This is a genomic window from Kitasatospora sp. NPDC048239 (assembly GCF_043202015.1).
In the GTDB taxonomy this organism is placed as follows: Bacteria; Actinomycetota; Actinomycetes; order Streptomycetales; family Streptomycetaceae; genus Kitasatospora.
In genome coordinates this window covers 668,248-725,918 of the sequence record NZ_JBICZP010000003.1, presented here as the reverse complement: position 1 = coordinate 725,918, position 57,671 = coordinate 668,248, and the positions used below count along the sequence as shown (strand labels likewise).

The 57,671-nt window shown below is 73.5% G+C and carries 47 protein-coding genes and 1 tRNA gene (2 of these 48 only partly in view); 9 read left to right on the top strand and 39 right to left on the bottom strand.

Annotation, left to right across the window (positions count from 1 at the left end; translation table 11 throughout):
- The 10 genes from ACGFZP_RS11150 to ACGFZP_RS11105 all read right to left on the bottom strand — a co-directional run.
- Nucleotides 1-146 carry the 5' portion of a ketoacyl-ACP synthase III family protein gene (locus tag ACGFZP_RS11150; RefSeq protein ID WP_392930922.1) on the bottom strand. 805 nt of this gene lie to the left of the window's left edge, so 146 of the gene's 951 nt are visible here — the first part of the coding sequence; it begins with the start codon at nucleotides 144-146; the stop codon falls past the left edge of the window.
- 106 nt (nucleotides 147-252) lie between these two features.
- On the bottom strand, nucleotides 253-1,296 hold the full coding sequence (locus ACGFZP_RS11145; RefSeq protein ID WP_392930920.1) for a Gfo/Idh/MocA family protein: 1,044 nt from the start codon (nucleotides 1,294-1,296) through the stop codon (nucleotides 253-255).
- Nucleotides 1,297-1,307: 11 nt separating this feature from the next.
- Nucleotides 1,308-2,702 carry an NDP-hexose 2,3-dehydratase family protein gene (locus ACGFZP_RS11140; protein WP_392930919.1) on the bottom strand — a complete coding sequence of 465 codons (1,395 nt, stop codon included), beginning with the start codon at nucleotides 2,700-2,702 and terminating at the stop codon, nucleotides 1,308-1,310.
- A gap of 45 nt (nucleotides 2,703-2,747) precedes the next feature.
- Nucleotides 2,748-3,782 carry a GDP-mannose 4,6-dehydratase gene (locus tag ACGFZP_RS11135; protein ID WP_392931040.1) on the bottom strand — a complete coding sequence of 345 codons (1,035 nt, stop codon included), beginning with the start codon at nucleotides 3,780-3,782 and terminating at the stop codon, nucleotides 2,748-2,750.
- A 306-nt stretch (nucleotides 3,783-4,088) separates the two neighbouring features.
- Nucleotides 4,089-4,829 (bottom strand): rRNA methyltransferase, encoded by a 741-nt coding sequence (locus tag ACGFZP_RS11130; protein WP_392930917.1) that lies wholly within the window; start codon nucleotides 4,827-4,829, stop codon nucleotides 4,089-4,091.
- 54 nt (nucleotides 4,830-4,883) lie between these two features.
- Entirely contained in the window at nucleotides 4,884-6,086 is a 1,203-nt protein-coding gene (locus ACGFZP_RS11125) for a twitch domain-containing radical SAM protein (RefSeq protein ID WP_392930915.1), read from the bottom strand.
- Nucleotides 6,087-6,093: 7 nt separating this feature from the next.
- Entirely contained in the window at nucleotides 6,094-7,338 is a 1,245-nt protein-coding gene (locus ACGFZP_RS11120; protein ID WP_392930913.1) for a class I SAM-dependent methyltransferase, read from the bottom strand.
- Nucleotides 7,335-8,063 carry an FkbM family methyltransferase gene (locus ACGFZP_RS11115; RefSeq protein WP_392930911.1) on the bottom strand — a complete coding sequence of 243 codons (729 nt, stop codon included), beginning with the start codon at nucleotides 8,061-8,063 and terminating at the stop codon, nucleotides 7,335-7,337. The genes ACGFZP_RS11120 and ACGFZP_RS11115 overlap by 4 nt, the downstream gene beginning before the upstream one ends.
- On the bottom strand, nucleotides 8,060-8,740 hold the full coding sequence (locus ACGFZP_RS11110; RefSeq protein ID WP_392930909.1) for a class I SAM-dependent methyltransferase: 681 nt from the start codon (nucleotides 8,738-8,740) through the stop codon (nucleotides 8,060-8,062). Before ACGFZP_RS11110 ends, ACGFZP_RS11115 begins: the two co-directional genes overlap by 4 nt.
- A 165-nt stretch (nucleotides 8,741-8,905) precedes the next feature.
- Nucleotides 8,906-9,988 carry a GDSL-type esterase/lipase family protein gene (locus ACGFZP_RS11105; protein ID WP_392930907.1) on the bottom strand — a complete coding sequence of 361 codons (1,083 nt, stop codon included), beginning with the start codon at nucleotides 9,986-9,988 and terminating at the stop codon, nucleotides 8,906-8,908.
- 82 nt (nucleotides 9,989-10,070) lie between these two features.
- Here ACGFZP_RS11105 and ACGFZP_RS11100 point away from each other — a divergent pair, with 82 nt between their 5' ends.
- Nucleotides 10,071-10,946, top strand: coding sequence for a glycosyl hydrolase (locus ACGFZP_RS11100; RefSeq protein ID WP_392930905.1), 876 nt, complete (start codon nucleotides 10,071-10,073; stop codon nucleotides 10,944-10,946).
- On the opposite strand, the gene ACGFZP_RS11095 is transcribed toward ACGFZP_RS11100, so the two are convergent.
- From ACGFZP_RS11095 to bldG, 20 genes are all read right to left on the bottom strand, one after another.
- On the bottom strand, nucleotides 10,935-11,939 hold the full coding sequence (locus ACGFZP_RS11095) for a glycosyltransferase (RefSeq protein WP_392930903.1): 1,005 nt from the start codon (nucleotides 11,937-11,939) through the stop codon (nucleotides 10,935-10,937). The genes ACGFZP_RS11100 and ACGFZP_RS11095 overlap by 12 nt on opposite strands.
- A 72-nt stretch (nucleotides 11,940-12,011) precedes the next feature.
- Complete coding sequence (locus ACGFZP_RS11090; protein ID WP_392930901.1) at nucleotides 12,012-13,052, bottom strand: hypothetical protein; 1,041 nt, start codon at nucleotides 13,050-13,052, stop codon at nucleotides 12,012-12,014.
- Nucleotides 13,049-14,041: a glycosyltransferase family 2 protein gene (locus tag ACGFZP_RS11085; protein WP_392930899.1), complete on the bottom strand. Its 993-nt coding sequence runs from the start codon at nucleotides 14,039-14,041 to the stop codon at nucleotides 13,049-13,051. Before ACGFZP_RS11085 ends, ACGFZP_RS11090 begins: the two co-directional genes overlap by 4 nt.
- Nucleotides 14,038-15,000, bottom strand: coding sequence for an alpha-ketoacid dehydrogenase subunit beta (locus ACGFZP_RS11080; RefSeq protein ID WP_392930897.1), 963 nt, complete (start codon nucleotides 14,998-15,000; stop codon nucleotides 14,038-14,040). Before ACGFZP_RS11080 ends, ACGFZP_RS11085 begins: the two co-directional genes overlap by 4 nt.
- A gap of 123 nt (nucleotides 15,001-15,123) precedes the next feature.
- On the bottom strand, nucleotides 15,124-15,978 hold the full coding sequence (locus tag ACGFZP_RS11075) for a TrmH family RNA methyltransferase (protein WP_392930895.1): 855 nt from the start codon (nucleotides 15,976-15,978) through the stop codon (nucleotides 15,124-15,126).
- Nucleotides 15,979-16,082: 104 nt separating this feature from the next.
- A complete protein-coding gene (locus ACGFZP_RS11070) occupies nucleotides 16,083-16,349 on the bottom strand; it encodes a LuxR C-terminal-related transcriptional regulator (protein ID WP_392930894.1) in 267 nt (88 codons plus the stop codon).
- Between the two features lie 469 nt (nucleotides 16,350-16,818).
- The gene (locus tag ACGFZP_RS11065) at nucleotides 16,819-17,430 is read right to left on the bottom strand and encodes a hypothetical protein (RefSeq protein ID WP_392930892.1); all 612 of its coding nucleotides are present in this window, start codon (nucleotides 17,428-17,430) and stop codon (nucleotides 16,819-16,821) included.
- A 151-nt stretch (nucleotides 17,431-17,581) separates the two neighbouring features.
- Nucleotides 17,582-17,655 (bottom strand) — tRNA-Thr (locus ACGFZP_RS11060).
- An 81-nt stretch (nucleotides 17,656-17,736) separates the two neighbouring features.
- Entirely contained in the window at nucleotides 17,737-18,396 is a 660-nt protein-coding gene (gene leuE / locus ACGFZP_RS11055) for a leucine efflux protein LeuE (protein ID WP_392930890.1), read from the bottom strand.
- Between the two features lie 78 nt (nucleotides 18,397-18,474).
- Nucleotides 18,475-20,061 carry an alpha/beta hydrolase gene (locus ACGFZP_RS11050; protein WP_392931038.1) on the bottom strand — a complete coding sequence of 529 codons (1,587 nt, stop codon included), beginning with the start codon at nucleotides 20,059-20,061 and terminating at the stop codon, nucleotides 18,475-18,477.
- A 209-nt stretch (nucleotides 20,062-20,270) separates the two neighbouring features.
- Complete coding sequence (locus tag ACGFZP_RS11045; protein ID WP_392930888.1) at nucleotides 20,271-21,437, bottom strand: hypothetical protein; 1,167 nt, start codon at nucleotides 21,435-21,437, stop codon at nucleotides 20,271-20,273.
- A 210-nt stretch (nucleotides 21,438-21,647) separates the two neighbouring features.
- On the bottom strand, nucleotides 21,648-22,859 hold the full coding sequence (locus ACGFZP_RS11040; RefSeq protein WP_387949940.1) for a DNA polymerase III subunit delta': 1,212 nt from the start codon (nucleotides 22,857-22,859) through the stop codon (nucleotides 21,648-21,650).
- A gap of 269 nt (nucleotides 22,860-23,128) precedes the next feature.
- Nucleotides 23,129-26,521, bottom strand: coding sequence for a dTMP kinase (gene tmk / locus ACGFZP_RS11035; RefSeq protein WP_392930886.1), 3,393 nt, complete (start codon nucleotides 26,519-26,521; stop codon nucleotides 23,129-23,131).
- A 157-nt stretch (nucleotides 26,522-26,678) separates the two neighbouring features.
- Nucleotides 26,679-29,537 carry a type I DNA topoisomerase gene (topA, locus tag ACGFZP_RS11030; protein WP_392930884.1) on the bottom strand — a complete coding sequence of 953 codons (2,859 nt, stop codon included), beginning with the start codon at nucleotides 29,535-29,537 and terminating at the stop codon, nucleotides 26,679-26,681.
- 454 nt (nucleotides 29,538-29,991) lie between these two features.
- A complete protein-coding gene (locus ACGFZP_RS11025) occupies nucleotides 29,992-30,453 on the bottom strand; it encodes a DUF3592 domain-containing protein (RefSeq protein ID WP_392930882.1) in 462 nt (153 codons plus the stop codon).
- Nucleotides 30,454-30,725: 272 nt separating this feature from the next.
- Nucleotides 30,726-32,258, bottom strand: coding sequence for a methyltransferase (locus tag ACGFZP_RS11020; protein ID WP_392930880.1), 1,533 nt, complete (start codon nucleotides 32,256-32,258; stop codon nucleotides 30,726-30,728).
- Between the two features lie 195 nt (nucleotides 32,259-32,453).
- Nucleotides 32,454-33,179 (bottom strand): small secreted protein, encoded by a 726-nt coding sequence (locus tag ACGFZP_RS11015; protein WP_392930878.1) that lies wholly within the window; start codon nucleotides 33,177-33,179, stop codon nucleotides 32,454-32,456.
- A 117-nt stretch (nucleotides 33,180-33,296) separates the two neighbouring features.
- Nucleotides 33,297-33,665 carry a cyclophilin-like fold protein gene (locus ACGFZP_RS11010; protein ID WP_392930877.1) on the bottom strand — a complete coding sequence of 123 codons (369 nt, stop codon included), beginning with the start codon at nucleotides 33,663-33,665 and terminating at the stop codon, nucleotides 33,297-33,299.
- Between the two features lie 213 nt (nucleotides 33,666-33,878).
- Entirely contained in the window at nucleotides 33,879-34,298 is a 420-nt protein-coding gene (locus tag ACGFZP_RS11005) for an ATP-binding protein (protein WP_392930875.1), read from the bottom strand.
- Nucleotides 34,299-34,458: 160 nt separating this feature from the next.
- A complete protein-coding gene (bldG, locus tag ACGFZP_RS11000; protein WP_387949816.1) occupies nucleotides 34,459-34,800 on the bottom strand; it encodes an anti-sigma factor antagonist BldG in 342 nt (113 codons plus the stop codon).
- A 222-nt stretch (nucleotides 34,801-35,022) separates the two neighbouring features.
- Here bldG and ACGFZP_RS10995 point away from each other — a divergent pair, with 222 nt between their 5' ends.
- On the top strand, nucleotides 35,023-37,527 hold the full coding sequence (locus ACGFZP_RS10995) for a DEAD/DEAH box helicase (protein ID WP_392930873.1): 2,505 nt from the start codon (nucleotides 35,023-35,025) through the stop codon (nucleotides 37,525-37,527).
- Here ACGFZP_RS10995 and ACGFZP_RS10990 read toward each other — a convergent pair.
- The 7 genes from ACGFZP_RS10990 to ssd all read right to left on the bottom strand — a co-directional run bounded on the left by ACGFZP_RS10990 (nucleotide 37,522) and on the right by ssd (nucleotide 43,303).
- Nucleotides 37,522-38,004: an Rv3654c family TadE-like protein gene (locus ACGFZP_RS10990; RefSeq protein ID WP_392930871.1), complete on the bottom strand. Its 483-nt coding sequence runs from the start codon at nucleotides 38,002-38,004 to the stop codon at nucleotides 37,522-37,524. The genes ACGFZP_RS10995 and ACGFZP_RS10990 overlap by 6 nt on opposite strands.
- The gene (locus tag ACGFZP_RS10985; RefSeq protein ID WP_392930869.1) at nucleotides 37,992-38,333 is read right to left on the bottom strand and encodes a TadE family type IV pilus minor pilin; all 342 of its coding nucleotides are present in this window, start codon (nucleotides 38,331-38,333) and stop codon (nucleotides 37,992-37,994) included. Before ACGFZP_RS10985 ends, ACGFZP_RS10990 begins: the two co-directional genes overlap by 13 nt.
- 82 nt (nucleotides 38,334-38,415) lie before the next feature.
- Nucleotides 38,416-38,550: a DUF4244 domain-containing protein gene (locus ACGFZP_RS10980; protein ID WP_392930868.1), complete on the bottom strand. Its 135-nt coding sequence runs from the start codon at nucleotides 38,548-38,550 to the stop codon at nucleotides 38,416-38,418.
- Nucleotides 38,551-38,790: 240 nt separating this feature from the next.
- Complete coding sequence (locus tag ACGFZP_RS10975) at nucleotides 38,791-39,726, bottom strand: type II secretion system F family protein (protein ID WP_392930866.1); 936 nt, start codon at nucleotides 39,724-39,726, stop codon at nucleotides 38,791-38,793.
- A complete protein-coding gene (locus ACGFZP_RS10970; RefSeq protein ID WP_392930864.1) occupies nucleotides 39,651-40,700 on the bottom strand; it encodes a type II secretion system F family protein in 1,050 nt (349 codons plus the stop codon). The genes ACGFZP_RS10975 and ACGFZP_RS10970 overlap by 76 nt, the downstream gene beginning before the upstream one ends.
- A gap of 144 nt (nucleotides 40,701-40,844) precedes the next feature.
- Nucleotides 40,845-42,110, bottom strand: a complete 1,266-nt coding sequence (locus ACGFZP_RS10965; protein ID WP_392930862.1) for a TadA family conjugal transfer-associated ATPase — start codon at nucleotides 42,108-42,110, stop codon at nucleotides 40,845-40,847.
- Between the two features lie 68 nt (nucleotides 42,111-42,178).
- A complete protein-coding gene (ssd, locus tag ACGFZP_RS10960; RefSeq protein ID WP_392930860.1) occupies nucleotides 42,179-43,303 on the bottom strand; it encodes a septum site-determining protein Ssd in 1,125 nt (374 codons plus the stop codon).
- A gap of 862 nt (nucleotides 43,304-44,165) precedes the next feature.
- Here ssd and ACGFZP_RS10955 point away from each other — a divergent pair.
- Nucleotides 44,166-45,002, top strand: a complete 837-nt coding sequence (locus tag ACGFZP_RS10955; RefSeq protein ID WP_392931037.1) for an HAD family hydrolase — start codon at nucleotides 44,166-44,168, stop codon at nucleotides 45,000-45,002.
- Nucleotides 45,003-45,521: 519 nt separating this feature from the next.
- Here ACGFZP_RS10955 and ACGFZP_RS10950 read toward each other — a convergent pair.
- On the bottom strand, nucleotides 45,522-46,415 hold the full coding sequence (locus ACGFZP_RS10950) for an oxidoreductase (RefSeq protein WP_392930858.1): 894 nt from the start codon (nucleotides 46,413-46,415) through the stop codon (nucleotides 45,522-45,524).
- Nucleotides 46,416-46,655: 240 nt separating this feature from the next.
- Between ACGFZP_RS10950 and ACGFZP_RS10945 the strand changes: the two genes are divergently transcribed.
- The 3 genes from ACGFZP_RS10945 (at nucleotide 46,656) to acs (ending at nucleotide 52,748) form a co-directional block, all read left to right on the top strand.
- Nucleotides 46,656-47,648: an ATP-binding protein gene (locus ACGFZP_RS10945; RefSeq protein WP_392930857.1), complete on the top strand. Its 993-nt coding sequence runs from the start codon at nucleotides 46,656-46,658 to the stop codon at nucleotides 47,646-47,648.
- 479 nt (nucleotides 47,649-48,127) lie between these two features.
- Entirely contained in the window at nucleotides 48,128-50,581 is a 2,454-nt protein-coding gene (locus ACGFZP_RS10940) for a SulP family inorganic anion transporter (protein WP_392930856.1), read from the top strand.
- A gap of 211 nt (nucleotides 50,582-50,792) precedes the next feature.
- Entirely contained in the window at nucleotides 50,793-52,748 is a 1,956-nt protein-coding gene (acs, locus tag ACGFZP_RS10935; RefSeq protein ID WP_392930854.1) for an acetate--CoA ligase, read from the top strand.
- Nucleotides 52,749-52,855: 107 nt separating this feature from the next.
- Here the strand turns inward: acs and ACGFZP_RS10930 are convergent, their stop codons facing one another.
- Entirely contained in the window at nucleotides 52,856-54,142 is a 1,287-nt protein-coding gene (locus tag ACGFZP_RS10930; protein WP_392930852.1) for a serine hydrolase domain-containing protein, read from the bottom strand.
- Between the two features lie 519 nt (nucleotides 54,143-54,661).
- Between ACGFZP_RS10930 and nhaA the strand changes: the two genes are divergently transcribed.
- From nhaA to ACGFZP_RS10915, 3 genes are all read left to right on the top strand, one after another.
- Nucleotides 54,662-56,074, top strand: coding sequence for a Na+/H+ antiporter NhaA (nhaA, locus tag ACGFZP_RS10925; protein ID WP_392930850.1), 1,413 nt, complete (start codon nucleotides 54,662-54,664; stop codon nucleotides 56,072-56,074).
- Nucleotides 56,075-56,359: 285 nt separating this feature from the next.
- Complete coding sequence (locus ACGFZP_RS10920) at nucleotides 56,360-56,836, top strand: phage holin family protein (RefSeq protein WP_392930848.1); 477 nt, start codon at nucleotides 56,360-56,362, stop codon at nucleotides 56,834-56,836.
- Between the two features lie 167 nt (nucleotides 56,837-57,003).
- Nucleotides 57,004-57,671, top strand: the 5' portion of a protein-coding gene (locus ACGFZP_RS10915) for an alpha/beta fold hydrolase (RefSeq protein ID WP_392930846.1). 436 nt of this gene lie beyond the right edge of the window; 668 of the gene's 1,104 nt are visible here — the first part of the coding sequence; the start codon lies at nucleotides 57,004-57,006; its stop codon lies beyond the right edge, outside the window.

Sequence of the window (57,671 nt, the reverse complement as noted above, 5' to 3'; positions counted from 1 at the left end):
CGGATGGTGTCGAGCCCGTGGAACTTCCGGAAGAGGTGGCGCTGTGCCGGGTTCAGCCCCAGCTCGTCGCTCTGCTCCTCCACCGTGACGGTGCGCTCGGGGAAGAACGATTCTATGGACTCCAGGGTGAGCGGGGCGCTCAGCAAGCTGCTCTCCAAATCCGTTGTCGTGGGGGCCGCCGGTGCTCGGGGCGGCGCGGGGCCCGGGTGCCGGAACGCCCCGCCGCGGGGCGGGGCGCTCGGCCGGGGGGGTTCAGCGACGGGTGGCCGCGCGGGTCGACACGACCGAGGCGGCGGACCCGACCGGTGGGTTCGGTCCGTTCGGCGCGGACGCTGCGGCCACTGCGGCGACGCGGTCGACGAGCCGTGCCTGGCGCAGGATCTCCTCGGCCGACGCGGCGGCCTCGTCCGGATCGGCCACCGCCCGGACGAACGCGTCCAGCGTCGCCCGGAACTGGTCGTCGGCGGCACCGGCGAACTCCGTGGTGCCGTCCGCCCGTTCCAGCCGGATCGGCGGCGCGAAGTCCGGCGGCGGGGTGAACGCGCGGTCCACCGTCAGCCGGCCCTCGCTGCCCCACAGCGTGTAGGAGCAGTGGTAGGCGTGCTGGAAGCCGAAGGAGAGGTGGGCCGTCCGGCCGCCGGGCGCGGACAGCAGCACCCCGCCGTTCACGTCCACGCCGTGCCCGGGGCTCTCGGCCAGGCTCGCGCCGACCACGTCGAGGTCCTCGCCCAGGAACATCCGGGCTGCCCGCAGCGGGTACACGCCGGCGTCGAGCAGCGCTCCCCCGCCCAGCTCGCGCCGGTAGCGGATGTCCGACCCGGCCAGTGGCGGAAACGCGAACTCCCCCTGGAACACCCTGAGTTCACCGATCCTGCCGTCGTCCACCAGTCGGCGGACCTGCTGGTGGACCTGGTGCCGGTGGAAGGTCAGGTTCTCCATCAGCACCAGGCCGCGCGCCTCGGCGAGCGAGACGAGCTCCGCCGCGTCGGCGTACCGGGCGGCGAGCGGCTTCTCGGCGAGCACGTGCTTCCCGGCGGCCAGCGCGCGGGCGGTCCAGGCATGGTGCATGCCCGTCGGCAGCGGGATGTAGACCGCGTCCACGTCGGGCCTGGCCAACAGGGCGACGTAGTCCGCGACGGCCTCGGCCCCGTACTCGGCGGCGACCCGCTCGGCCCTGGCCGGATCGCGGCTCGCCACCGCCACCAGCTCGGCGCCCTGCGCGGCCCGCAGCGCGGGCAGGGTCCGCCGGAGTGCGATGGAGGCGCAGCCCAACAGGCCGAACCTGATGACCGGCACGGTGGTTCCTTTCACCAGAGGCTCTGCAAGCACGCGATCAGGCTGCGCGCTTCCACGTTGACGTAGTAGCCGTGCCGCTGGAGCGCGGTCAGCTGTGCGGCCGTGACCCAGCAGAAGTCGTCCGGCACGTCCTCGGGGAAGTCCTCGCCCGCGTCGACCAGGAGGTAGCGGTTCTCCGAGCGGTAGAACCGGCCGCCCTCCTCGGTCTGGACGGCGTCGAACAGGATCCGCTCGCCCGGCGCGTGGAGGACCTCGTCGAGGAACCGCGGCCGGCTCTTCGGGTGGTTGTCGGGGTTGCACTGCACCGTCGGCCCCATCTCCACCCGGTCCAGCAGGCCGGCCTGGAAGCGGGCGTGGACGAGCAGGTGGGCGAGCCCGTCGATGTTCTTCACCACGAAGGCCACCACCCCCCTGCCCTTGGGGTAGAACAGCGGCTGGTCCCAGCCGACCACCTCGCGCTCGGTCGCCTCGACCCGCACGCCGATGATGCTGAAGTGCCGGTCCTCCCGGTGGGTGATCTCCTCCGGGGTCCGCTGCCACTCGGCGAGGCCCGCGAGGGGGATCCGGCGGCTGGTGAGCTCGTGCCGGCTCTTGGCCTCGGTGAACCAGCTCAGCACCTCGCCGAGCGTGCTGCGGGCCCGGCCCTCGCCCAGCAGTGAGCGGACCAGCCCCGCCATGATGCCGTCGTCCTCGGGGCGGGCCCGGTCCGGCGGGAAGGTGAACGGCAGGCAGGACAGCACGGTCCTGGTGTCCATGTTGACCAGGGCGTCGATCCGCAGCAGCCGCCGGATCTCGTGCAGCGGCAGCCAGTGGTGGTTCTCCCCCACCGGCACCTCCCCGGCGACCTGCACCACCATGTTGCGGTTGCGCTTGCCGAGGAACCACGAGCCCTGTTCCGACTGCAGCACGTCGACCAGCGCGACGCGGTCCTGCGGCCGTGCGAAGAGGTCGAGGTACCGGGTGCGGGCACCCTGGTGGACCTGGGTGTAGTTGCTGCGGGTGGCCTGGACGGTGGGCGACACCTGGACGGTCGTGATGTTGCCCGGCTCCACCTTCGCCTGGACGAGGCCGTGCAGCCGGCCGTCGACCTCGCGGACCAGCAGGCCCAGGATCCCGATCTCGTCCTGGTTGATGATCGGCTGGCGCCATTCGGCGACCGGGCCGTAGCTGCTCTGGACGTGGAGGCCCTCGACGGCGAAGAACCGGCCGCTCTCGTGCGCCAGGTTCCCCGTCCCGGGGTCGAACCGCCAGCCCCGGAGCTCGTCCAGGGGGACGCGCTCGACCAGACAGCGGTTGACCTCGACCCGGTCGGCGAACCAGTCCGCGAACGGGGTGCCCGCCCACCCGGTCCCGGCCACCGACCTCGTCAAGGCCGCGGCCTCGCTCTGTACGTGGCGATCCAGCATCGACCTACCTCGCCCCCTGTGCGCGGATCCTGTTGTCCCGACGGCTCAAAGCAGCGTGTTGAGCATGGACTTGGCGGCCGGGTGGTGCGGGTCCGCGAGCAGGTCGAGGTCGCTGTCGACCATCATCGCGACGAGCTCCCCGAAGGAGACCTCGGGCTTCCAGCCGAGCTTCTCCTGGGCCTTGGACGGGTCGGCGCAGAGCATGTCGACCTCCGCCGGACGCAGCAGGCCGGGGTCGGTCTCGACGTGGTCGCGCCAGTCGAGGCCCACCCGCTGGAAGGCGAGTTCGACCAGTTCGCGCACGCTGTGGGTGACACCCGTCCCGAGCACGAAGTCCTCCGGCTCGTCCTGCGCCAGCATCTGCACCATGCCCCGCACGTAGTCGCCGGCGAATCCCCAGTCGCGCTGCGCGTCCATATTGCCCAGGCGGATCGAGTCGATCAGCCCGAGTTTGATCGCGGCCGCGCCCAGTGAAATCTTCCTGGTCACGAACTGCGGACCGCGCAGCGGGGACTCGTGGTTGAACAGGATTCCCGACACCGCGTACATCCCGTAGGACTCGCGGTAATTCTGGACGATATAGTGCCCGAACACCTTCGCGACGCCGTAGGGGCTGCGCGGGTGGTAATTCGTCTTCTCGTTCTGCGGAGTGCTCCAGACCTTTCCGAACATCTCGGAGGAGGAGGCCTGGTAGAAGCGCGGGCAGTTCGCGCCCGGAGTGGTCGAGCCGGTCATGCCGCTGGCCACCCGGACGGCCTCGAGCAGTCGGAGCACACCCGCCCCGGTGATCTGGGTCGCCGCGGTCGACTGGGCCCAGGAGACCGGCACGAACGAGAGCGCGCCCAGGTTGTAGACCTCGTCGGGCTCCGCGGCCGCCACGGCGGCGATCAGGCTCGACTGGTCGAGGAGGTCCCCGGAGAGGAGCTTGACCTCCGGTCGCAGCGGAAGCCTGTTGGGATTGTGGGCCTGTCCTTGGCCGCGGACGAGTCCGAAGACCTCGTAGCCCTCGGCCAGCAGCAGGTCGGTGAGATAGGTGCCGTCCTGACCGGTTATTCCGGTGATCAGCGCTCTCCTGGTCAGGATTACCCCCCACGACAAGACGGCGAAAGGGCGCCGCGAATTCCTTTTTCATTCTTCCGGCGCCGGTTATTGACGCCTTCAATCAGCAGACTACGGGACCGCCCGCCGGAACGGCAGAATCCCGGGTCGGGTGTAGTGGATTTACTAGTGTTGCGTTCCGGCGGCTTTCCCGGCCGGCGCCGGCGCCGCGCACGGGGCGCGCCGGGGTGCCCGCGGGCACCCGCGCGCGGGCAGGCGCGGGGGTGCCCGGGCGGGCATGGCTGCGCACCGGCACCCCGCACGGGGTACCGGTGCCGGGCGGGCGGGTCAGCCCGTGAAGCGGCCCGCGGGCACCAGGGCGACCGCCCGGGTGCCGATCTTGAAGGACTCCGCGGCGCGCACCCCGCCGAGCGGCACCTTGCGGCCGCGGGTGGTCACCGCGAGCACCGCGTGCGGGGGCAGCACCGAGGCCACGGCGGCGAGCATCTCCGGTACGCCGGCCTCGCCCTCGACGCCGAGCCAGCTGGTCTGCTCCCCGTACGGGACGTCGGTGATCACGATGTCCGGGGTCCGCCCCTCGACGGCCTCCGCCAGGTCCTCCCGGTCGAAGGCGTTCGCCCGGCACACCGCGGCCGGGAGCCGGCCGCCGTCCCGGGCGAGCCCGTCGGCCAGTCGGCGGGCGGCCTCGGCGGCCTCCAGGTAGGACGGCTTGCCGAAGCGCTCGGCCCGTTCCTCCAACACCTTCGCCCGGAGCGCGAGCGCGTCCGGGTCGAGTAGGGCGAGGTTCTCCTCGGCGAGGGCCAGCGCCTCGTCGGCGAGGTCGGTGGCCAGCACCGACCCGATCACCGGGCGGTGCAGCAGCCCGAGCACCGACAGCAGGTAGCCGCTGCCGCAGCACGGGTCCCAGAGCACCGCGGGGGCCCCGCCGCCGCGCAGCGCCAGGGCGCGCAGGAACACCTCCGAGGCGAGCCGGACGGGGAACGCCGGGAACCCGGGGGCGGAGTGCAGCACGGAGCCGCTGGAGTAGTCCGTGTAGTCGGCCTTGGCGAGCACGTGCCGGTAACTCATGGGCCAATCCTAGGGCCCCGGAGGCCGGGCCCGGGTGGGCCCGGCCTCCGGGGATCAGGGCGCCTCGTCCGGCGCGTTCATGTACGTGCGCAGGGCGGTCAGGTGCTCGGCGATCTTGGCGAAGCCGTCGGCCGCGGACCACTCGATCAGCTCGGTGAGTTCGACGGTGGCCCGCTGCTTCTCCTCCTCCGGGAGGTTGGCCACCGACATCTCGGCGGGCCACTGGAGGACGTTGGCCAGGTCGACGTCGAGCTTCTCGTCCCGGGCGAACTCCAGCAGGTCGCGCAGCCCCCAGATGTTGTCGCGCTGCGGGGCCACCTGGAGCCACAGGTCGACCTCGCCCTTCGCCCGGCGGACGTTGCGGACGAAGACGTCCCAGCGCGCGCCGGTCCTGATCTTCTCGAACACCTCGCCGGTCCCGTCGCACGAGGCGCCGATGCCGACGCTCTTGAACTCGGGGAACCTGGCGAAGACGTGCTCCGGCAGGATCGTCATGTTCGAGTTGTAGACGATGTCCACCTGGTGCGCGTTGCCCGTCTCGATCAGCAGGTCGAGCAGCTTGAAGTGCCCGGGCTGGAGGAAGGGCTCACCGCCGGCGAAGTAGAGCCGGCGGATCAGGTGCGCGTTCTCGCCGAGCGTGGTCCACAGCTGCTCGTCGTCGCGGTAGGGGTCGATCACCGCGGAGGACCAGCTCGGGCGCTGGACGGCGCCCCAGCTGGAGCTGACCGGGTAGGTGCACATGGTGCACCGCAGGTTGCAGGTGTTGCCGAACCGGATGTCCAGGAAGAACGGGAAGTCCTCGACCGTGCCGTCCGGCGCGGTGCGCTCGGCCAGCCCGGCGAAGTCGATCTCGTCGGCGAACCGGCGGTTGATGTCCTGGCGGTACGACTGGGCGCCCCGGTCCTCGCGCTTGTAGCAGTAGTCGCAGGCGGACACCCGCTCCCCGGCCAGCATGGCCAGCCGGGTGCGGCGCTGGTTGGGGCTGTTGAAGGCCTCCGCGAGGTCCATCGTCCGGTCCGGGTTGTCCTTGGCGTACCGGGAGTTCGGGGCGCAGCCGAGCGCGTCCTCCTTGAGCGCGAAGACCGGCTCGTCCTCCTGCTCGTACAACTCGTTGTGGTACATCGAGTCGTCCACGCAGCACCGGCCGTAGACGCCGTCGATCGAGGCGCACAGGTGGATCCACGGCAGGACGCACATCGTGGACGGGTCGGGGGCGGACGCCCCGGGAGCGGACGGGTCGGGAGGAGTCTCGGTCATCTCGCCCCTAACCCACGATGTCGAGCGAGGGCAGCGGGAAGATCATCTTGGTCCCGGCGGCCCGGGTGGCGGCCTCGCGGTCGAGGATCTCGTCCCGGAAGTGCCAGGGCAGCACGAGGTAGTAGTCGGGCTTGGCGCTGCGCGACTCCTCCTCGCTGAGGATCTCGATGTCGGTGCCCAGGGTCCGCGCGCCGACCTTGTCCGGGTTGCGCTCGGCCGCGTAGGGCACCAGCGTCCGGTCGATGCCGCAGAACTGGAGCAGCGTGTTGCCCTTGGTCGAGGCGCCGTAGACGTGCACGGTGCTGCCCTGCTCCCGCAGTCCGAGGAGCAGCTCGCGAACGGCGTCCCGGTGGGCCCGCACCCGCCCGGCGAAGGCCTCGTACGGCTCGGGCCCGTCGAGGCCGAGCTCCTTCTCCCGCTGGGCGATCGCCTCGACCGAGCCGTCGGCCAGGTCGCGGGTCTCGTCGGCACGGGTGACGAAGCAGCAGATGGAGCCGCCGTTGATGGAGTTCAGGCTCGCCCGGACGACGGTCAGGCCGGCCTCGCCGAGCACCCGCTGCAGGGTGGCGAGCGAGTAGTAGGTCAGGTGCTCGTGGCAGATGCCGTCGTAGGCGTTGGCCTCGAGCATCTCCGCGAGGTGCGCGACCTCGAGCACCCACACGCCGCCCGGGGCCAGCAGCCGCTCCACCCGGCGGGCGAACTCGACCGGCTCCTCGACGTCGTAGAACATCGCGATGGAGGTGACGACGTCGAAGGCGCCGTCCCGGAACTCCGGTGCGTCGCTCGGGAAGAAGTCCCGGATCACGTTGATGCCCTCGGGGACGTCGTCCGTCGCGCTGGACGGGTCGACGCCCCAGCGCTCCGAACCGGCGAAGCCGTTGAGCAGCGTGCCGTCGTTGCAGCCGATGTCCAGGACCCGGCCCGGGGCGCCGCCCCACAGCCCGGAGGCCGATTCGGCGATCCACCCGAGGTGGTCGCGCATCGTCGAGTTGATCCGCGAGCGGTACCAGTAGACGTCGTAGAGCAGCTCGCCGGCCAGGGTGTGCCGGAGCTGGACGAGGCCGCAGCCCTCGCCGGCGCACCTGGTCAGCTCCATCGGGAAGAGGTCCGTCGGCGGATTCGACACACCGGGCTTGACGAAGCACCCCTGGAGGTACTGGGAGCCGAAGTCCAGGACGGTCTCCAGCCCGCTCCCGCAGACCCGGCAGCTGTCGTGGCCCTTGACCAGGTCACCCGTGCCCGTCGCACTCACGTGTTCTCTCCTCGCCGACCGGGTTCGTTCGCCGGGTGTGCGGCGACGAAGTACCAGTGCGTTTGCAGTTCCAGGTCCAGGGACGGCCGGTCCAGCGCCGGGTCCCCGTTGAAGAAGCCGGGCAGGGTCCAGATCCGGTAGCCGTGTCCGGCCAGCTCCCGCCACAGGTCGTCGGTCGTGACGCCGTACTCGTGCACGACCCGGTCGCCGCCGTGTTCGAAGGCGATGACCGGGCGGGAGCCGCGCAGGATCCCGCTCGCCCCGCGGATCACCCCGACCTCGCCGCCCTCCACGTCGATCTTGATCAGGTCGATCCGGGCGTCCGGTCCCACCAGCTCGTCGAGCGTGGTGGTGGCGACCCTGATCTCTTCCAGGACCTCGTCGTCGCGGTCGTACGGGCGCCGGTGCAGGCCGCTGTAACCGGGGTTGGAGGCGACGTGGACGAACCCGGCCGAACCGGTGTCCGCGCTCGCCGCCGCCTCGCACACCTCGACACCGGCGAACTCCCGGCGCAGGTGCTCCGCGTGGCGGGGCAGCGGCTCCACCGCGAAGTGCCGGCCCGCGGGTGCCACCCGCACCATGTGCTTCAGCAGGTCGCCCATGCCGGCGCCGACGTCGACGCAGCTCGACTCCGGGCCGCAGACGCGCTCGATGATCTCCACGGTCAGCGCGTCGTACAGGTCGTTCATGTGGTGGATGTCCACCTGCGGGCCGTCGTCCGTCATCGCTCGGAGGCCTCCGGGCGCCGCAGGACCAGGTAGACGACGCCGTCCTCGTCGAGCAGTCCGTCGAGGTCGGGGACGAGCCCGGCCTCGACCGCCAGCGCGGCGACGGTCTCCCGGTGGTGCCAGGTCAGCATGCCCTTGGTCTCGACGGGCTGCGCGTGCCGGTAGCGCGCGAGGTCACCGCGGAAGAACTGCCAGGTCACCTCGCCCAGTTCGAGGAAGTTGAAGACGAACTGCCCACCCGGGACGAGCAGTCGGGCGACCTGGCGCAGGTAGAGGAGGATCTCGTACGCGTCCAGGTGGATGAGGACGTTGAGTGAGTACCCGGCGTCGAACGAGTCCGACGGCAGGGTCTCCAGGTAGTCGTCCTCGATCAGGTGGTAGTCGACGTTGGGCAGCTCCCGGCAGGTCTCCCGGGCGATGTCCAGGAAGGACTTGCTGACGTCGGCGCAGCACAGCCGCCCGACCCGGGGCGCCAGTGCGGCGGCCATCACGCCCTCGCCGCTGCCGATCTCGAAGACCGACGATTCCGCGGTCAGCCCGAGCTGCCCGGCGACCCAGTCCGACCGATAGGCCCGGTCGGAAAGGTAGTCGGCCCTGGCCTGTTCCCCGGCCAGCCGCAGCTGCATTTCCTCGGGGGTTTCCCATTCCCAGGCCAGATAGCGTTCCCTGCTCATCCTGCTCCCCGGACTCCGTCGGTATTCTCGAAATCCGACCCTAACAGCGCGGGTCGGAGCTGTGACTAGGGATTCCCCCACTGTCGATTAGGCCGGAGAATATCCGGCCACCCCGGAATGAGGCCGGGCGATCGGCCGCCCGGCCTCATTCCGGGGTGGCTCCGGTCAATTCCCGGCAGGCAGGCCGGCCGGGGCCGGTCCGGGCACCAGGGCGTGCAGCTCGCGGCGGAAGGCCTCCGCCATGTACGCGTGCCCCTCGGCCGTCAGATGGAGCCGGTCCTCCGCCTCCTCGGGCATCAGCAGGTCGACCCGGTCGGGGCCGAGCAGCCGCAGGCCGTCAAGGTGGTACAGGTTCCGGTCGCCGTGCTCGCGCAGCAGGTCGACCACCTCCCCGTTGGCCTCCCGGGTCTGCCGGAGCGAGTAGAAGCCGAGGCCGTGCAGGGGGTCGTGCACCGGCGAGAAATAGTGCGAGATCACCACCAGCGGGGTCTCGGGGTGGCGCTCCCGCGCGCTGCGGACCAGTCCGATCAGGTTGGCCCGGTAGCTGAGCTCGTTGAGGCTGCGGGCCCCGTAGGCGTTCATGCCGAGCCAGAAGGTGATCAGGTCGGCCGGCAGGTCCCGGACGAGCGTGCCGTAGGCCGGCTGCAGATGGCAGCCCGCGCCCATGGCCAGCGACGTGAGGTCCAGGCCCTCGGCCCGGGCCACCAGGGCGGGCCAGTTGCGGCTGGGCGACGGCGCGCCGCGCCCCTGGGACTCGGAGGAGCCGTAGTGGACCCACCGCGGCCCGGCCGGTCCGGCCTGCGCCACCTCGGCGCCCCCGTCGACCGTGATGCCGCGCAGCACGAACTGGTTCAGGCAGGGCAGCCAGAGTTCGATCAGCTTGTCCCGCGCCGGCAGCCCGGTGAGCTCGAAGGAGCCCCCGCCGGTACCGGTCTCCAGCTCCACGCTGTGCACGGGTTCGCCGTCGACCAGCACGTCGACCCGGCCCACCTCCGGCGGGCCGACCATCTCCGGGGCGGGCCGCGCCGTGTAGGCGCAGCGCAGCAGCCGGGTGTCGCTGCGGAAGGCCAGCCGGACGCCGGAGGGCATCGCCGCGCGGCCCATCCCGCCCTCGGGAAAGAAGAGCCGCCGCTCCGGGTACGGAATACGCCAGGGCGCTATTCCCCCGTCGGTCTCCTGGAGGGAAACCGCGCCCCGATAGGTGAGCCGCGCGTCCGAGGGGTGAACAACGCGTTCGGAATCTGCCATTAAACGCATGGTCTCAGGCTAGCCAGGGACGACGGCCGGAGGACTAGCATTTCCCCTAGAGTGTGCGCACTAGGATGTCCGCATGTCTAACGAAAAGGACCCTTCCGCGCGCCCGATGGTCGTCGCGGTCTGCGCCTATCGGCTGGAGAACGTCGCCAAGAACTTCCGGCACAATATCTCGCAACTGTCCGGCGACGAATATTTCGTCCTGCTCGACCGGCCGAAGAGCGACGAGGCCGAGGAGGTCGCGGAGGCGGTCCGGGCGGCCGGCGGGAGCATGCGGGTGCTGGGCGCCACCAACGGGCTGTCCGCCTCGCGCAACACCGTCCTCGCCGAGCGCCCCCACCACCACGTGCTGTTCGTGGACGACGACGTGCGCCTCGACGCGGCCGCGGTGGACGCGGTCCGCGCCGCGTTCCGCGGCGGCGCACAGGTGACCGGCACCCGGCTGGTCAGTCCGCCGGAACTCGCCCGGATGCCCTGGTTCGTGACGTCGGGTCAGTTCCACCTCATCGGCTGGCACCGCCCGCAGGGCGAGATCAAGATCTGGGGCGCCTGCATGGGCGTGGACTCGGCCTTCGCCACCGCGCACGGCCTGGACTTCGACCTGGCCCTCAGCCGCACCGGCGGGAACCTCCAGTCCGGTGAGGACACCTCCTTCATCCGGCTGATGAAGGAGACCGGCGCGCAGGAGCGGCTGCTGCCCGGGGTCGCGGTCGTCCACGACGTCGACCTGGACCGGCTGAGCCTGCGCTACCTGATGCGGCGCGCCTACTGGCAGGGCCGCTCCGAGGTCCGCCGGGCGTCCACCTGGTCGGGGCTCCGCAAGGAGTGGGACCGCCACCGGAGCGCACCGGAGGCACCGGGCCGCGCCCTGCCGCTGGTGCCGGTGTACGTCGGCGCGACCCTCTGGGGGGTCGCCCACGAGTACTGGGCGCGCTTCCGGTCACGCCCATGAGGCTCCCGCGAGGACTTCGCGGTAGATCCGGACGTAGCGCTCGGCGATCCTGACGTGGTCCCAGCGGGCGCCGGCCTCGGCCCGCACCCGCGCCGGCGAGGGCAGCCCCTCCAGGCAGGCCTTCGCCTTGCGCGGGTCGAACCCGGTCCCGTAGCCGACCAGTGCCCCGACCGGCGGCGCGATCTCCGGCAGGCAGCCGTTCGCGGTGGCCACGACCGGGGTGCCGCTGGCCGCGGCCTCCGACACCACGGTGGCACCGGGTTCGCTCCAGATCCCGCCCCACGGGCCGGCCGTCGGCTGGGACAGCACCAGCAGCGCCCGCGCGGCGGCCAGCAGGCGGCTGCGCTCGGCGCCCCCGACCTCGCCCACCAGCTCCACCGCGTCGCCGTGGTCGGCCATGATGCGGGCCAGGTAGTCGGGCTCCCAGGACGGGCCGGCCAACAGCAGCCGCGCCCCGGCGGCCTGGGCGAAGGCCGCCGCCTCCAGTGCGCCCTTGTGCGGTGAGATCCGGCCCAGGAACAGCAGGAAGTCCTCCTTGGGCACCTCGGTGCGGTACCGCGCCAGATCCACCGGGATCGGGATCACCGGGGCCTGCCCGCCGGCCCCGCAGTGCGCCCGGTGCGCCTGGGAGAGGTAGACGCAGCCGGTGCGGTGGACCGGCCGGGTGGTGAGGTGGTGCGTGCTCACGAACCCGGCGCCGGCCACCGGCCCGACCTTGCCGTCGCTGTGGTCGTGCACGATGTCCACCCGCGCGGTGCGCAGCCAGGACCGCATGTCCGCGGGCTCGGCGGCGGGCACCACGGTGAGCCCCGGGTGGCCGTCCGGGCTGCCGGGGGCGCCCAGCAGGAAGACCTCGTGCCCCAGCTCCAGCAGGCCGGACACCAGGTGCGCCACCACCCACTGGATGCCGCCGTAGCCCTGCGGCGGCACGGTGATCCACTTGCTCTCGTCCGCGGGCAGCCGCAGCGGGACGTTGACCATCGCGATCCTCATCGGGCCGCCCTCCCCCGCCGTCGAAGCCGACCCGCTCGAAGCCCCACGCGCAGCCTCCTCACTCGAAGCCCCTCACTCGAAGAAGGCCAACAGGTCGGCCAGCACCTGCCGGTAGCCGTACTCGACCCGCAGCCGGTCCTGGATCTCGGCCACCGCCCGTGCGTAGCGCGGCCGGTCGCCGGCGATCCGCCCCAGGGTCGCCGCCGGGTCCGGACCGAGCAGCAGGTCCTGCGCCCAGACCCCGTACAGCGGCGCGAGGAACTCCGCGTCGGCGGGGAGCACCGGCAGGCTGCCGGAGGCGAGCGTCTCGAACATCCGCGGGGTGAGCAGCCTGGTCTCGGCCACCAGCGGGCGGACCAGCAGCGGGGAGACCAGCGACCGCCCCATCTCGGCGATGACCCGGCCGAAGGGCACCGGAGGATGGATCTCCACGCCGCGTTCGCGCAGCCAGCCCGCCCTGCTCGTACTGGCCGCCTCGTGGCCCGGGCAGGTCTCGCCGTCCCACCAGCGGCCGCAGACGCGTATCCGCCGCAGCGCCGGATCGGCGCCCGCGGCCGCCTCGACGACCTGCGCGAGGGCGTCCCAGCGCCACCAGTTGCTGCCGATGTACTGCAGGTCGTAGTCGGTGTCGCCGGACAGCGGGGGGCGGTGCACCTCGGCGGGCAGCCCGAAGCACTTGAAGAACTCCGCGCCCTCGGGGAGTCCGCCGCCGAGCTTCGGCAGCAGCACCAGGTCGCTCAGCTCCCGGTACAGCGCGCGCCAGCTCTCCGTCGACGGTCCGCTCCCGTCGTCCTCCGCCGAGGCGACCGGGTCCCAGTGCCCGTCGAAGTCGACCACGGCCCGCCGGTTGCGCGGGAAGGACGCGGCCAGCTCCCGCTGCGCGTCGGTGAGGAACTGGCGGGCCTCGAACATGAAGACCAGGTGGGTCGCCCAGCCCAGGTCCTCCACCAGCGGGAGGTGCCCGGGTACTTCGGCGTCCATCCGGGACAGCGGGGCCGCCACCGCGACCTCGCAGTCGAGGGCGGGGGCCGCGGCGACGTAGGCCGCCACGGTCTGGCTGAACCCGGCGTTCCAGTGCAGGTTGCCCGCGATCGCGATCCGTGCCCGGCTCACCTGGCCGGCCTCGCGCTCAGCCGGCGGTAGGCGGCGCGGCGGCCGCGGATCACCGGCGCCCGGCGGGCCAGCCAGACCAGGGCCTCGGCGGTCTCCCGGCTCCCGGCCAGCGGCGTGGTGGTGCCGCCCACGCTGCGGCCGCGCAGGTCGTCCACCAGCCAGCGGGACATCAGCCGCGCGGTCTTGAGCGGGTTCCACTCGGGATCGGTCAGCAGGTAGTAGTAGCGGTTGCGGCGCATGTTGATCCGCGTGTAGTCGCTGCCGGTGGCCACTCCGCCGCCGCCGTGGTGCTGGATGCCGAGGTCGAGCAGCAGGGCCACCCGCCAGCCGGCCCAGCGGGCCCGGCGGCACAGGTCGACCTCCTCGTAGTACGTGTGGAAGGCCTGGTCGAACAGCCCGATCTCGCGGAACACCTCGGCCCGGACGAAGAACGCCGATCCCTGGACGTAGGCGTGCTCCAGGGTGCGCGGCGCGCGGCCCTGCGGGCCGCCGGCCGGGGAGGGGTGCGCGATGCCGTCCCCCGCGAAGGTGTGCTGCTCGCCGAGCCAGAGCGCGGTCTGCGTCCAGGCGTTGAACTCGGTGAGCTCCTCGCTCTGCGGGTCGTAGCGGTACTGCATCGGCCCGAGCACGCCGTAGTCCGGCCACTTCTCGGCGAACTCGACCAGCTCCCGGACGAGTCCGGCCGGGGTCCAGGTGTCGGGGTTGACCAGGAAGACGTAGTCCGCGCCGTCGGCGAGCGCCTGCCGGATGCCGACGTTGTTGGCGCCGGTGAAGCCGAGGTTCCGGTCGTTGCGGGTGATCCGCACGCCCGGGTACGCGCGCTCCACGTGCTCGACGGTGCCGTCCGCGGAGGCGTTGTCGACGAGGTGGATGTCGAGGTCGAAGCCGGTGGTGTCGCAGGCGGCCAGCGAGCCCAGGCAGCGATCGAGCCACTTGAGCTCGTTGGTGCCGACGGTCACGGTGGCGACCCGGGGGCGGCGTGCGGTCACTTCAGCACCGCCCTGATCGCGTCGGTGAGCTGCTGCTCGTTCGGCAGCAGCGAGTGGTCGAGCGCGAGCGCGTAGGGGATGACCGTCCCGTCGGGCCGGGACACCCGCTTCGGCGGGGCGGTGAGCGCGAACTCCTCGGCGGCGGTGGCGACGACCTCCGCGCCGAACCCGCACATCCGGTTGGAGTCGTCGATGACCACCAGGCGGCCGGTCTTCGCCACGGAGGCGCCCAGGGTGTCCCAGTCGACCGGGTAGAGGGTCCGCGGGTCGATCACCTCGACCGAGACCTCGTCGGCCAGCCGGTCGGCGACGGCGACGGCCTGCGGGACGAGGTGCCCGGTCGCGACGACGGTGACATCGGTGCCCTCGCGGTGCACCCGGGCCCGGCCCAGCGGGACGGCCGGCAGGATGTCCGGGACCTCCTCGGTCGCCCACATCAGGTTGGTGGGCGCGAAGACCACCACCGGGTCCGGGTCCCGGATCGCCGACAGCAGCAGGCCGTAGGCGTCCGAGGGCGTGGCCGGGAGGACCGTCTTCACCCCGGTGTGCGCGAACAGGCTGTACGGGTGGTCGGAGTGCTGTCCGGCCATTCCGGACCGCGATCCCGAGTTCGGCACGATATAGGTGACCGGAACACTCCCCTGGCCGCCCGTCATCAACGAGAACTTGTGCGCCTGATTGACGATCTGCTCGAACACCAGATAGAGCAGCGACGGGATCTGGAACTCCACGACGGGTCGTTGTCCGGCCACCGCCGCGCCCGTGGCGAAACTCGTGAACGCCTGTTCCGACAACGGGGTGTCCACGACCCGATCGGGCCCGAAGGCATCCAGCAGGCCCTGGGCCACGCCGGTCAGCCCGATTCGGACGTCCTCTCCGAACAGGCTGACCGTCGAGTCCCGCGCCATCTCCTCATGGAGCGCCCGGTTCAGCGCCGACAGGTAACCCAGAACCGCCATAGATCACTCCAGATCCTTCGGATTATGCCTTGAGCACACTAATCCGGGGGGTCTGCGGAATCTCTGGTAAAAGCACCAGAATCGGCGGCGCACAGCGGCGCCCTCAGCGGCACCGCGGCGGGGCTACACGGCCGGGAACCCGCGCTGCCGAGCGGCCTCGTAGAGCATCAGCGTCCCGGCCGAGGCGGCGTTGAGCGAGCTGGCCGCACCACCGATCGGGATGGACACCACCTCGTCGCAGAGCTCGCGCCACCGGGTGCTCATGCCCACGGTCTCGTTGCCGACGACCAGCAGGACGGGCCCGGTCAGGTCGCAGTCGGCGACCGAGGTGTCGCCGTGCTCGTCGGTGCCGACGATCTTGACGGGCACCCCGCGCTCGCGCTGCGCCTCCACCCACTCCAGCACCTCCGCGGGCGACTGGCTGCGGACCACCGGCAGCCGGAACAGCGAACCCGTACTGGCCCGCACGCACTTGGGGTCGTACACGTCGGCGGCGTGGCCGGTGACGATCAGGCCCGCCGCCCCGAACGCGTCCGCCGAGCGGACCAGGGTGCCGATGTTGCCGGGGTTGGTCGGCCGGTCGAAGGCGACCCCGAGGAAGTCGGGCCCCGGCGCCAGGCGGTCCAGGTCGTCACGCGGCAGGCCGCCGACGGCGATCAGCTCCGGCGCCGTGGACTCCCGCTCGCCGAGCTCGGCCAGCAGCTCCGGATCGACCGCGGTCGCCGGGATCCCGCTCTCCTCCAGGAGCCGCTGCGCCCAGGAGGACAGCCGCTGCTGACCCGCCGGGTAGAGCAGCTGCTGAACCGGCCAGCCGTACTCGACGGCGAGCGTGACGGGCCGGACCCCGTGGATGAGGAACTGGCCGAGCCGCTGCCGCTTGTTCCGGTTGGTCAGCAGTGCCTGCCACGTCTGGAACTGTGCGTTGCGGCTCGAAACCCGGCCGGCCGAGCCGGTCCTGGCGGGTGCCTTCGACGCCATCGGCGCCCTACCTCGCCCGTGGCGCGATCCGCCACGGTTATCCCTGTCCGACATGCAGCGATCCTAGCAACGGCTGCGCTGCGGCCCGGGCCGGTGCGAACCGGTCAGCGGTCGACGGCATTCAGCGGGGCCGGGGCGCCGCCCACCTTCGGCGGCCAGGACGCGGCGCTGAGGATTCCCATCGAGTACGCCTTGGCGACCAGCGCCGGACGGTTCGGCACCCGGAGCCGCTGCAGCATCTTGCTGACGTGGAACTCGACGCCCTGCCTGCTGAGATAGATGTTCCGGGCGATGTCGGCGGTCCGCTGTCCGGCGGCAATGCTCTCGATGATCCGGGCTTCCATTTCGGACAGTTCGGTCCGGGTCTCCATACTGAACCTTTCTTCGTTCGCTGGGGAAGTTTCCCGGGGAATTCCCGACCGGTTGCCGCCACCCTCCCACTCGCCGCCGGCTTCGGACGGTCACGACCGACGCCCCCTGGGGTTTGCGATCGGCCTCATCAAGGCGTGCAACCAACCTCTGAAGGCTAAAAGCGCGATTCGGCGCCAACAACCCGGACCAACCCCCCTAATGCAGGCCGGGCGCCGCCCTCGGGCCATCCCCCTAGAAACAGGGGGTGCCCGACCCGTCGAAATCCGCTCCCCGCCGACCCCGCCCGCGACGGACCGTCCGATTGGTCCGGCTCACCCCTCTTGGGCCGGCCCGGCGCACCGCCTCGCCCCGCGGCAACCCAAAGGAGCGCAAAACCCGGCGCCGACCCCCGGGCACGCGAAGGGCCCGGGCGGATGCCATCCGCCCGGGCCCCCCGGAGCCGCCTCCCGCGCGGAGGCCCGTCAGCCCCTAGGAAACGAACCCCACGACGCCGAAGCCGGGGCGCTCCTGCACCCGGCGCAGCCACCCGAGGACGTCCATGACGGCCTCGACCACCTCGGGCTCCAGCGGCGGGGCGTGGTTGTCCCGCTTGGTCTGCTCGAACTGCTCCAGCGCCTCCAGGCACTGCTCGTACGTCCACTCCCCGCAGCGCGGCAGGTCGTAGCAGGGGACGCCGTCGGGCATGCCGCCGTAGCGGCCGAGCTCCGCCACCGAGACGGCGGTGATCCGCAGCGCCCGCAGCCCCTCGTCGACCGTCTCCAGCCAGTCGCCCCGGAACGGGCTGAAGGAGGAGTTGTCGAGGAAGGACCCGGTCAGCGAGCACAGCCGCTTGTAGGCGTACCCGTACTGGAAGGCGTACCGCCGGTCCTCCGGGTAGGGCCCGCCGTACACCACCGTCCTCAGCGCCTCGTACGCCGTGGGGGCGCCGTCCGCGATCTCGGACGAGAACCAGCTGTCGTCCGACGCCAGGTCGTCGCCGAAGCCGGCCTGGACCGCCTGCAGCAGCTGGTCGTCACGGGAGCCGACCAGGGCGCGCGCGGCCTTGGGGTCGAGGAGAAACACACTCAGGGATGAACTCACGTGATCACGTTAGCCACCCGCACCGACAGTCCGACCGGCCACCGGACCACACCCCCGAAGCCTGCCCAGAGCCCCCACCCGACCCCCACGCCCGAGCCCCGGAAAGGCAAAAGCCCCAGGTCACGGCGAGTGAGTCCTGGGGCTTTCACAGAGCCGCCTATGGGATTCGAACCCATGACCTACGCATTACGAGTGCGTTGCTCTGGCCAACTGAGCTAAGGCGGCGCCGTTGCCGGATGTGCTGGCAACGGCGGCCAGTCTACACAGGTTTCGGCGGTGATCCGTACCGGCTTTCGGGCCCGGCGGTCAGGCGGAGGAGACGGCGAGCTTGGCCGCGAAGCCGGCGAAGAGGACGGCTACGCCGCTGGTGAGGGTCGCGGAGAGGCGCTTGCGGCGGCGGAAGGCGGTGGCGAGGGTGGTGCCCGCGAAGATCAGCATCGACAGGTACAGCAGGCTGAAGGTCTGCAGGACCCCGCCGAGCAGCGCGAAGGAGAGCGCGGGCTGCCCGTAGGACGGGTCCACGAACTGGGTGAAGAAGGAGAGCAGGAAGAGGATCGCCTTGGGGTTCAGCAGGCTGATCACCAGCGCGCGGCGGAACGGGCGCTCGGTGTCCTCCGGGGCCTCGGCGGTGGCGGCCTCCGGGCCGGCGGCCGCGCTCCGGCGCTCCCGCCAGAGCTGGCGGGCCGCGCGGAGCATGCCGACGCCGATCCACAGCAGGTACGCGGCGCCGCCGAACTTCACCACGGCGAAGACGGCCGGGTTGGCCTCCAGCAGCGAGGCGGCGCCCAGCGAGGTGAGGCTGATCAGGGTGAAGTCGCCGACGAAGACCCCGAGGGCGGCGGTGTAGCCGGTCCGGACGCCCTTGCGGGCGGCCACGGACAGCACGTACAGCGAGTTGGGGCCGGGGAGAAGGACGATGACCAGTGCGCCGAGGACGTACGTCGCCAGGTCGTTGACTCCGAGCACGGTGCGCTCCGGGGGTGTGCGGCAGGGGTGGCGGGGCGCTCATCGTAACGTCGGACCGGTCGATGGTTGAAGCGAAAATCACCTGCTGCAGCGCTTGCCCTGCTCGGGCGCCTCCCCGGCCAGCAGGTAGCGGTTGACCGCGCCGTCGACGCAGGCGTTGTGGCGGCCGTAGGCCGTGTGGCCGTCGCCGTCGTAGGTCAGGAGGCGGCCGGACTCCAGCTGGCCGGCCAGCGACTGCGCCCAGGCGTACGGGGTGGCCGGGTCTCGGGTGGTGCCGATCACCACGATCGGCGCGGCCCCGGCGGCCCGGACGGTGCGCGCCGCGCCGGTGGCCCTGACCGGCCAGTACGTGCAGGTCAGCGCCATCCAGGCCATGTCGCGCCCGAAGCGCGGCGAGGTCCGCTCGAAGTCGGGGACGGCCTGCCGGACGGCCTCGGGGCCGGTGAACGGCGCGGGCAGGTCGAGGCAGTTCACGGCCATGTTGGCGAACATCAGATTGGGATACGAGCCGTCCGAACCGCGCTCGTAGTACGAGTCCGAGAGCTTCAGCAGACCGCTGCCGTCACCGGCCCGGGCGTCGGCCAGCGCGGTGCGCAGCCTGGGCCAGAGGAAGTCGGCGTACATCGCCTGGATGACGCCGGTGGTCGCCTGGGACTCGGTCAGCCGGCGGTCGCCGTCGGTGGTGGGCAGCGGCTGCGCGTCGATGGTCCGGAACAGCGCGGCGAGCCGCTCCCCCGCCTCCTGCTCGGTCCCGCCCAGCGGGCAGTCCTCGCGCTTGACGCAGTCCTTGGCGAAGGCCGCCCAGGCGGTCTCGAAGCCGCCGGCCTGGGTGCGGTTGCCGCTGAGCGCGTCGAGCGAGGGGTCCATCGCGCCGTCCAGCACCAGCCGGCCGACCCGGCCGGGGAAGAGGCCGGCGTAGGTGGCACCGAGGAAGGTGCCGTAGGACTTGCCGACGTAGTTCAGCCGCTCGTCGCCGAGCAGCGCCCGCAGGACGTCCATGTCGCGGGCCGCCTCGACGGTTCCGAGGTGGCCGAGCACCGCCCCGGCGCGCTGTCGGCAGCCCTCCGCGAACTCCCGGTCGGCGGCCACCAGGGCGTCGGTCTCGGCCTGGTCGTCGGGGGTGATGTCGGCGGCGGTGTACGCGTCCATCCGCTCGCCGGTCAGACAGGTCACCGGGCTGCTGCGCCCGACCCCGCGCGGGTCGACGCCGACCAGGTCGTACCGGGCGCGCACCCCGGCGTCGTAGCTCCCGGCGGCGGCCTCCAGGTACTCGATCGCCGAGCCGCCGGGGCCTCCGGGGTTGAGCAGCAGCGAGCCGAGCCGCTCCCCGGCGGCGGAGGCCGGTCCTGATCCGGCGGGGACGGCCGGGGCGCGGGCGGCCGCGAGGGTGAGCTCGCCGTCGGCCGGGTGGTCGTAGTCCAACGGCACCTTGAAGGCGGTGCACTCGAAGCCGTCGTCGCAGGGCTGCCAGGCGAGCCGCTGCCCGTAGTAGGAGGCGAGCGCGGCGGGTACCGCGGCGGGCAACGGCTCCAGCGGCACGGCGCCCGGGCGGGCGGCGCCGGAGCCGGTACTCGGGCCGGTGCCCAAACCGCTGCTCGGGCCCGAACTCGGACCGGCACCCGGTGCGAAGCCCTGCACGGCGGGCGGCGGCGTCCCGGGCGCCATGCTGTCCGAGGAGGCCGATCCCGGCGTGGGCGCCGGGGAGCCGCAGCCCCCGGCCAACAGCCCGGCGGCCACCAGCACGGCCGTCAGCGCCGCCCCGCCGCGCCCGTCCCGCTCTGCCCGCATCTGCTCCCCCTCGGGTGCTCGCGCCCGGCGGCGCCCTGCCCTGCCGCCCCGGGTCCCGGGAAGCGTAGTGCCCTCCGCGGCGGTGATCAGGACGCCTTGGCGAGCGTCTCGGCGAGGTACTGCGCCGCCTGCCGGACCAGCCGCAGCCGCTCCCGGTCCCGGGTGTAGTCCTGCACGTTGTCGGAGATCCGGACGTCGGCCCGGGCCGCCGAGCCGGTGCCGGCCCGCAGCGCGGCCTGCAGTTTGCGGGCCGCGTCCAGCCCGGCGCCGTCCGCCTTGGCGGCGGCCAGCAGCAGGTGCGGGGCGGCGTTCGCGGGGGCCTCGGCCCCGGTCTGGGCCAGCGCTGCGGTGTCGTACCGCCCGGAGACGGCGGCGGCCGCGCCGTACAGGTCCGGACGGGCCAGGCCGGCCGCCGCGGCGCAGGGCGCGCCGTCCTCGACGCCGAGCGCGCCCCAGGAGGCCGGGCCGGGCGGCAGGGTGCGGAAGGCGCCCGCGATGACGGCCCGCAGCGCGGCGTCGTCCGCGACGGCCTGCGGGGCGGCGGCAACCAGCTCACAGGGGTGCGCGGTGCCGTTCGGGGCCTCGGGGGCGACCAGGATGAACGGGCGGGCCTTGCCGGTCTGGGCGGCCGAGCCGAGGCCTTCGAAGACGTCGGGGACTTCGGTGTCGGCGGTCTTGCGCGGGGTGGCGGCGTGCATCACGACCACCGGGAAGCGCGCGTTCGGGTCCTTGGCGTACTGGGCGGGCAGCCAGACCCGGACGTTGCGCGGGTGCCCGTCCGGGCCGGGTACGGCGGACTGCAGCAGCTCGCCGCCGCCCGGGTGGCCGACGCTGTCGAACCGGCTGGCCACCGGGGCGGCCGCCGGGGTCGTCGGGGCGGGGGCCGGGGCAGGGGCCGCCGGAGCCGGGGCGGCGGCGGGCACCGGGTCCGCCACTGGCGGCGCCGCCTGCCGCGCCCCGCCGGGCAGCGCCTCGCGCCCGTCGCCCACCGCGAGCTCGGCGCCGTCCACCCGGCCGCCGGAGCCGCCGAGGCCGCCGAAGGTCCCGAGCGCCGTCAGCACGGTCAGCGCCGTGACGCAGACGCCGCAGACCATCGCCCCGGCCGCCCGCAGCAGCATCGGCCGCTGGTCGCCCGCCAGCTCGTAGGTCGCGGCGGACCGAAGGTCCCGCCAGCGCAGCAGCGCGCCGCGCGCCAGCCAGACACCTCCCGCAGCGGCGGCCAGCAGGGGGACGACGAGGAGCGAACGGACCATGGGACGCACCACCTCGGGACGAGGGCCGGCGCCGGCGGGCCCGGTGCCGTGGGGAGGCGACGGCGCCGGCGCCCGGGAGTCGGCGGGGCACAGTCGGCACCCAGCGTGCGGGACGACCCGGCGGTCACACGCGGGTGTGCCCGGCGCGTACCGCCCGTTCACTCGAAGGTGGGACAACCGGGTAGGACGGGAAGCCCTACCCGACGGGGCTCAGCCCGCCCGCAGCGCCACCGTCATCGCCTCGACGGCGAGCAGCGGGTCGACGTTGCGGTCCAGGGCCCGGCGGCAGGCGAGCACCGCCTCGATCCGCCGCAGGGTGCCCTCCGGCGGGCCCGCCTGGGCGACCCGGTTCAGGGCCTGCCGCTGGTCCTCGTTGGCCAGCGCGCCGGTCGAGCCCAGCTGGAGGGCGAGCACGTCGCGGTAGAAGCCCAGCAGGTCGAGCAGCGCGACGCCCAGGGTCTCCCGACGGGTGCGGGTGGCCCGGCTCTTCTGGCGCTTCTCCAGCTCCTTGACCGCACCGGCCATGCCGCGCGGCGCCTTGCTGCCCTCGGCGGCGCCGTACGCCGCCTTCAGGTCGTCGGTCTCCTTGGCGTCCTGGGTCTCGGCGAGCGACTCGGCGTCGGCCTTGGCGGTGTCGACCAGGCGCTGCGCGGCGGCCAGGCAGCCGCCGATGTCACCGACCTCCAGCGGGATCCGCAGCACCTCGGTGCGGCGGCTGCGCGCCTGGTCGTCGACGGCCAGCCGGCGGGAGCGCTCGATGTCGCCCTGTCCGGCGAGCGCGGCCAGCCGGGCCGTCTCCGGCTCGACGCCGTCCCGGCGGACCAGCATGTCGGCGACGGCCTCGGCGGCCGGGGTGCGCAGCACCAGCAGGCGGCAGCGCGAGCGGATGGTCGGCAGCACGTCTTGCACGGAGGGCGCGCAGAGCAGCCAGACGGTGCGCGGCGACGGCTCCTCGACCCCCTTGAGCAGGGCGTTGGCGGCGGACTCGGTGAGCCGGTGGGCGGCGTCGACCAGGATCACCGACCAGCGTCCGCCGGTCGGGTAGCTGGAGGCGCGCATGACCAGCTCGCGCATGTCGCCGACGCCGATGGAGAGGCCGTCGGTGCGCACGTACTTCACGTCCGCGTGGCTGCCCGCCAGCACCGTGTGGCAGCCGTCGCAGAACCCGCAGCCGGGCGTCCCGCCGAGCGCGAGGTCCGGGCTGGTGCACTGGAGGGCGGCCGCGAAGGCGCGGGCGGCGGTGGTCTGGCCTGCTCCGGGCGGGCCGGTGAACAGCCAGGCGTGCGTCATCAGCGAGGCGTTGCCGCCCGGCTCCGGGCCGGCGCCGCGCCCGGCGGCGGCCGTCGCCCCGGCCGCCCGGGCGGCGGCGGTCAGCTGCTCGACCACCCGGTCCTGGCCCACCAGGTCGTCCCAGACGGCCACTGCTGCTCCCAAGCTCGGTACGGACTGCCACGGTACGGACTGCCACGGTACGGATTACGCACGCTACGGACCGCCGGGACGCGGACCGCCCCGGCAGGGGCCGCCGCGGTGCGGACCGCCCCCGTTCGGGCCGTCCCGATCCGGGCGGCGCGGGTGCCACCGGCGCCGCTGCCTCCCCGCGGTCGAGCATACGTGCCCGGTACGACGACGGGCGGCGCCGCCGGAGCACCCGCCCCGGCCGCACCGCCCGTCGGTCGAACCGTCGGGGCTCAGCCCCGGCGCCAGCGGCGGCCCTTGCCCTTGCCGTCGCCCTGCTCCTCGGCCCGGGCGCCCGGCTGCGGCGCGCGCGGGTCCTGTGCCCGCGGGCCCTGCGGGCGCGGGTCGGCGGAGCCCTGCTGCAGGCGCGTCCACTCGTCGCGGGAGCCGAGCAGCGTGTCGGTCAGGCTCGGCAGGTCGTCCATCGGGGTCTCCTCGGCCCAGGACGGCCGGGGTCGCGGCTCGACGGCCGGCGGCTGCTCCTCGACCACCGGCAGCTCGCGGGTGCCGCCGTCCGCCGCGGCCCGGTCCTCCCGCCAGAGGCCCGGCGGGACGCGGTCGGCGGGCGGCGCCGGGCGGTCGTCCTCGACCCGGGGCAGCACCGAGGTCCGATCGGCGTCCGCCGAGGGCACCCGGGGCAGCACGGCCGTCTCGTCGGCGGGCACCCGGGGCAGCACGGCCGTCTCGTCCGCCGGCACCGCGGGGACGACCGGCAGCTTCGCCGTCGCGTCCACCGGGGAGTGCGCCGGGGGCGCGGCCGGGGCCGGTCCGGCGGCCTGCGCCGCCCGCACGGCCGCCTGGCGGTCCCGCTCGGAGATCTCCTGGGTCGCGTCCTCGACGGGCCGAACCCGCAGCTCGGTCGTCACGTCATTGCCCGGAGCACCACCGGGAGCACCGCCGGGAGCGGCGTCCGCCCGGTCCGCCGCGCTCGCGGCGGCAGCCGCGGCCGCAGCCAGCGCCGCGGCCTGCGCCAGCCTGGCCTCCTCGGCCCGCTGCAGGGCCTCCTCGGCACGGCGGCGCTGCTCCTCGCGGGCCAGCTCCCGCTGCCGCTGGAGCTCCGCCTGGGCGGCCGCCTCCTCGGCGAGCCGCCGGCGCTCGGCCTCCTCACGGGCCAGCCGCTCCTCCTCGGCCGCACGCCGCTTCGCCTCCTCCTCGGCGCGCCGACGGGCCTCCTCCTCGGCCCTGCGCCGGGCCTCCTCGGCCGCCTTGCGCGCCGCCTCGGCGGCGACCCGCTCGGCCTCCTCCTTGGCGAGCCGCTCCTTCTCCGCCTGCTCGGCCCGGAGCTGCTCCAGCACCTCCTGCCGCTTGCGCTCGGCGGCCTCCTCCTCGGCCTTCCGGCGGGCCTCCTCGGCGGCGCGGCGCTCGGCCTCCTCGCGGGCCAGCCGCTCCTGCTCGGCCCGGGCGGCCTTCTCCTGCTCGGAGAGCGGCAGCTCGCGGTCGAGCCGGTGGCGGATCGCGGTGGTGACGAAGCCGGGCTGCCGGCTGCCGTCGACGACCAGGTAGCGCGCCGGGTCGGCGGCCGCCAGGGCGAGGAAGCCGGCCCGCACCCGCTGGTGGAACTCGGTCGGCTCGGACTCCAGCCGGTCCAGCGCCTCGGTGAACCGCTCCCGCGCCTTGGTCGGGTCGACGTCCAGGACCACGGTGAGGTCGGGCACCAGCCCGCCGGTCGCCCAGCGCGAGATCCGGGCCACCTCGGTCGCGGCCAGGTCGCGGCCGGCGCCCTGGTAGGCGATGGAGGAGTCCATGTAGCGGTCGGTGATGACGACGGCGCCCCGGGCCAGCGCGGGCCGGATGACGTTCTCGACGTGCTCGGCGCGGTCCGCCGCGTAGATCAGCGCCTCGGCGCGGTGCGACAGGCCGGTGTTGCCGACGTCCAGGACCAGGCCGCGCAGCCGCTGGCCGACCGGGCTGCCGCCGGGCTCGCGGGTGAGCACCACCTCGTGGCCCTTGCCGCGGATCCACTCGGCGAGCGCCTGGGACTGGGTGGACTTGCCGGCGCCGTCGCCGCCCTCCAGGGCGATGAAGAAGCCGGTACCGGTGGTGCGGTGCGCGGGGAGCCCGGTGCCGCCGCGGACGGCGTCCACCAGGTCGCGGCCGAACGGGGCGATGCCGCGCCGGTCGTCGGTCCTGAGCAGCACGACGGCCGCGAGGACGAGGGTCAGCAGCCCGGCGGTTGCGACCGCCAGGGCCGCGCCGCCGTGGATGAAGGTGAAGGAGCCCGGCTCGACGGTGCCGTACTCGACGTCCCCGTACCCGGCCGCGATCAGCGGCACGGCCACCAGCGCGGCACCCACCACGGCGCGCAGCACCGCGTACAGGTGCTCGACGACCTTCGGCAGCCGCTCCTCCTCGACCTCCTGGGCGAGCAGGGTGCGCCCGGCCGAGATGACGATCCCGGCGGCCAGCCCGGCCAGCACGGTGAGCAGCAGGACGAGGACGAAGTCCAGCACCAGGCCGGCCAGGATCAGCGCCACGCCCTCGGCCAGCAGGGCCAGGGCGAGCAGCCGGCGGCGGGACAGCGCGGGCAGCGTGGCCCGGGTCAGCCGGACGCCCAGCGCGGGCGCCCCGGCGGCGGCGAGCACCAGCAGGCCGTAGCCGATCGGACCGGCCCGGTGCTCGACGGCGGTCAGCAGCGCCAGTGCGGCGACCCCGGCCATCGAGGCGTACCCGGCGGCGACGGCGAAGGTGAAGTAGGGGGCGGAGCCGGTGCGACCCTTGCCCAGCGCGGGGCCGGGGGTGGCGTCGACCGGTGCCCGCAGGCCCTGCAGCGGGGAGCGCGGGGCGGCGGACACCCGGCCGCCGGGCAGCGTCTGGAGGTACAGCCGGACGGCCGAGGCGACGAACAGGCCGGCCGCGCCGAGGGCGGCGAAGGTCGTCTGGTGGAGCCGCAGCCAGTCCGAGCCGAGCGCCGCGAAGACGTTGTTGACCAGGGTCAGCCCGATCAGCGCGGCGGCGGCGAGCGGCACGGTGGCCCAGCCGGTGCGCAGGTCCAGTGTCCGGACGGTGTCCAGGTTCGCGGCGGACGGGCGCTGCTCGCCGGCCGGGGCGTAGGGGTTCGCGGGCGGCAGCAGACCGGGGACGGCGGCGTCCTTGGCGATCGCCCAGACCCGCTCGGCGGCGCCGGTCACGAAGACGGTGGCGAGCAGCACGTAGGTGGCGGCGCCGGAGGGCTTCGGGCCGGAGCCCAGCCAGACGATCCACCAGGGCGCGAGGCCGATCAGCACGGCGCGCAGCGCGTCCGCGCCGAGCATCGTCCAGCGGCGGTCCAGCGGGCCGCCGAGCAGCTGGTGCACGGGCCCGAGCAGGGCGGCGCCGAACAGCACGGTGGCGGCCAGCCGGGCCGCGAAGACGGCGGCGACCGCGAAGGCCAGGCTGCGCGGCAGGTCGCCGAACCGCCCGCCGAGCGCGGCGGCGATCACGGTCAGCGCGAGCAGGACCAGCAGGCCGAGCCGGTCGGCGGTGCCGCCGATCAGCTGGGTGGTCCAGAGCCGGCGGTACGGGCGCAGCCGCAGCAGCGCGCGGACCCGCTCCCCGGCGGTCCCGGCGGGCGCCACCTCGGGCAGATCGGGTGTGCCCGCTCTGGCGGCCGCGGCGGCGCTGGGGGTGGGCTGCTCCTCGCTCGTCATACCGTCAGCGTAGCGGTCGGCGGTTGCCGCAAAAGGGTGAGCGGCCCTCCGGATCGCCCTCATTGCAGGGTTGTGACGCTCCGCGCACAAGTACGTCCACAGACCACGGGCCCGCGCCTCCCGGAGGAGACGCGGGCCCGGTGCCACTGGCGGAGGGTCAGCCCTCGTCGGGTGCGGCGGCCTTGCTCGCGGCGGTCTTCTTGACGGCCGTCTTCTTGGCGGTCGCGGTCTTGGCCGTGGTCGTCTTCTTGGCGGCCGTCTTGGCGGTGGCCGTCTTCTTCGCCGCGGTCTTCTTGGCCGTGGCGGTGGTCTTCTTCGCCGGGGCCTTCTTCGCGGTCTTCTTCACCGGCCCGCGGGCCCGCTTCTCGGCGAGCAGCTCGTAGCCGCGCTCCGGCGTGATGGTCTCGACCTCGTCGTCCTTGCGCAGGGTCGCGTTGGTCTCACCGTCGGTCACGTACGGGCCGAAGCGGCCGTCCTTCACCACGACCGGGCGCTCGCTGACCGGGTCGGTGCCCAGCTCCTTGAGCGGCGGCGCGGCGGCGGCCCGGCCGCGCTGCTTGGGCTGCGCGTAGATGGCCAGGGCCTCCTCGAGGGTGACCGTGAACATCTGCTCCTCGCTGGTGAGCGAGCGGGAGTCGGTGCCGCGCTTGAGGTACGGGCCGTAGCGGCCGTTCTGCGCGGTGATCTCCACGCCCTCCGGGTCCGAGCCGACCACCCGCGGCAGCGAGAGCAGCTGGAGCGCGTCCGCCAGGGTGACGGTGTCCAGCGCCATCGACTTCAGCAGGGAGGCGGTGCGCGGCTTGACGGCGTTCTTGCCGGTCTTCGGCGTGCCCTCGGGCAGGATCTCGGTCACGTACGGGCCGTACCGGCCGTCCTTGGCGACCAGCATGTTCCCGCTGACCGGGTCCGGGCCGAGCTCGAAGTCGCCGCTGGGCTTGGCCAGCAGCTCCTCGGCCAGCTCGACGGTGAGCTCGTCCGGCGGCAGCTCGTCCGGGATGTCGGCGCGCTGGCCGGGCTCGCCCTCGACGGTGGAGGCGCGCTCGACGTAGGGGCCGTAGCGGCCGACCCGCAGGGTGAGGTCGTCGCTGATCCGGAACGAGCTGATCTCCCGGGCGTCGATCGCGCCGAGGTCGGTGACCAGTTCCTTCAGACCGCCCAGGTGGTCGCCGTCACCGTTGCCGGCCTCGGCGGCGCCGCCGGTGGCGTGGCCCTCGCCCTCGCCGAAGTAGAAGCGCTTCAACCACGGCACGGACTGGGCCTCGCCGGCCGCGATCCGGTCGAGGTCGTCCTCCATCTTCGCGGTGAAGTCGTAGTCGACCAGTCGGCCGAAGTGCTTCTCCAGCAGGTTGACCACGGCGAAGGAGAGGAACGACGGCACCAGCGCCGTCCCCTTCTTGAACACGTAGCGGCGCCCGATGATGGTGTCGATGATCGAGGCGTAGGTGGACGGGCGGCCGATCTCCCGGTCCTCCAGCTCCTTGACCAGCGAGGCCTCGGTGTAGCGGGCCGGCGGCTTGGTGGCGTGGCCCTCCGGGGTGAGCTGCTCGGCGGCCAGCGGGTCGCCCTCGGTGACCTGGGGCAGCCTGCGCTCACGGTCGTCCAGCTCGGCGTTCGGGTCGTCCGCGCCCTCGACGTAGGCCTTGAGGAAGCCGTGGAAGGTGATGATCTTGCCGGAGGCGGAGAACTCGGTGTCCCGGCCGTCCGCGGCGCGGCCGCCGACCTTGACGGTGACGGACTGGCCGACCGCGTCCTTCATCTGGGAGGCGACGGTGCGCATCCAGATCAGCTCGTACAGCCGGAAGTCGTCGCCGCTCAGGCCGGTCTCGGCGGGGGTGCGGAAGCGGTCCCCGGAGGGGCGGACGGCCTCGTGCGCCTCCTGCGCGTTCTTGACCTTGCTGGCGTAGGTGCGCGGCGCGTCCGGCAGGTAGTCGGCCCCGTAGAGCTGGGTGACCTGCGCACGGGCGGCGTTGATCGCGGTGTCCGACAGCGTGGTGGAGTCGGTACGCATATAGGTGATGAAGCCGTTCTCGTACAGCTTCTGGGCCACCTGCATGGTCCGCTTGGCGCCGAAGCCCAGCTTGCGGCTGGCCTCCTGCTGGAGCGTGGTGGTGCGGAACGGCGCGTAGGGCGAGCGGCGGTACGGCTTGGACTCGACGCTGCGCACCGCGAACGCGGTCTGCTCCAGGGCGGCGACCAGCGTACGGGCGGCCTGCTCGTCCAGGTGCAGGGTGTTGGCGCTGCCGGCCTTCAGCTGACCGTTCGAGCCGAAGTCCCGGCCGCTGGCGATCCGCTTGCCGTCGACGGCGGACAGCCGGGCACCGAAGGTCTCCGGGTTGGCGGAGTCCGCCGGGGTGCGGCCGGTGCCGAAGGTGGCGACCAGGTCCCAGTAGGACGCCGAGCGGAAGGCCATCCGCTCGCGCTCCTTCTCGACGACCAGGCGGGTCGCGACGGACTGCACGCGGCCCGCCGACAGCTTCGGCATGACCTTCTTCCACAGCACCGGCGAGACCTCGAAGCCGTAGAGGCGGTCGAGGATGCGGCGGGTCTCCTGGGCGTCGACCAGACGCTGGTTCAGCTCGCGCGGGTTGGCCACCGCCTCCTGGATGGCCGACTTGGTGATCTCGTGGAAGACCATCCGGTGCACCGGCACCTTGGGCTTGAGCACCTGCTGGAGGTGCCACGCGATGGCCTCGCCCTCGCGGTCCTCATCGGTGGCGAGGAAGAGCTCGTCGGACTCCGCGAGCAGCGACTTCAGCTTGCTGACCTGGGACTTCTTGTCCGCGTTGACCACGTAGATGGGAGCGAAGTCGTGGTCGACGTCGACGCCGAGGCGGCGTACCTCACCGGTGTACTTGTCCGGCACCTCGGCCGCCGTGCTGGGCAGGTCGCGGATGTGCCCGACGCTCGCCTCGACGATGTAGCCGGGGCCAAGGTAGCCCTTGATCGTCTTCGCCTTGGCCGGCGACTCGACAATGACGAGTCGCTGTCCGTGCGCGGTCTCGCTGCTCGGGGACACCTTCGCTCTTCTCTCCCGGTCGTTACGTGAGCTGGTCGGCGCGGGCAGCACGGGCTGCGCTCCGCCCGACCCCTCCACCGTCCCGGGGCTGCCGCTGTACGACGACCCCACCAGCGGAGTGTGACCGTACCCCGGCCACCCTTGTCAAACGGACGGATCCCGCTTTTTCACCGGCAAGTCCGACCGACGCCACTCGAACGGTAACCCGATGATGGAGCTTCGCGCCCCGCGGAGGGGGGCTTCGGCGGGTTTCGAAGGATGGAATGACGGATTTCAAAATCTGTCAACGGAAAATCGTCAGCCCCGGACGGGGCCCGACCGACCCGGGCGACCCGACCGACGACCGGGCTGCGGCCGGGCTGCGGCCTGTGGCCGAGGCGTGGCGGGCGGCGGTTCGGGCGCCCGCGCCGGACGAGCCTCCCGGCTTTCGACCCTCCGACCAAGTCGCGGCAGGTCAGCCGGTGAACCCGGCGGCCAGCAGGCAGGCGCCCGCGGCCAGGCAGCCCGCGCCGAGCGTCGTCCACAGCAGGTCCACCACCGCCGCGCGGGGCGTCTCGGCCGCCGCCAGCACCACCCGGCTCGGCCGAACCGGATCGTAGGCGATCCGTATCGAGGCGCCGGGCGCGAACCGGGCCGACCGCCGCAGCGGGGTGTGGCCGCGCGGCCTGGCGAGCACCACCTCGGCGCACCGCTTCGCCCCCGCGCCGCCGACCGACGCCGGTGCGGCGAAGGAGAGCAGCGGCGCACTGTCGAGTTCGCCGTGGGCGTCGGCCTCGGCGACCACCTTGGCGACCGCCGAAACCCCTCGGCGGCGCAGAAGGTGGCGAAGGCGCACTTCGGCGGCGCACCAGAGCAGCAGGGCGCCGCCGAAGAGCGCGAGCACCACGCCGCCCACCATCTCGGTCGTCGTCTCCACCGCTGGCCCCCCGCTTCATTCGCCGGCCCCGTCCAGCGGCTCTGTCCACCGCCTTTGTCCACAGCCTGTGGACAGAGAGCCTCACAGCAGCGGACCAACGAAGGACAGATGTTCGGCGACCGAAGGACGAATCAGGGGCTACGGCGAGGTGAACCAGGCGGTCGAGACGCCCCGCCCGGGGCACCGGCCGGCCAACAGCCCCGACCAGCCGGAGCACCGACCCGCCAGGGCGTCCGCTGAGCGACGCGTCCGCCGGGCAGAGCGCCCTCCGGTCAGAGCACCGGCCGGATGAAGCCCTGCTCGGTGAGCAGCCGCAGCGACTCCGGCACCCGGTCCCGCAGCACCACCCGGTCCTCGCCGAGCAGCTGCGCGATCGCGTCCACGATCTCGCCGGCCGACAGCGTCCCGTCGCAGACCCCGACGAACCCCGCCCCCACCGTGTCCACCTTGGTGGCACGTCGCATGCCCCGGTTGTGACGCAGGATCACATGCTCCGGGTCCTCGGCCCCCGGCGCCCCGACCTGCTCCTGGACCACCTCGTCGGCCAGCAGGTACCGCGCCGCGAGCAGCCCCGCGTCGTCCTGCGTCCGCAGGAAGTCCTGCCGGGCGAACCACTCGTCGATGTGCGGGCCGAGCGGCTGCTCGACCGGGTGCGGCCACTCCTCCACCCGCACGGTCGGCTGCTCGGCGCCGCTGGCCCGCAGGGTGATCCAGCCGAAGCCGATGCCCTCCACGCCGCCCGCCTCGAAGGCGTCCAGCCACTCCCCGTACCGGGCCTGGTAGTCGCCGCCGGGGCCCCGGTGGTCACCGCCGTCACGCAGCCACAACTCGGCGTACTGGGCGATGTCCTGAACCTCCCGCTGGACGATCCAGGCGTCCAGGCCGGTGCCCGCGACCCAGCCGGCCAACCGGTCGTGCCAGTCCTCGCCCTTGACGTGCTGCCAGTTGGCGAGCAGCTGGCAGTAGCCGCCCGGCTCCAGATGGGCGGCCGCGCCGCGGACCAGGCTGCGGCAGAGGTCGTCGCCGGCCATCCCGCCGTCCCGGTAGGTGAACCGACCGCCGGGCGAGATCACGAACGGCGGGTTGGAGACGATCAGGTCGAACTTCCGCTCCCCGACCGGCTCGAAGAGGCTGCCGGCGGCGACCTCGGTGTTCTCGAAGCCGGACAGCGCGAGGGTCAGCTCGGTGAACCGCAGCGCGCGCGGGTTGAGGTCGGTGGCGGTGACCCGCTGGGCGTGCCGGGCGGCGTGCAGCGCCTGCACCCCGGAGCCCGACCCCAGGTCCAGGGCCGCCCGGACCGGCCGGCGCACACTGATGTTGGCCAGCGTGGTGGACGCGCCGCCGACACCGAGCACCAGGTCCTTGCGGACCACGCCGTGCGCGGTCTCCCCGGAGCCGATCCCGCCCGCGCCGCCGACCGCGCAACCCAGGTCGGAGACCACCCAGGCGTCCGAACTCGGCAGTCCGGCGACCTCGTTGGCGTACGGGCGGACGTCCACGGTGGCCCGGACCAGCTCGCCGTCCGAACGCAGCCAGCCGTCCGACAGGCAGTCCTCGACCGGCAGGGCCGCGGCCGCGGCCCGGTACGGCACCGGCTGCTGCAGCAGGAAGAGCCGCACCAGCGTCTCCAGCGGGCTCCCGCCGCGGGTCGCGCGCAGCGCCGGCACCGCCTCGCTGCGGGCCAGTGCCGCGTACCCGGTGGGCCCGAGCAGGTCGAGACACCCGTCGGCGGTGTAGGAGGCGGCGAGCAGTGCCTCGCGGAACTTGGCGAGGCGGGTGGGGTCGAGAACGGGGCTACTGATCACCCCGCCATTGTCCCCCGCCCCACCGCCCCCACCCACCCGAACCGGCCCCGCCTCCCCGTCTCGGAGCCGTCTCAGAGCCGCCTCGGGACCGCCTCAGGACCGCACCGGGGCAGCCCGAACACCCCGGTCGGCCGGGAGGCCGACCGGGGTGTGGTGGTCCGTGTCCTGCCGACCCGCGGCGCTTCCGCGCCCGGGTCAGCTCGCGGAGGGCGCCGGGGTGGCAGGTGCCGGAGCGGACGCGGACGGCGCGGACGGGGCCGGCGTGGCGGCGGGGTCCGTGGCCGCGGGGCTCGCGGTGTCCGTCGCGCCCGGGGCGGGCGTGCCGGGGGCGGTCCCGGCCGCCGGGGCGCCGCTCGCGCCATCCGTCGGGGCGGCGGCGGCCGCACCCGGCTTGCAGCCCTCCTGCTTGGCCATGGCGGCACCGAGCTCGCCGCGCTGCAGCTTGCCCTGCGCCTGGGTGGACAGCGAGGAGAGCTGCTGCACCTGGTCCGCCACGCTGCGCAGGCCGTCCGCGAACTTCGCCTGGTCGCCGTTGGACAGCGCGTCCAGCTTCTTCTGGACCTCCAGGTAGCCGTCCGCCGCCTTGTTCAGCTCGGCCACGGTGTCCTTCTGGAGGTTCGCGCCCTCGTCGACCTTCGGCGCCCCGGCCGAGTTGATCGCATCCGCGATCTGCTGGTTGGTCTTGGCCAGCCGCCCGATGTCCGCCGAGAGCCGCTTCTGCAGATCGGCCGGGGACTCGCCGGTCTTCACCTGGCCGGTGTCCGTCAGGGCGGTCTGCGCCTGGGCGATCGGGTCCTTGGCCGCGCCGCAGACGTTCGCCGCCCAGGACTCCAGCTGCTTGCTGTTGTCGTCGCCGCAGCCGACGGCGCCGAACGCGAGCAGCGCGCCGAGCGCGGGTACGGCCAGCAGTCGCTTGTTCACCGGGAGAGCCCTTTCGGTTCGATCGTCGAACTGCGAACCTACACGGCCTTCCGGCACCCCCAGGTTCCCGCCCGCCTCGCCCGCCCCGGCCGCCGGACCGCGCCGGCGCGTAGTCCCTCACGCGCGTTCGACCCGGATCGGATCCCCCGGCCGGACGGTGCGCAGCACTCCGGCGTCCCCGTCCAGCACGCCGAGAAGGTTGCACGGACCGGCCAGTCGGCACTCGCCGTCCCGGGAGATCGGCGTCGGGCCGTAGGGCAGCGCCAGGCTGTCCCCGTCCGTCCAGAACGCCACCGTGCCGGGCTCCACGACCTGCTGGGCGCCGACCTCGCGGGGCACGCTGACCGGGGTCTCGAAGTAGACCTCCTCGCCCCAGGTGCTCGCCGAGGAGCTGATCGGGAGCGCGGCCCAGAGCGCGTCGGCGGTGGGCGTGGGGTCGAGTGTGGCGGTGGCCTGCCCGGCAGGCCACAGAATGCGTATCCGCATGGGATGTCCCTCTTGTCCGACGAGGATCCGATCGTCCGGAGACGGATCGGGCCTGGTCGTGCCAAGAGCAGGGAATCGCCCAGCTCAACAGTTTGTCAATGCCGAAGGCCCGGGGATCCGACCGCCACAGGGCTCGGAGCACCGGGAAACGCCGGACCACCGGGACGGCTCCAGGGCGTCAGGGCTCCCGGAGGCGTGCGAGCACCGGGCCCGTCAGACCGCCGCGGTGTCGGCCGAGACCGGCCAGCTCATCCGGATCAGACCACCCTCGGCTCCGTTGGTGACCTCCAGGTCCTCCACCAGGCCGGTGATGACGGCGAGGCCCAGGGTGTCCTCGTCCGGATCCGCGGCCTCGGCGCTGCCGGAGGCCGGAACCGTGGCGGGGCCGGCCTCATCCTCGACCTCGATGAGGAAACGCTTCTCCTGATCGGTGAGCGCCACCCGGACCGCGCCGGTGATACCGCCGCGCTGGTGCAGCCCGACGGCACGGGAGCACGCCTCGCCCACGGCGAGCCGCACCTCGTCGAGCACCGACTCGTCCACCCCCGCGCGCCTGGCTACTGCCGCGGCGACCAGCCGGGCCGTTCGCACGTGCTCGGGAAGCGCGCTGAATCGAAGTTCGACGGTTGCCATCTCTCCCCCTCGGGGTCCTTCGACCGGGGCCGGACACGCGGCCCCCGCGGGCCGGTGGACACCGGCCCTGGGGCGACCGGGACCAGCCGGGGCCCCAAGGCCCCGGCCGCCCGGACGCATGAATTCGGGCGGGCCGACCGGTACGGCCGGCCCGGCCACGTCAGTCGGTCGAGTTGACCGCGTCCTCCACGGAGGTGTGGATCGGGAAGACCTTGGTCAGACCGGTGATCCGGAAGATCTTCAGAATGCGCTCCTGGTTGCAGACCAGGCGCAGCGAGCCCTCATGGGCGCGCACACGCTTGAGACCGCCCACCAGCACACCCAGGCCGGTCGAGTCGAGGAAGTCCACGCCCTCCATGTCGACGACGAGGTGGTAGTTACCGTCGTTGACGAGCTCGACCAGCTGCTCCCGCAGCTTCGGGGCGGTGTACACATCGATCTCGCCGCCAACCTCGACGACCGTGCGATCGCCGACTGTACGGGTCGACAGGGACAGGTCCACGGAACCTCCAGCACCTTGCCTTGCTACGTCATTGCGATCCTCGGCCGGACGGCCGCCACCGCATGGTCGCGAGCCCCGGGCACGCCCAGCCAACGCGTGGCAAGCCTCAGCGCTGCGACCCCCGGCCGTACGGCCGTCACGGCCACATTCAACCACCTGCGACCATGACCGCACGATGGCTTACGACGATTCTCCGTCACGCCGGTGACACACTGGGTCCTCATGCCGCCCCGTCACAGCCTGCCCGAGGCACTGCTCGCGAGCCTGTCCGCCACCCGAGGGCGGTCAGACCGGCTCACCCATACGGAGCACCTTCCCGCCCGACCGGCCCGTTATTCGCCCTGGCCCGACTCGATCCGACCGGAGATCGTGGCATCCGCCCTGGCCCTGGGCGTGGAACAGCCCTGGGCCCATCAGGCGGAGGCCATGAAACTGGCCAAAACCGGCCATACTGTGGTGATCGCCACAGGTACCGCCTCGGGCAAGTCGCTCGGCTACCTCGCCCCCGTGCTCAGCGACCTGCTGGAGGGCACCGAGGCCAGGAACGGACGCGGCGCCACCGCGCTCTACCTCGCCCCCACCAAGGCGCTCGCCGCCGACCAGCGCCGCCGGGCCGCCGAACTCGCCCCGCCACGGGTCCGGGCCGCCCTCTACGACGGCGACACCCCGCCCGAGGAGCGCGAGTGGGTCCGCCAGTACGCCTCGTACGTGCTGACCAACCCGGACATGCTGCACCGCGGCATCCTGCCCGCCCATCCGCGCTGGGCCTCCTTCCTCAAGACGCTCCGCTACGTGGTCGTCGACGAGTGCCACAGCTACCGGGGCGTCTTCGGCTCGCACGTCGCCCAGGTACTGCGACGGCTGCGCCGGATCTGCGCCCGGTACGGCTCCTCGCCCACCTTCATGCTGGCCTCGGCCACCACCGCGGACCCGGCCGCCACCGCCCGGCGCCTCACCGGGCTGCCGGCCGAGGCCGTCACCGAGGACGCCTCGCCGCGCGGCCCGATGGTGTTCGGGCTCTGGGAGCCGCCGCTCACCGAGAACGTCGGCGAGCACGGCGCGCCCGTCCGCCGGACCGCCACCGCCGAGGCCGCCCATCTGCTGACCGACCTGGTCGAACAGCAGACCCGCACCGTCGTCTTCGTCCGCTCCCGGCGCGCGGCCGAACTCGTCGCCCTGCAGACCCAGGACCAGCTCGGCCGGCCGCTCGCGGACCGGGTGGCCGCCTACCGCGGCGGCTACCTCGCCGACGAGCGCCGGGCCCTCGAACGCGATCTGCACACCGGCCGGCTACTGGGCCTCGCCTCCACCTCCGCTCTTGAACTCGGGGTCGACATCTCCGGCCTGGACGCCGTCCTGATGGCCGGCTACCCCGGCACCCGGGCCTCGCTCTGGCAGCAGGCCGGGCGGGCCGGGCGCGAGGCCCAGGGGGCGCTGGCCGTCCTGATCGCCCGGGACGATCCGCTGGACACCTACCTGGTGCACCACCCGGAGGCCCTGTTCGCCACCCCCGTCGAGGCCACCGTGCTCGACCCCGACAATCCACACGTCCTCGCCCCGCACCTGTGCGCGGCCGCCGCCGAGCTGCCCCTCACCGACAGCGATCTGGAACTGTTCGGCCCGTCGAGCGGCCCGCTGCTGCCGATACTGGAGCAGCGCGGACTGCTCCGCCGCCGGACCGACGGCTCCTGGTACTGGACCCGCCGCGAACGGGCCGTCGACGCCGTCGACCTGCGCGGCGGCGGCGGCAACCCGGTGCAGATCGTCGAGTCCCCGACCGGCCGGCTGCTCGGCACTGTGGACGCCTCCGCCGCCCACACCACCGTCCACACCGGAGCCGTCCACCTCCACCGGGGGCGCAGCTACCTCGTCCGGGAGTTCGACCTGGACAACTCGGTCGCCCTGGTCGAACCGGCCGATCCGCCCTACACGACGGCCGCCCGCGACATCACCTCCATCTCCGTGCTCTCCACCGACACCACCGTCGAGTGGGGCGAGGGCCGGCTCTGCTTCGGCTCCGTCGAGGTGGTCAACCAGGTGGTCGGCTACCTGCGCAAGCGGATCTCCACCGGGGAGATCATGGGCGAGACCAAACTCGACCTGCCGCCCCGCACCCTTCGCACCCGGGCGGTCTGGTGGTGCGTCACCGAGGACCAGCTGCTCGACGCGGACATCCTGCTCGACCAGCTGCCCGGCGCCGCCCACGCCGCCGAGCACGCGTCCATCGGCCTGCTGCCGCTGTTCGCCACCTGCGACCGCTGGGACATCGGCGGAGTCTCGGTGCCGCTGCACCCCGACACCCATCTGCCCACCGTGTTCGTCTACGACGGCCACCCCGGCGGAGCCGGCTTCGCCGAGCGCGGCTTCCACCGGGCCCGGCAGTGGCTGACGGCCACCCGGGACGCGATCGCCTCCTGTGAGTGCGAACGCGGCTGCCCCTCCTGTGTGCAGTCGCCCAAGTGCGGCAACGGGAACGACCCGCTGGACAAGGCCGCCGCCGTCCGACTGCTGGAGGTGCTGCTGGCCGGCGCCCCGGCGGCGGAGGAGCCGGGGGAAGCGGGAGCGGGGTCGCCGACCGAGGCGGGGGCGGCGGCCGAGGCGAACCCCGGCCCGGCGAAACCGAGCGGACCGGAGCAGAGTCGGCCAGACGACCCCGCCGACCAGCAAGGCCCCGCCGACCAGCAGGGGCCCGCCGACCAGCAGGGGCAGGCCACCGAAGGCTCATGAGCCACCCGCCGTCCCGGGCTGGTCGTCCGCCGCGGTGACCGCGCCCCGGATCGGTCCGGCCCGGGCCCGGGCGCGCGCCGGACGGACCACCAGGCGCACGGGCAGCGCCCCGACTGGTACTTCGGTGACCACCTCGACGGTGTCCTCCTCCCGGTCCACCGTGCAGGCCGCCACCGTGACCGCCTGCGCGGCGGCGATCGCGGCCGCCCGACCGCAACCGCCGTCCGGGTCGATCAGCAACCGGCCTGCGGCAGCGAGCGCCGCCAGGTCCGCGGCGGACTCGGCCCGGTGCCGCGCCCCGATCACCGCGCCGACCGAGAGCGTCGCCGTGAACACCGCACAGCCGAGCACGGCGAACGCGACCAGCCAGACCGTCGCGGAGCCCGCGTCTGGCCCTCGCCCCGCTGCGGCGGTGCGGGCCGTGCGGGCACCCGTCGCCCGTCGCAGCGCCTCCCTCACCGGACTCAGGAGGGCCATGGCCCGGCACCTCCTCCGCCGCCCGCCAGGGTGTCCTCCCGCGCCGCCACGGCAGCTGCACCCAGCCGCACCGAGAGGAGCGCGGCGAGCTGCCCGGGAGCCGGGCACGGCGCGTCGACGGTGACCCGGACGGTGTCGGCGTCCACCGCGACCCGTACGTCCGCTCCGGGCGGGGCGGCCGAGCGGGCGAGCGCCGCGGGATCCGCCTCCCCGCGCGCCGCCGCTCTGGCGCCGACACGTGCCGCGTCCACGCAGCGGATCTGGGCGGCGGCCGCGAGCACCGCCCAGATCAGCATCGCGGCGAGCAGCACCAGCGCCGGCAGGGCCACCGCGGTCTCCGCCGTGGCGAACCCCGCATCGCCCCCGCGGCGGCACCTGATCGACCTGACCGCCTTGGCCGCGCAAGGGCCGTCACGCTGCATGAAGCGCCCGCTCCAACAGCTCGGTCAGCGCACCGGTGACGGCCTCGCTGGTCACCACCTTGTACAGGCCTGCGGCCAGGGCACACGCCCCGAGCGTGCCGACCGCGTACTCGGCCGTGGTCATTCCGGCATCCGACCTGCTCCTGCGGCGGGCCGCCCGCCGGATCCGGCCGGCCGCCAGGCGGCCCCGGCGACGACACAGCCCGAGCAGGGGCCGGGCCGGGCGCCCGGTGACGGGCCTGGGCGTGATCACTACAGCCATGTTCTCTTCTCCTCCGTGTTGGCGGCGCGGACTGCCGCGCCACTGCGATGTACGACCCGGCCGACTCCGACCAGGCTTCACTGCGGATGGATTGATGCCGCCTCACATCCCCTTCGCGAAGGCGGCGGTGAGGCCGATCACCACCGGGACGACGCTGATCAGGACGAACGCCGGGAGGAAGCAGAGGCCCAGCGGCGCCGTGGCGATCACCCCGGCGCGGCGGATCCGGGTATGCGCCGCCCGGCCGGCCGCAGCCCGCCTACCGTGTGCCAGCCCGGCCAGCGCCTCCGCCGCCGGAGCCCCGCTGAGGCTCGTCCTGACCAGACAGCGGGCCAGCGGCGCCAGCGCCGGGCGTTCCTCGCCGAGCCTGGTCCAGCAGACCTCCGGTGGGGCGCCCATGGCCAGTTCGGCCGAGATGGCCACCAGCCGGGGCCCCATGGGTGCTCCCACGCTCCGACCGACCGCCCCGACCGCCAGGGCCGGCGAGGCTGCGGACCCAAGGCAGGCCGCCAGCAACTCGGCTGTCAGCGGAAGCTGCCGGGTCAGTCGCTCCTCATCCAGGACGGCCCGCCGCTCCTCCGGGGAGCGGGCCCTGGCGAGCCACCGGCACAGACCCCCGGCAAGCAAGGCACCCGCTGCCAGACCGCCTCCGCCGCCCAGCAGCAACGCCAGCCCGAACCCAGCGCCGACCGCGACCGCCACCCGCCCCGAGCGCGCCGAGTGACCCGAGCGCCCAGCCGTCGCACCCCGCCCCCGAGGCCCGCGCGACGGCCACCCGGCGAGCCCTCTCGTCCACCCGGCCCACCCCAACGGACCCTCTGGCGAACCCTGTTCACCAGACACCCGGCCGCTCCAGGCCGTCGCCCGCCTACGCCGTGCCACAGCCCTCGCCGCCCACTGCCGCAGGAGCAGCGCCCCGGCCGCCACCACCAGCCCCGGAGCGGCCCATTCGGCTCCCGCGCTCACCTCGACATCACCTCCGACCGGAACGCACCGCTCGGCACACCGCCCCGAGCCCGTGTCCGCGAGATTCCGCATCGCCAACCGCCGACGCCCAACCGGTCGCGCCCACCGTCGACCGGACGCCCACCGCCCGCAGCGCCGCCCAGGGCTCCCGCCGAGGCCGCCCGGACGATCCGCGCCATCCAGGCCAGGCCCACCACCTCCAGGGCCACCCCGGCCGCCAGACAGCCGAGTCCGGCCGTCGTGTGCAGCAGGACGTCCACCGGCCGGGCCCCGAGCGCGACTCCGAGCACCAGCCCGGCCGCGGGCAGCACCGCCAGGACGGCGATCGTCGCACGGGGCCCCGCCAGCTCGCCCTCGATCTCCTCGGAGAGCGTGTGCTCGCCCCGCAAGGCCTCGGCGACCCGGTCCAGCCCCGCCGCCAGACCGGATCCGCTGTCGGACGCGACCTGCCAGCACGCCGCGAGCGCGACCGCCCCACTCCCGCCCGGCAGTTCGGCGAGAAGCAGGAACGCCGCGGGCACGTCCCCGCCGTACCGGCCGGCCGCGAGCCGTGCCACCGGCTCCTCCCCGAGCCGGCGCAGCGCCTCCCGGTCCGCGGCAATCCGGGTGGTCACCAGGTGCAGCGCCTGTTCGGGCGTCGCCCCGCTCCGCAACTCCCCCGCCAGCGCTGCGCAGAGGTCGACCACCGCCGCACCGCGCAGGCGGGCCGACCGGGCCGCTCCACGGCGCAGCCGCCAACCCCGCAGCGGGAGAACGGCCAGCGCGGCGGCGAGCACCGGAACCGGCGAGACCGTCACCGCCCCCGCCGCCAATCCGGCCGGGAGGAGGAGCAGTTCGGGCACCAGCCAGGCCGGCCGACGACCCGCCACCCGGCCGGGCCGAGCCGCCGCCCGATCCAACCTCACGCCCGGACCGCCGTCCTCGCCCACCAGCAGCAGCCGTGATCGCCTCACCCCGGACACCTGACGCTGCAGTGCACACCACCCGGCCACTGCCACACCGCAGAGCACCAGCGCCCAGCACAGCGCCAGTTGATCCCTCGCCATGTCACCCTCCTCCTCGTCGTCGGCTCCTCCGGCCCCACGGCCCGAGCAGGGCCAGGGCACCTGTCACGCATCCGCCCAGCAGCAGGACGAACACCACCTCCGCCTGGCGGGCGCTCGCCGCCACCAGGGCCGCCACGGCCCCCATCACGACGGCCCGCCCGCGAGCGTCACCCCGCGAGCCGCAAGCAGCCGCACAAGCCGCTCCCAGCCCGCTCCCGGCACCGTGGCACCACCCGCCGTGAAGGCCACCGCCGGAACGGTGACGGCAAGGCCGTCGCGGTCGCCGGCCAGCGTGTGGATCTCGGACACCCGCCGCCGCCCCGTACCGGGATCCCGGACGAGATGCACCACCAGGTCCAATGCGGCCCTGAGTTGGCTGTGCAGCGACGGGCGGTCGAGCCGCGCCAGCGATCCGAGCGCCTCCAGTCGGACCGGGACGTCGGCCGCCGTGTTCGCGTGCACGGTGCCGCAGCCGCCCTCGTGCCCGGTGTTCAGGGCGGCCAGCAGGTCCGAGACCTCCGCCCCGCGGACCTCCCCGATGACGAGCCGGTCGGGCCGCATCCGCAGCGCCTGGCGGACCAAGTCCCGCAGTGTCAGCTCGCCGAGCCCCTCCTGGTTGGGAGGTCTGCTCTGCAGGCGGACCACATGCGGATGGGCGGGTCGCAGCTCGGCGGAGTCCTCGGCGATGACGATCCGCTCGTCCGGCGGGACGAGGCCGAGCATCGCGGCGAGGAGCGTGGTCTTCCCCGTCCCCGTCCCGCCGCTGACCAGGAGCGACAGCCTCGCCCGCATGATGCCCGCCAGCACGTCGGCGCCCTCCTCGGGCAGTGCCCCGCCGGCCACGAGTTCGTCGAACGTGAACGGGCGGGGGCGGCAGACCCGCAGGGAGATGTGGGTGCAGCCGGACGCGATCGGCGGCAGCACGGCGTGCAGTCTGGTGCCGTCCGGCAGTCGGGCGTCCACCCAGGGCCGGGCGTCGTCGAGCCTCCGGCCGGCCGCCGTGGCGAGCCGGTGGGCCAGCCTGCGGACCGCTTCGGCGTCGGCGAACCGCACCCCGGTGGCCCGCCGCAGGCCGCCGCCCCGGTCGACCCAGACCTCCTCCGGGCCGTTGACCAGGACGTCCGTGACATCGGACGCCGCCAGCAGCCGGTCCAGCGGGCCCGCACCCACCAGTTCGGCGCGCAGCGAGCGCACGGTGTCCAGGACTTCGTCGCCGCCGAGCGGGGGCCGGGAGGCCCGCAGCGCGGCTGCGACGGACCCGGCCGTCGGGGCCGCACCGGACTCGGCCAATCGCAGCCGCACGGCGTCCACCAGCGCCGCCGCGCGCTCCTCCCGGGCCGTCCGCCCGTAGGGGTGCGGATCCTGCCCCGTTCCAGGCTCCCGGGCCCGTCCCGCGACCGCGGAACCCACGGTCGGCAGAATCACCGACGACCTGTCACCGGCACTTTCCACCATGCCGTTTCTGCGCAGACGGACCATCAGTACACACCTCCTCCGACCGCCGGCACCGGCGGCAGCACCTCGTCCAGGAAGGTCGCGCAGAAGCGCGCGAGCGGGCCGCTCTCGCGGATCCCGGGCGGCACGCCCCGCTCGGCGTCGAGAGCCAGCCCGGGCTCCGGCGGCAGCTCACCCGCGAGACGTAGCCGCAGCCCCTGAGCGATGACGTCAGCCCGGAGACCTGCGGGCCGCACCGGGCGCACCACGGCCCGGACGTCGCCCAGCCGCATCCGCGCGGCCGCCGCGACCCGATCGGCCGCCGCCACCGCCCGCAGCTCGGCCGGCACCACCAGGAGTGCCAGGTCGGACTGCTCCAGGGCCTGCCCGGCCGCCGGGTCGAGATGGCGTGCCACGTCGACCACGACCAGCCCGCCACGCCGGCGGGCGGCGGCCAGCACGCTGCGCATGGCCCCGGGCGGCACGGTCAGCGTGTCGCCCCGGTCCCACGAAAGGCAGGACAGCCCCGTGAGCCGTTTCATCGCGGGCAGCGCCTTGGCCAACTCGGCACCGCTGACCCGGCCCCTGGCTCCGGCCAGGCCGGGCCAGCGCAGTCCGCCCGCCATCTCGCCGCCGAGCAGGATGTCGAGCCCTCCGCCCAGCGGATCGCCGTCGATGAGCATGGTCCGCCGACCGGTCCTGGCCGCTGTGACCGCGAGCGCACAGGCGAGCGTGGATGCTCCGGCCCCGCCCCGACCGCCGAGCACCGCGACGGTGAGCGCCGCCGCCCCGACACCCTCGGCCGCGTCGGCGATCCGGTCCAGCAGCCAGCCCTCGGCGTCGGGAAGGAACAGCACGTGCTCGGCGCCGAGTTGAACAGCCCTGACCCACACCTCGGGGTCGTCGAGATCCAGGCCGAGCAGCAGCACCCCGGTGCGGCGGGGCAGCCCCGCACACCTCCCGGCCTGGTCGTCGCCGACCAGGACGAGCGGCGCCGCCTCCCAGAGCCCTCGCGGCGGCGGGGCGCCCCGGATCAGCCGCGGCTCGGTGCCGGCCGCCGCGCAGATCCGCAGCAGGTGCTCGGCGAGCCCCTCGTCCTCGGTGACGACGAGCGGGCCGGCGGCCTGCGGACCGTTGGCGGTGGTGTGGTCGGTGGTCGGTGTCGACATGGCGGCTCCCCTGTGAGGCACCCGTCCGCGGGAGACGGGACGGGTGCGGTCCGGACGGTTCCGGCAGGCGATCGCCCGGTGACCCCGTACAAGGGCCGGCAACCGCCGCCGGACATCACGGTGGAGGTCGATCCGCATTCCGTCAGCCCCGTTCCGAATCCCTGTGGACAACTCGGGGGCTGTGGACAAGAACGTTCACCCGGGTGGGGGGCTATTGAGCAAAGAATTGACGGAAGGGGCTCACCGAGGAGAGTCGGCAGTCGATTCACCGCAGCCCGGACCACATCCGCCGCAGCCTCCTCACCCCCGGCACAGGGGCACCGGCGGGCCGCCCTCGGGGCAGCACAAAGCCGTCGGCCACCATGAGTAACCGACAACACAGAGTGACGAAAGTAAGAAGCGGGCGCTCGGGCCGACACCCCCTGTACGCCGGAACCCGGCCGACGGCGGAACCCTCCGCGAGCGGCCTTCAACCCCTGAAAATGGCCCCGGACGTGCGACGACCCCCGCCGGGGGGGAGAGCGGGGGTCGTCTATCCACGGCCCGACTCGGGGGGGAGGAGCCGGACCGGGTTAGCACGGTCGCGAACGATCCGTGACTTCCATGGTGTACCCGAGCGGCCAGAAACACAAACCCGCACGCCCATGAGTACGCCGAATGGCGGGGTGTTTTGCACGGCCCTCTATCCTCGGTTCCCGTGGACACCACCGAGAACGCCGACGAGTACGCCGACGAGTCCCCGGACGGCACCGCCGAGTCCGGTGGAACCCCCTCGGCCGCCCCCGCGCCGGAAACCGCCGGCCCCGCGCAGATCCCCGCCGACGCCGGTCCGGACGCCCCCGAAGACCCCGCCGGGCCCGCCGTGACCCGGCCCGCCACGCCGCGCGCACGCCCGACCGGCCCCCGGACGGCCGCGTTCTTCGACCTGGACAAGACCATCATCGCCAAGTCGAGCGCGCTGGCCTTCAGCCGCCCCTTCTACCAGGGCGGCCTGATCAACCGTCGGGCCGTACTGCGTAGCGCGTACGCCCAGTTCGTCTTCCTGGTCGGCGGCGCGGACCACGACCAGATGGAGAAGATGCGCGAGTACCTCTCCGCGCTCACCCGGGGCTGGAACGTCCAGCAGGTCCGCGAGATCGTCGCCGAGACGCTGCACAACCTGATCGACCCGATCATCTACGACGAGGCCGCCTCCCTGATCGAGCAGCACCACGCGGCCGGCCGCGACGTGGTGATCGTCAGCAGCTCCGGCTCCGAGGTGGTCGAGCCGATCGGCGCGCTGCTCGGCGCGGACCACGTGATCGCCACCCGCCTGAAGATCGAGGACGGCTGCTACACCGGCGAGATCGAGTACTACGCCTACGCCGAGAACAAGGCGGCGGCCATCCGCGAGTTGGCCGAGCGGGAGGGCTACGACCTCGCCGACTGCTACGCCTACAGCGACTCGTCCACCGACCTGCCACTGCTGGAGGCGGTCGGCCACCCGTCGGCGGTCAACCCGGATCGCGCCCTGCGCAAGGAGGCGGTGGCCCGCGAGTGGCCGGTGCTGGTCTTCGACCGCCCGGTGGAACTGCGGCGGCGGCTCCCGGAGTTCTCCGCGCCGAGCGGCTCGGTGCTGACGGCCGTGGCGATCGGCACGGCGCTCGTGACCGCCGGGGTGATCTGGTACGCGGCGCGGCGCCGCCGGCCGGCCGCCTAGGGCCCGGCCGCACCACCCGCCGGAAACACACCGGGCGGCCACCGCCACGACGGGGCCGCCCGGCTTCGCCCACGCCCCCTCCCGGCCTCGCAAAAACGGACATAGCCCAGTGTTTGGGATGGAGCGGGCAAAAGCCAAAGACTTCTCGTTTCGGGTTCCCCTTTCGCCCGAAACGCGATACAAATGAAGCACGGCCCGCGAGACCCGGTCAGGACCGAAGAGGTCAAACCGACAACGCAGTTCAGGCCCCACGGACCGCACGTACAGATAGTCGAGCACCCACATGCAGCCGACCCGCTGTCGGGCCGCCGCACCAGACGAACGGGCAGGATCCCCGTCTGATGGGCACTTCCGGTGCATGCATGGTCACCCGGCACCTGTACCAGCGGCGGCACCCGGCAGGATCAGGTGCCGCCGCATCCGTGTGCCCGGGTCCGAATCCGAACCCGGGCTCGCGCCACCGCAGCGCGAAGAGCCGCAGTCGCCGCACGGAAGGGCGCCCGAGGCGCCCGGGCCGGCTCAGACCATGCCGCGCTGCATCGCCTCGCAGACCGCCGTGCTCTCCCGCGTACCCAGGCGCAACGCCCGTCCGCAGTGCCCGATCCAGGCCGCCAACCCCTCCGGGGTGCCGGCCAGATAGCCCGCCAGCGCCCGCCGGTAGGCATCCGTTCCGAGCTCCGCGAGACCGACCTCGGCCGGGCAGATCGACTTCGGGTCGAGCCCCTCCGCGATCAGCACGATCCGCTGCGCCGCACGCGCGATCACGCCGTTGTGCGAGGCGAACGGCCGCAGCGCCAGCAGCTCCCCGTGCACCACCGAGGCAACCACCAGGGCCGGTGTCCCCACCCCCTGCCCCTCGGCGCGGGCGACCAGCAGCCGGGAGAGCTGGTCCAGCCGGGCCGCGACCTCCTCCGCCCCCGGGGCCGGCGGCAGCTCGGCCACCGGACCGTCGGGCGCCGCCTCGACCCCGATGCCCTCCGCCGACGCGAGGTGCAGCGGGAAGAGCTCGTCGGCGGCCTCACCGGCCTGCCGGGGCCGCCCGGCCGCCGCGTCGGCGTCGCCGACCGCCAGCAGGTGCAGCCGAGCCAGCACCTGGAGCGGCGAGTGCCGCCACACGCTCAGCAGCTGTCCGGCCTCGGCGGCGATCCGCAAGGCCGCGCCGACCGTCCGGGACTCCTGGTCCGCGCTGAAGTCGCTGCGGCGCCGGACCTCCTCCAGCGGCCAGTCGGCCCCGGCCAGCGCCGCCGAGGCGCGGGCCCCACGCAGGGCGGACTCGGAGGTGACCTCGGCCGCGCGGCGGCGCATCACCCGGTGCCCGTAGAGGCGGTCGACGGCCTTGCGCACCTCGGCCACCGCGTCGGGCACCCCGGGGAGCTGGGCCAGCGGGGCGAGGGGATCTGTTCCAGTGCTCACCTACCCGAGAGTAATGAACCGGAGGGCACTCCCGGAACAGCAACCCCGCATCACCCGTTAGAGGCAATCCTCACTTCCCTCCGGCGACGAGCCCCAAACCGCGGATAGCATGAGCACTATCGGAGACGATAACGATTTCCAATTCTGGAGATCGTCAGCCTCGGCGCACTCGGCGCAGCGCAGGAGGCCCCGAGCAAGAGGCCCGACGCGAGGGCCCCAGAGCGAGAGCCGGAGTCCCAGATGAAGATCGCCTTCGTCGGCAAGGGCGGCAGCGGCAAGACCACGCTGTCCTCACTGTTCATCCGCCACCTGGCCGCCGCGGGGCGCCCGGTCATCGCCGTCGACGCCGACATCAACCAACATCTCGGCCCGGCACTCGGACTGACGGATGCCCAGGCCGCCGAACTGCCCTCGCTCGGCGCGCACCTGCCCGAGATCAAGGAGTATCTGCGCGGCGGAAATCCGCTCATCGGCTCAGCCGAGGAGATGATCAAGACCACGCCGCCCGGCCGGGGTTCACGCCTGCTGCGGATCGTCGAGGAGAACCCGGTGTACGCGGCCTGCGCCCGCCCGATCGCGCTCGACGAGGGGTCGGTCCGACTGCTGGCCACCGGCGCGTTCACCGAGGAGGACCTCGGTGTGGCCTGCTACCACTCCAAGGTCGGCGCGGTCGAGCTGCTGCTCAACCACCTGGTCGACGGCCGGGACGAGTACGTGGTCACCGACATGACGGCGGGCTCCGACTCCTTCGCCTCCGGCCTGTTCACCCGCTTCGACCTGACCTTCCTGGTTGCCGAGCCGACCCGCAAGGGCGTCTCGGTGTACCGCCAGTACAAGGACTACGCCCGCGACTTCGGAGTGCGGCTGCACGTGGTCGGCAACAAGGTGCAGGGCCCGGACGACCTGGACTTCCTCCGCCGCGAGGTGGGCGACGACCTCCTGGCCACGTTCGGACACTCCGACTGGGTGCGTCGTCTGGAGCAGGGCGCCGAGCCGCCGCTGCGGGCACTGGAGGCGGGCAACCGCGAGGTGCTGGAGCGGCTGCGCGCCGAGGCCGACGCCGCGTACGACCAGCGGGACCGGCACCGCTACACCGAGCAGGCCGTCCTCTTCCACCTCCGCAACGCCGAGAGCTGGGCCAACGCCAAGGTGGGCATCGACCTCGCGACCCAGGTGGACCGGGAGTTCGTGCTGGGCGGCGAGCACCCGGCCGCCGCGGGCGTGCCCGCCTGACCCGGCCACCACCTGGCCGCCACCCACCCGGCTCCCGACACCGAAGGCGGCACACCAGCACCACCGGACACCGGCGCACCTCTGCCGAAATCACGGGCCGCGGCCTCCCCACCCCAGGGGGGCCGCGGCCCCTCGCGCATCCTGCGCGGGTGCCGGCAGGCCCTGCCAGCGGGTTTCGTCAGCAGATTCCCATCAGTTCGACTACCACCCAATGGGGTGAATCCAAGGCTCCGGACCTACCACCCCAAATGACGCTGTGCAAAGCTTTCATTACCCTCGGTTTACCGAGTCTTGATGGTCCCCTCCGCGGGACCTCCTTGATGGTCCACGGTCCGGCCGGTGACACCCGCACTCCCCGCCGCGCCCACGCCATCCCGCCACACCGTCGCGACCCACGACAGCCGATCCGCCCCCGAGCCCCACAACCGGACTCACCACCGGACCTGACTGCGTTCGTTCCCCGGACAGACGGGAAGACAATGACCCTCGACATCTCCAGCGCCCCCATCGCCTCCGACACCACCGACCACGCACCGCCGGGCCCGCCCTCCCGCACCCGGTGGATGCAGGACCTCTCCGCCTCCCTGGTGGTCTTCCTGATCGCCGTGCCGTTCTCACTCGGCATCGCCATGGCTACCGGCGCCCCGCTCTCCGCCGGTCTCGCCGCGGCGGCCGTCGGCGGCCTCGTCGTCGGACTGTTCGGCGGCACCCCCCTCCAGGTCAGCGGCCCCTCCGCCGCGCTGACCGTGATCACCGCGGGGCTGATCGGCCAGTACGGCTGGCAGGCCACCTGCGCCATCACCCTCGCCGCGGGCCTGCTCCAACTCCTGCTCGGCGTACGCCGGGTGGCCCGCACCGCACTCGCCGTCTCGCCCGCCATCGTGCACGGCATGCTGGCCGGCGTCGGCCTCACCATCGCCATCGCCCAGCTGCACGTCGTACTCGGCGGCTCCCCGCAGAGCTCGGCGCTCGCCAATCTGCTCGCCCTCCCCGACCAGCTGGCGGGCCCGCACCCCCCGGCGCTGATCGTCGGCGCCCTCACCGCCGGCGTGCTGCTCGGCTGGCCCCGGCTGGGTCGGCTCCCGGGCCGAGCCGGGGAGTTCGGCGCCCTTCTGGGCAAGATCCCGGGCCCGCTCGCCGCGGTCGCCGCCGCCACCACGCTGTCCCTCACCCTGGGCCTGCGACTCGCCCGCGTCGACATGCCCGCCTGGCAGCCGCACGACCTCGTGCCCGAGCTGCCGCACGGACCGCTCGCCGGAGTCCTGGCCGCCGTGCTGACCGTCACCGCCGTGGCGAGCGTCGAGTCGCTGCTCTCCGCCGTCGCGGTCGACCGGATGTCCCGCCGCACCGGCGACCTCGACCGCGAGCTGCGCGGCCAGGGCCTCGCGAACATGATCAGCGGCGTACTCGGCGGGCTGCCGATCGCCGGCGGCGCGGTGCGCAGCACCGCCAACGTCAGGGCCGGTGCGCAGAGCCGCTGGTCCTCGATCCTGCACGGCGTCTGGGTGCTCGCCGCCGCGCTGGCGCTGACCGGCGGCCTGCGCCGGATCCCGCTGGCCGCACTGGCCGCGCTGGTCCTGGTCGTCGGCCTGCAGATGGTGAGCTTCGCGCACATCCGCAAGGTGCACCGGCACCGCGAGTTCCCGGTCTACCTGGCCACCGTGCTCGGCGTGGTGCTGCTCGGCGCACTGTCCGGGGTGGCCCTGGGCGCCGCGACGGCCGTCCTCCTCGCGCTGTACCGGCTGACCCGGGCCCACGTGGACGTCCTGCCCGCCGACAACGGCACGGTCACCGTGCAGACGCACGGGCCGCTGACCTTCACCGCCGTCCCCCGGCTGAGCCGGGCACTGGCCGGCATCCCCGCCACCGCCGCGGTGACGGTCGTCCACGACGGCTCCTTCCTGGACCACGCCGCGTACGAGACCCTGCACAGCTGGCGGGCCGGTCACCAGGCCGCCGGCGGCAGCGTCTCGATGGTGACGCGCCCCCGGGAGGACGAGGTGCTCGACCCCGACGGCACGGTCCGGGCCGGCAGTTCCCCGGGCCCGCACCGCTGCCGGGCCTGGACCCCCTGGGTCGGCCACCACTGCATCGAGCAGCAGGGGGACCCCCACAGCCGGCTGCTGGACGGCGTCCGGGTGTTCCAGCTGCACACCGCCCCGCTGGTCCGCCCCGAGCTTGCCCGGCTGGCCCGGGAGGGGCAGACGCCCTCCCAGCTCTTCCTGACCTGTGCGGACTCGCGCATGGTCACCAGCATGATCACCAACAGCGGCCCGGGCGACCTGTTCACGGTCCGCAACGTCGGCAACCTCGTCCCCGCGCCGTTCGAGCCGGGCGCCGCGGACGACTCGGTGGCCGCCGCCGTGCAGTACGCCGTCGAAGCCCTTGAGGTCCGCTCCATCACGATCTGCGGGCACTCCGGATGCGGTGCCATGAAGGCACTGCTGGACGGCGTGCACGAGAGCCCCGGACCGCCGACCCCGCTCACCCGCTGGCTGCGCAACGGCCGCGGTTCGCTCGACCGGCTGAGGCGAGCCCCCGCCGGGTTCACCGCCCGCCCGGTGGTCGACCTGGTCGAACAGCTCTGCATCACCAATGTCGTACAACAGCTGGACCAACTGCTGGCCAACCCCGCCGTGGAGCGCCGGGTGGCCGAGGGCACCCTGCGACTGGTCGGAATGTACTTCGACTTCGCCACCGCGCAGGCGTACGTGCTCGACCGCGAGAGCGGCCGGTTCAGCCCGATCGAGGCACTGGGCGCCGGTACGGGCGGTACCGCCGCCGAGGCCGTGGCGGCCGCGTCAGACGGGTCCGTACCCTGCGACACGCCCGAACGTGTCAACGAATTCGAACACATCTGCGCCCCCGCCGTGGAGGCCCCCGCGGCCACCACCGCGGCCGTCCCGGGGGGTGACCCCCGACTGGCCGCCTGAGAGCCGGGCCCGCGCCCCGCCGGGCGGGCAGGGGCGCGGGCCCACCCCCAGTCGTTCGTCCAACTCTTCGACTATCGATCAAAGGTCTACACCAATTACCCGGAGCCTCTTGTCAACTGACCTCTTCGCCTGGTGAGCTGTGCGCTGGGACACACGGGACAATCCCCACGCACGGGAATGCCCCCGATCATGACTCGATGAGGAGTGCGCGTTGAGCAACGAGAGCCTGGCCAACCTGCTCAAGGAGGAGCGGCGATTCGCCCCGCCGACAGAGCTCGCCGCCGCCGCCAACGTCACCGCGGCCGCGTACGCGCAGGCCTCCGAGGACCGCCTCGGCTTCTGGGCCGAGCAGGCCCGCCGCCTCACCTGGGCCGTCGAGCCCACGGAGACCCTCGACTGGTCGAACCCCCCGTTCGCCAAGTGGTTCGCCGACGGCAAGCTCAACGTGGCGTACAACTGCGTCGACCGCCACGTCGAGGCCGGCAACGGCGACCGCGTCGCCATCCACTTCGAGGGCGAGCCCGGCGACAGCCGCTCCATCACCTACGCCCAGCTCAAGGACGAGGTCTCCCAGGCCGCCAACGCCCTGCTCGAACTCGGCGTCGCCAAGGGCGACCGCGTCGCCGTCTACCTGCCGATGATCGCCGAGGCGGTGGTCGCGATCCTCGCCTGCGCCCGGATCGGCGCCACCCACTCCGTCGTCTTCGGTGGTTTCTCCGCCGACGCCGTGGCCTCCCGCATCCAGGACGCCCAGGCCAAGCTCGTCATCACCGCCGACGGCGGCTACCGCCGCGGCAAGCCGTCCGCGCTCAAGCCCGCCATCGACGAGGCGCTCACCAAGGTCGACGGCGTCGAGCACGTCCTGGTCGTCCGCCGCACCGGCCAGGACGTCTCCTGGACCGAGGGCCGTGACGTCTGGTGGCACGAGATCACCGCGCGCCAGTCCACCGAGCACGCGCCCGAGGCCCACGACGCCGAGCACCCGCTCTTCATCCTCTACACCTCCGGCACCACGGGTAAGCCCAAGGGCATCCTGCACACCTCCGGCGGCTACCTCACCCAGGCCAGCTACACCCACCACGCCGTCTTCGACCTCAAGCCCGCCACCGATGTCTACTGGTGCACCGCCGACATCGGCTGGGTCACCGGCCACTCCTACATCGTCTACGGCCCGCTCTCCAACGGCGCCACCCAGGTCATCTACGAGGGCACGCCCGACACCCCCCACCAGGGGCGCTTCTGGGAGATCGTCCAGAAGTACGGCGTCACCATCCTCTACACCGCGCCCACCGCGATCCGCACCTTCATGAAGTGGGGCGACGACATCCCCGCGAAGTTCGACCTCTCCTCGCTGCGGGTCCTGGGCAGCGTCGGCGAGCCGATCAACCCCGAGGCGTGGATCTGGTACCGCGAGCACATCGGCGCCGGCAAGACCCCCATCGTCGACACCTGGTGGCAGACCGAGACCGGCGCGATGATGATCAGCCCGCTCCCGGGCGTCACCGAGACCAAGCCCGGCTCCGCCCAGCGCGCCCTGCCCGGCATCGCCGCCACCGTCGTCGACGACGAGGCCAACGAGGTCCCCAACGGCTCCGGCGGCTACCTCGTCCTCACCGAGCCGTGGCCCTCGATGCTCCGCACCATCTGGGGCGACGACCAGCGCTACATCGACACCTACTGGTCGCGCTTCGCGGGCCGCTACTTCGCGGGTGACGGTGCCAAGAAGGACGAGGACGGCGACATCTGGCTGCTCGGCCGGGTCGACGACGTCATGCTCGTCTCGGGCCACAACATCTCCACCACCGAGGTCGAGTCGGCGCTGGTCGGCCACCCCGCGGTCGCCGAGTCCGCCGTCGTCGGCGCCACCGACGCCACCACCGGCCAGGCCATCGTCGCCTTCGTCATCCTGCGCGGCACCGCCACGGACAGCCCCGAGCTGGTCGAGGAACTGCGCGCGCACGTCGGCCGGACGCTCGGCCCGATCGCCAAGCCCAAGCAGATCAAGGTCGTCGGCGAGCTGCCGAAGACCCGATCCGGCAAGATCATGCGCCGTCTGCTGCGCGACATCGCCGAAGGCCGCGAGGTCGGCGACACCACCACCCTCGCCGACAGCTCGGTGATGAGCCTGATCCAGTCCCAGCTCCCCGCCGCGGGTAGCGAGGGCTGAGCACCCTGAGCTGAACAGCGCTGTGCCCCGGGCGGTCGCGACCGCCCGGGGCACAGCCGTCTACGCGTCGGGCCCGGCCAAGGGCCACACCGCGCACCGGCCCGCCCTTACCGGGGCGGCTCCTCCCGACGCTCCGCCACCAGGGTGCGCAGCGTGTCGTACGCGCCCTGGACGAAGCCCCGACTGCGCAGCGGCAGCGCGCCGGCCATCACCGCCAACCCGACCTGAGCCCGCGGGCTGAAGCCGACGAAGGTGGTGAACCCCCGGGTGGCACCCGCGTGGTAGACGACCTCGTCGACTTCCGAGACCTCCGAGACCTCCGCAGCCCCATCACCATCGAGGAGGTCGCCGAAGCCCAGGCCGAAGCCACCACCCTCGCCACCGTCACCGCCCCTGCGTCCCGCGCCCCCGCCCTTGTCGGGCGCGACCGGGCGCTGGTTCCAGCCCAGGCAGATCCGCGCCCCGCTGCGGCGCCGACCGGCCCGCGGCCGGCGGACCTCACCCAGGGCCGTCCGCAGCGCCGCCGCGTCCGCCCGTTCGGGCAGCGGGACGGCGTCCAGGGCCAGGTGGGCCTGGAGGTAGCGGAGCATGTCGTCCGCCGTGGAGCGCAGCGCCGCCGCGCCGGGCAGGGCCGGCAGCCGGAAGGACGGGACCCGCCGACCGCGCCGGTACCCGGCGGCCTCCTCCCGGCCGGGGCCGCAGGAGGTGTCCACCAGGCCGAGCGGCCCGCAGACCCGGGCTTCCAGCAGGTCGTCGTAGCGCTGTCCGGCCGCGTTGGCCAACAGCAGGCCGAGGAGACCGCAGCCGAGGTTGGAGTAGCGCACCTGCGCGCCCGGGGTCCCGCGGACGGGCGTCCGGGGCAGCGCCCTGAGCAGGTGGGCCGGGCCGAAGGTCGCGTACGGGCGGGTGAACCAGCGGGGGGCCGCCGTCGGAAGGAGTCCGACGGGCAGGCGGGGCAGCCCCGAGGTGTGGGTGGCCAGGTGGAGCAGGGTGATCGGCCGCTCGTGCGGGTAGCCGGGGGCCGCGTCGGCCGGCAGGTAGCGGTCGATCGGGTCGTCGTACCCCACCTCGCCCCGGGCCGCCATCTCGGCGAGCAGCAGGCCGGTGAAGGTCTTGGTGACGGAGCCCAGCTCGAACCTGGTGTCGGCCCGGACGGGCCGTTCGGCGGAGCGGTCGGAGTGCCCGCGGCAGGCGACCGTCCGCTCGTCCCCGCGGATCACCACGACGGCGACCCCGCCCCCGGGGGCGGCGGCGCGGAACAGCGGGCGGAGCAGATGGTCGAGGTCCGGCCCGGGCTCCTGCCCTGCCCCGGAGTCGGACGCCACGGCCGGGCCGCGCCCGGCAAGCGGGGCGAAGCCGCCGGCCAGGTCGAACCCACCGGTCGGATCGGACACCGCGGCATGGTCACGGACGGCACGGTCACGGACGGCGCGGTCATGGGAAGCCTGATCACGGACAGCCCGGTCACGGGCGGCAGCCGGGCTGGGAAACGGACCGTTCATCGGGCGGCCCGGTCACGGGGCGATAAGAGGGGCGGTCTGGGCATCGTCGTGCCTCCAAAACGAACGGGGATCGCGCCACCCGATCGGGTCGGCGCCTGCGACCGACGATAGGGAGGCGTTCACCCGTCTGCATGCGGCCACGGCCATTCGGGTGCCGCCCACAGCGACGTCACGGCCGCGCAGAGCGCGCACAGGACGCGCAGGGCGCCCAGAACACACAACAGGACATACCGAGCTAGATCCTGAAATATGACAATCAGGATGTCACCTTGCGGTTCCCGCTAGAATGTCAACGACGCATCAAGATCTCCGCCAGGAGGTCCGCTGCGTCATGGGGCGCGCCGGGAAGTCTGGTCGGCACTGCACTACAGGTGCATCCGCATACCGTTCCCCCGCCCCAGGAGGTCCCGCGTGACCAGCCCGCCCCCTGTCAACGAGCCGACGACCCGACGCCGCCAGCTCCTCGGCCGGCTGTCACTGCCCGAGCGCACCTTCATCACCGACGCCCTGCGCACCGAGACGGTCGGCGGCATCCTGCTGCTCAGCGCCGCCGTGGTGGCCCTCATCTGGGCGAACGTCTGGCCGAGCGCCTACGAGAGCGTCCTCGACTACACCATCGGCCCGTCCACCCCGCTCCACCTGAACCTCAGCCTGGACGCGTGGGCCAAGGACGGCCTGCTGACGATCTTCTTCTTCGTGGCCGGCATCGAGCTCAAGCGCGAGTTCGTGGCGGGCGAGCTGCGCACGCCGAGCGCCGCGTTCCTCCCCGTCATAGCGGCGGTCTGCGGTGTCGCGCTGCCGGCGATCGTCTTCGCCGTCACCAACTCCGGCAGCGGCGGGCACCCGGGCGGCTGGGCGATCCCGACCGCCACCGACATCGCCTTCGCGCTCGGGGTGCTGGCCGTGGTCGGCAGCCACCTGCCCTCCGCACTGCGCGCCTTCCTGCTGACGCTCGCCGTCGTCGACGACCTGATCGCGATCCTGATCATCGCGATCTTCTACAGCTCCGGTATCAAGTTCTGGGCGCTCGGGCTGTCGTTCGCCGGCCTGGTGCTCTTCTGGTTCCTGCACCGGCGCAGGGTGCACGGCTGGTACCTGTTCGTTCCGCTGGCGTTCGTGATCTGGGCGCTGATGCACGAGAGCGGCGTGCACCCCACGGTGTCGGGCGTCGCGATGGGCCTGATCCTGCGCTGCCACCGGGTCGGTGACGAGAAGCAGTCCCCCGGTGAGCACATCGAGCACCAGGTCCGCCCGCTCTCGGCCGGGCTGGCGGTGCCCGTCTTCGCGCTGTTCGCCGCCGGGGTGACGATCTCCGGGCCGGCCCTCGGCGAGGTGTTCACCCAGGCCACCCCGCTCGGGATCGTCCTCGGTCTGCTGGTGGGCAAGACCGTGGGCATCTTCGGCGGCACCCGGCTGGCCGCCCGCTTCACCCGCGCCGAGCTGAACCCGCAGCTCACCTGGGCGGACATGTTCGCCGTCTCGGTAGTGGCCGGCATCGGATTCACGGTCTCACTGCTGATCAGCGAGCTGGCCTTCCCGGACGATCCGGCACTGGCCGACAAGTCCAAGGCGGCCGTCCTGGTGGGCTCGCTGCTCTGCGCCCTGATCGCCACCGCGCTGCTCAAGCTGCGCAACCGGCACTACCGCCAGTTGTGCGAGGAGGAGGAGCGCGACCTGGACGGCGACGGCATCCCCGACGTCTACCAGCAGGACGACCCGGCCTGGCAGGCGCGGATGGCCGAGCTGGGGAAGCGCCCGACGGAGCGCGGCCCCGACGGCGAGGCCGGCTCCGACCCCGGCCCCGGATCCGCCGCACCGCGCTGAGACGCCCTGAGCCACACCGAATCACGCCAAGACACGCCAAGACACGCCGAGACGGGCCGAGATCGGCCCGCCGCACCGGCGGAACCGGGGCCCCGCCGCAGGGACACGTCCATCCGGCGGGGCCCCGGAGTGGTGTCCGACTGACCGGTAGGGGCATGATTCTGAACTGTCGACAGTCCACTGACGCCACCGGGCCCCGGCCGGTCCCGGAAACCGACCCGGGGCCTCCCGGGAACCGCACCGCACGGCGGCGTCACGCCGCACAGCCGCAGAGGAGAACCGCTGATGCCCGCAGGAGCCGCAGACCCGTCCAGCAACGGCCGGGCGCCGTACGAGGGCGAGCGTTCGGTGGGACAGCTGTTCTCGGCGGCCACCGCCGACCTGTCCGCGCTGGTGCACGACGAGATCGCGCTCGCCAAGGCCGAGCTCCGGGCGGACGTCAAGCGCGGGGTCTCCGGCGGCGTCTCACTGGCCGTCGCGGGCGTGGTGGCGCTGGCCGCCGTCCCGATGCTGAGCGCCGCGGCGGCGTACGGGATCCACGCGCTGGGCGTGTCGCTCGGCTGGTCGTTCCTGATCGTGGCCGGCGCGTACCTGCTGCTGGCGGTCCTGCTCGGGCTGTTGGCGCTGCGCTCGTTCAAGCGGATCGAGAAGCCGCACCGCACCATCGAGGGCGCCCAGAAGACCGCGGACGTGCTCAAGAACGCCCGGCCGCGCCCCGCCACCCAGGAGGAGATCGACCGGGGCCTGGGCCGCATCCCGTAACCCTCGGAAGCAGCCCTCGAAAGGCCCTGACCGGAGGCCGGTCCGGAGCCGAACCGGAGCCGAACCGGGGCCGGTCCGGGCGCCCCGCCCGCGCCCGCGCGGCATCGGGCGTACCGAGAGCGAGTGCCGGGCACGTGTCCGGCGCACGGATGTGACACGCTCTCGGTATGCCGCTCGACCAGAAGCCCCTGCCCTCGCAGCCGTCCGCCAGCTCCGGCCCCGACCGCGCAACCGGTCGGGACTCCGCCGCAGGAAGCACGGCGGGCACCGCCGGGGAGGCTGGCGAGACCGGGGAGGGCGCCGCGGACGGCGCCACCGAGACGACGGCGCAGAAGGCGGCCGGCACCGCACCGGAGGCGGCCCCCGAGGCACCCTGGGACATCCGGCAGCCCGGCCCGTGGACGCACCGCGACCTCGCGGCCAACGGCGCCCGCTTCCACATCGCCGAACTGGGCCAGGGCCCGCTGGTCCTGCTGGTGCACGGCTGGCCCGAGTACTGGTGGGCCTGGCGCCACCAGCTGACCGCGCTCGCCGAGGCCGGGTACCGGGCCGTCGCGCTGGACCTGCGCGGCATCGGCGGCAGCGACCGCACCCCGCGCGGCTACGACCCGGGCAACCTCGCCCTGGACATCACCGGGGTGATCCGCTCGCTCGGCGAGCGCCGGGCGCACCTGGTCGGCCACGCCTCCGGCGGCACCCTGGCCTGGGTGGCTGCCGTGATGCGCCCGTCGGTGATCCAGAGCCTCACCGCGGTCTCCGCCGCGCACCCCAGGGACCTGCGCCGCGCACTGCTGACGGACCGCCGCCAGATGGCCGCCTTCGACCACGTGCTGGG

Coding starts and splice junctions, on each gene's coding strand:
- ACGFZP_RS11140 (WP_392930919.1), bottom strand. CDS start 2,702: ATGCTGGATCGCCACGTACAGAGCGAGGCCGCGGCCTTGACGAGGTCG.
- ACGFZP_RS11130 (WP_392930917.1), bottom strand. CDS start 4,829: ATGAGTTACCGGCACGTGCTCGCCAAGGCCGACTACACGGACTACTCC.
- ACGFZP_RS11125 (WP_392930915.1), bottom strand. CDS start 6,086: ATGACCGAGACTCCTCCCGACCCGTCCGCTCCCGGGGCGTCCGCCCCC.
- ACGFZP_RS11115 (WP_392930911.1), bottom strand. CDS start 8,063: ATGACGGACGACGGCCCGCAGGTGGACATCCACCACATGAACGACCTG.
- ACGFZP_RS11110 (WP_392930909.1), bottom strand. CDS start 8,740: ATGAGCAGGGAACGCTATCTGGCCTGGGAATGGGAAACCCCCGAGGAA.
- ACGFZP_RS11105 (WP_392930907.1), bottom strand. CDS start 9,988: ATGGCAGATTCCGAACGCGTTGTTCACCCCTCGGACGCGCGGCTCACC.
- ACGFZP_RS11100 (WP_392930905.1), top strand. CDS start 10,071: ATGTCTAACGAAAAGGACCCTTCCGCGCGCCCGATGGTCGTCGCGGTC.
- ACGFZP_RS11095 (WP_392930903.1), bottom strand. CDS start 11,939: ATGAGGATCGCGATGGTCAACGTCCCGCTGCGGCTGCCCGCGGACGAG.
- ACGFZP_RS11080 (WP_392930897.1), bottom strand. CDS start 15,000: ATGGCGGTTCTGGGTTACCTGTCGGCGCTGAACCGGGCGCTCCATGAG.
- ACGFZP_RS11075 (WP_392930895.1), bottom strand. CDS start 15,978: ATGGCGTCGAAGGCACCCGCCAGGACCGGCTCGGCCGGCCGGGTTTCG.
- ACGFZP_RS11070 (WP_392930894.1), bottom strand. CDS start 16,349: ATGGAGACCCGGACCGAACTGTCCGAAATGGAAGCCCGGATCATCGAG.
- ACGFZP_RS11050 (WP_392931038.1), bottom strand. CDS start 20,061: ATGGCGCCCGGGACGCCGCCGCCCGCCGTGCAGGGCTTCGCACCGGGT.
- ACGFZP_RS11045 (WP_392930888.1), bottom strand. CDS start 21,437: ATGGTCCGTTCGCTCCTCGTCGTCCCCCTGCTGGCCGCCGCTGCGGGA.
- tmk (WP_392930886.1), bottom strand. CDS start 26,521: ATGACGAGCGAGGAGCAGCCCACCCCCAGCGCCGCCGCGGCCGCCAGA.
- ACGFZP_RS11010 (WP_392930877.1), bottom strand. CDS start 33,665: ATGCGGATACGCATTCTGTGGCCTGCCGGGCAGGCCACCGCCACACTC.
- ACGFZP_RS11005 (WP_392930875.1), bottom strand. CDS start 34,298: ATGGCAACCGTCGAACTTCGATTCAGCGCGCTTCCCGAGCACGTGCGA.
- ACGFZP_RS10995 (WP_392930873.1), top strand. CDS start 35,023: ATGCCGCCCCGTCACAGCCTGCCCGAGGCACTGCTCGCGAGCCTGTCC.
- ACGFZP_RS10990 (WP_392930871.1), bottom strand. CDS start 38,004: ATGGCCCTCCTGAGTCCGGTGAGGGAGGCGCTGCGACGGGCGACGGGT.
- ACGFZP_RS10980 (WP_392930868.1), bottom strand. CDS start 38,550: ATGACCACGGCCGAGTACGCGGTCGGCACGCTCGGGGCGTGTGCCCTG.
- ACGFZP_RS10975 (WP_392930866.1), bottom strand. CDS start 39,726: ATGCGGAATCTCGCGGACACGGGCTCGGGGCGGTGTGCCGAGCGGTGC.
- ACGFZP_RS10970 (WP_392930864.1), bottom strand. CDS start 40,700: ATGGCGAGGGATCAACTGGCGCTGTGCTGGGCGCTGGTGCTCTGCGGT.
- ssd (WP_392930860.1), bottom strand. CDS start 43,303: ATGTCGACACCGACCACCGACCACACCACCGCCAACGGTCCGCAGGCC.
- ACGFZP_RS10945 (WP_392930857.1), top strand. CDS start 46,656: ATGAAGATCGCCTTCGTCGGCAAGGGCGGCAGCGGCAAGACCACGCTG.
- ACGFZP_RS10940 (WP_392930856.1), top strand. CDS start 48,128: ATGACCCTCGACATCTCCAGCGCCCCCATCGCCTCCGACACCACCGAC.
- ACGFZP_RS10920 (WP_392930848.1), top strand. CDS start 56,360: ATGCCCGCAGGAGCCGCAGACCCGTCCAGCAACGGCCGGGCGCCGTAC.